At 60.7% G+C, this 57,148-nt stretch carries 54 protein-coding genes (1 of these 54 cut by a window edge); 28 read left to right on the top strand and 26 right to left on the bottom strand.

Features of this window, described 5'->3' with window-relative positions:
- The 3 genes from amn to C8K63_RS08790 form a co-directional block, all read right to left on the bottom strand.
- On the bottom strand, positions 1 to 845 hold the 5' portion of the coding sequence (gene amn, locus C8K63_RS08800; protein WP_177413224.1) for an AMP nucleosidase. 655 nt of this gene lie to the left of the window's left edge; only the first 845 of its 1,500 coding nucleotides appear in the window; it begins with the start codon at positions 843 to 845; the stop codon falls past the left edge of the window.
- A 117-nt stretch (positions 846 to 962) separates the two neighbouring features.
- A complete protein-coding gene (locus tag C8K63_RS08795; protein WP_108216361.1) occupies positions 963 to 2,612 on the bottom strand; it encodes an acyl-CoA dehydrogenase family protein in 1,650 nt (549 codons plus the stop codon).
- Between the two features lie 74 nt (positions 2,613 to 2,686).
- A complete protein-coding gene (locus C8K63_RS08790; RefSeq protein WP_108216360.1) occupies positions 2,687 to 5,071 on the bottom strand; it encodes a hybrid sensor histidine kinase/response regulator in 2,385 nt (794 codons plus the stop codon).
- Positions 5,072 to 5,360: 289 nt separating this feature from the next.
- Between C8K63_RS08790 and C8K63_RS08785 the strand changes: the two genes are divergently transcribed.
- The 4 genes from C8K63_RS08785 to C8K63_RS08770 all read left to right on the top strand — a co-directional run bounded on the left by C8K63_RS08785 (position 5,361) and on the right by C8K63_RS08770 (position 8,907).
- Positions 5,361 to 6,158: a hydroxymethylpyrimidine/phosphomethylpyrimidine kinase gene (locus C8K63_RS08785; protein ID WP_108216489.1), complete on the top strand. Its 798-nt coding sequence runs from the start codon at positions 5,361 to 5,363 to the stop codon at positions 6,156 to 6,158.
- A 31-nt stretch (positions 6,159 to 6,189) separates the two neighbouring features.
- Positions 6,190 to 6,822: a thiamine phosphate synthase gene (gene thiE, locus C8K63_RS08780; protein WP_108216359.1), complete on the top strand. Its 633-nt coding sequence runs from the start codon at positions 6,190 to 6,192 to the stop codon at positions 6,820 to 6,822.
- 22 nt (positions 6,823 to 6,844) lie between these two features.
- A complete protein-coding gene (gene hemL, locus C8K63_RS08775) occupies positions 6,845 to 8,128 on the top strand; it encodes a glutamate-1-semialdehyde 2,1-aminomutase (RefSeq protein WP_108216358.1) in 1,284 nt (427 codons plus the stop codon).
- Between the two features lie 224 nt (positions 8,129 to 8,352).
- Positions 8,353 to 8,907 (top strand): tetratricopeptide repeat protein, encoded by a 555-nt coding sequence (locus C8K63_RS08770; protein ID WP_108216357.1) that lies wholly within the window; start codon positions 8,353 to 8,355, stop codon positions 8,905 to 8,907.
- A gap of 183 nt (positions 8,908 to 9,090) precedes the next feature.
- Here the strand turns inward: C8K63_RS08770 and C8K63_RS08765 are convergent, their stop codons facing one another.
- Positions 9,091 to 9,420, bottom strand: a complete 330-nt coding sequence (locus C8K63_RS08765) for a DUF1820 family protein (protein WP_008052403.1) — start codon at positions 9,418 to 9,420, stop codon at positions 9,091 to 9,093.
- Between the two features lie 136 nt (positions 9,421 to 9,556).
- Here C8K63_RS08765 and miaB point away from each other — a divergent pair, with 136 nt between their 5' ends.
- The 5 genes from miaB to lnt all read left to right on the top strand — a co-directional run bounded on the left by miaB (position 9,557) and on the right by lnt (position 14,961).
- A complete protein-coding gene (miaB, locus tag C8K63_RS08760) occupies positions 9,557 to 10,882 on the top strand; it encodes a tRNA (N6-isopentenyl adenosine(37)-C2)-methylthiotransferase MiaB (protein ID WP_108216356.1) in 1,326 nt (441 codons plus the stop codon).
- A 207-nt stretch (positions 10,883 to 11,089) separates the two neighbouring features.
- The gene (locus tag C8K63_RS08750; protein WP_108216354.1) at positions 11,090 to 12,097 is read left to right on the top strand and encodes a PhoH family protein; all 1,008 of its coding nucleotides are present in this window, start codon (positions 11,090 to 11,092) and stop codon (positions 12,095 to 12,097) included.
- A complete protein-coding gene (gene ybeY, locus C8K63_RS08745; RefSeq protein ID WP_108216353.1) occupies positions 12,090 to 12,584 on the top strand; it encodes an rRNA maturation RNase YbeY in 495 nt (164 codons plus the stop codon). The genes C8K63_RS08750 and ybeY overlap by 8 nt, the downstream gene beginning before the upstream one ends.
- A 5-nt stretch (positions 12,585 to 12,589) precedes the next feature.
- Positions 12,590 to 13,429, top strand: coding sequence for an HlyC/CorC family transporter (locus tag C8K63_RS08740; RefSeq protein ID WP_108216352.1), 840 nt, complete (start codon positions 12,590 to 12,592; stop codon positions 13,427 to 13,429).
- A gap of 8 nt (positions 13,430 to 13,437) precedes the next feature.
- Entirely contained in the window at positions 13,438 to 14,961 is a 1,524-nt protein-coding gene (gene lnt, locus C8K63_RS08735; protein ID WP_108216351.1) for an apolipoprotein N-acyltransferase, read from the top strand.
- Positions 14,962 to 15,042: 81 nt separating this feature from the next.
- On the opposite strand, the gene C8K63_RS08730 is transcribed toward lnt, so the two are convergent.
- Entirely contained in the window at positions 15,043 to 15,804 is a 762-nt protein-coding gene (locus C8K63_RS08730) for a YdcF family protein (RefSeq protein WP_108216350.1), read from the bottom strand.
- Positions 15,805 to 15,908: 104 nt separating this feature from the next.
- Positions 15,909 to 16,229 (bottom strand): hypothetical protein, encoded by a 321-nt coding sequence (locus C8K63_RS08725; protein WP_108216349.1) that lies wholly within the window; start codon positions 16,227 to 16,229, stop codon positions 15,909 to 15,911.
- A gap of 281 nt (positions 16,230 to 16,510) precedes the next feature.
- Here C8K63_RS08725 and leuS point away from each other — a divergent pair, with 281 nt between their 5' ends.
- The 5 genes from leuS (at position 16,511) to C8K63_RS08700 (ending at position 22,646) form a co-directional block, all read left to right on the top strand.
- Positions 16,511 to 19,117, top strand: coding sequence for a leucine--tRNA ligase (gene leuS, locus C8K63_RS08720; protein ID WP_108216348.1), 2,607 nt, complete (start codon positions 16,511 to 16,513; stop codon positions 19,115 to 19,117).
- Positions 19,118 to 19,204: 87 nt separating this feature from the next.
- On the top strand, positions 19,205 to 19,810 hold the full coding sequence (gene lptE, locus C8K63_RS08715) for an LPS assembly lipoprotein LptE (RefSeq protein ID WP_108216347.1): 606 nt from the start codon (positions 19,205 to 19,207) through the stop codon (positions 19,808 to 19,810).
- Between the two features lie 39 nt (positions 19,811 to 19,849).
- Positions 19,850 to 20,887, top strand: a complete 1,038-nt coding sequence (holA, locus tag C8K63_RS08710; protein WP_108216346.1) for a DNA polymerase III subunit delta — start codon at positions 19,850 to 19,852, stop codon at positions 20,885 to 20,887.
- Positions 20,888 to 21,096: 209 nt separating this feature from the next.
- A complete protein-coding gene (gene arfA, locus C8K63_RS08705) occupies positions 21,097 to 21,261 on the top strand; it encodes an alternative ribosome rescue factor ArfA (protein ID WP_007990624.1) in 165 nt (54 codons plus the stop codon).
- Positions 21,262 to 21,323: 62 nt separating this feature from the next.
- Positions 21,324 to 22,646 carry a lytic murein transglycosylase gene (locus tag C8K63_RS08700; protein ID WP_108216345.1) on the top strand — a complete coding sequence of 441 codons (1,323 nt, stop codon included), beginning with the start codon at positions 21,324 to 21,326 and terminating at the stop codon, positions 22,644 to 22,646.
- A 95-nt stretch (positions 22,647 to 22,741) separates the two neighbouring features.
- On the opposite strand, the gene C8K63_RS08695 is transcribed toward C8K63_RS08700, so the two are convergent.
- From C8K63_RS08695 to C8K63_RS08635, 13 genes are all read right to left on the bottom strand, one after another.
- Positions 22,742 to 23,689: an LD-carboxypeptidase gene (locus tag C8K63_RS08695; protein ID WP_108216344.1), complete on the bottom strand. Its 948-nt coding sequence runs from the start codon at positions 23,687 to 23,689 to the stop codon at positions 22,742 to 22,744.
- A 172-nt stretch (positions 23,690 to 23,861) separates the two neighbouring features.
- Complete coding sequence (gene lipA / locus C8K63_RS08690; protein WP_162276382.1) at positions 23,862 to 24,860, bottom strand: lipoyl synthase; 999 nt, start codon at positions 24,858 to 24,860, stop codon at positions 23,862 to 23,864.
- Positions 24,861 to 24,885: 25 nt separating this feature from the next.
- The gene (gene lipB, locus C8K63_RS08685) at positions 24,886 to 25,533 is read right to left on the bottom strand and encodes a lipoyl(octanoyl) transferase LipB (protein ID WP_108216343.1); all 648 of its coding nucleotides are present in this window, start codon (positions 25,531 to 25,533) and stop codon (positions 24,886 to 24,888) included.
- Complete coding sequence (locus C8K63_RS08680; RefSeq protein ID WP_095941984.1) at positions 25,533 to 25,808, bottom strand: DUF493 domain-containing protein; 276 nt, start codon at positions 25,806 to 25,808, stop codon at positions 25,533 to 25,535. Before C8K63_RS08680 ends, lipB begins: the two co-directional genes overlap by 1 nt.
- A gap of 87 nt (positions 25,809 to 25,895) precedes the next feature.
- On the bottom strand, positions 25,896 to 27,053 hold the full coding sequence (locus tag C8K63_RS08675; protein WP_108216342.1) for a D-alanyl-D-alanine carboxypeptidase family protein: 1,158 nt from the start codon (positions 27,051 to 27,053) through the stop codon (positions 25,896 to 25,898).
- 181 nt (positions 27,054 to 27,234) lie between these two features.
- A complete protein-coding gene (locus C8K63_RS08670) occupies positions 27,235 to 28,245 on the bottom strand; it encodes a septal ring lytic transglycosylase RlpA family protein (RefSeq protein ID WP_108216341.1) in 1,011 nt (336 codons plus the stop codon).
- Positions 28,245 to 29,255: a lytic murein transglycosylase B gene (gene mltB, locus C8K63_RS08665; RefSeq protein WP_108216340.1), complete on the bottom strand. Its 1,011-nt coding sequence runs from the start codon at positions 29,253 to 29,255 to the stop codon at positions 28,245 to 28,247. The genes C8K63_RS08670 and mltB overlap by 1 nt, the downstream gene beginning before the upstream one ends.
- A 17-nt stretch (positions 29,256 to 29,272) precedes the next feature.
- Positions 29,273 to 30,376: a rod shape-determining protein RodA gene (rodA, locus tag C8K63_RS08660; RefSeq protein ID WP_108216488.1), complete on the bottom strand. Its 1,104-nt coding sequence runs from the start codon at positions 30,374 to 30,376 to the stop codon at positions 29,273 to 29,275.
- 31 nt (positions 30,377 to 30,407) lie between these two features.
- Complete coding sequence (mrdA, locus tag C8K63_RS08655; RefSeq protein WP_108216339.1) at positions 30,408 to 32,303, bottom strand: penicillin-binding protein 2; 1,896 nt, start codon at positions 32,301 to 32,303, stop codon at positions 30,408 to 30,410.
- A gap of 10 nt (positions 32,304 to 32,313) precedes the next feature.
- Entirely contained in the window at positions 32,314 to 32,781 is a 468-nt protein-coding gene (gene rlmH / locus C8K63_RS08650) for a 23S rRNA (pseudouridine(1915)-N(3))-methyltransferase RlmH (protein ID WP_003185785.1), read from the bottom strand.
- A 9-nt stretch (positions 32,782 to 32,790) separates the two neighbouring features.
- Positions 32,791 to 33,285 (bottom strand): ribosome silencing factor, encoded by a 495-nt coding sequence (gene rsfS, locus C8K63_RS08645; protein WP_108216338.1) that lies wholly within the window; start codon positions 33,283 to 33,285, stop codon positions 32,791 to 32,793.
- 73 nt (positions 33,286 to 33,358) lie between these two features.
- Positions 33,359 to 34,048: a nicotinate-nucleotide adenylyltransferase gene (gene nadD, locus C8K63_RS08640; protein ID WP_108216337.1), complete on the bottom strand. Its 690-nt coding sequence runs from the start codon at positions 34,046 to 34,048 to the stop codon at positions 33,359 to 33,361.
- Between the two features lies 1 nt (position 34,049).
- Positions 34,050 to 35,321, bottom strand: a complete 1,272-nt coding sequence (locus C8K63_RS08635) for a glutamate-5-semialdehyde dehydrogenase (protein ID WP_108216336.1) — start codon at positions 35,319 to 35,321, stop codon at positions 34,050 to 34,052.
- 189 nt (positions 35,322 to 35,510) lie between these two features.
- Between C8K63_RS08635 and C8K63_RS08630 the strand changes: the two genes are divergently transcribed.
- Together C8K63_RS08630 and C8K63_RS08625 are read left to right on the top strand one after the other, a co-directional pair.
- A complete protein-coding gene (locus C8K63_RS08630; protein ID WP_108216335.1) occupies positions 35,511 to 36,209 on the top strand; it encodes a DNA-3-methyladenine glycosylase in 699 nt (232 codons plus the stop codon).
- Positions 36,210 to 36,393: 184 nt separating this feature from the next.
- The gene (locus C8K63_RS08625; protein ID WP_108216334.1) at positions 36,394 to 37,710 is read left to right on the top strand and encodes a bifunctional DedA family/phosphatase PAP2 family protein; all 1,317 of its coding nucleotides are present in this window, start codon (positions 36,394 to 36,396) and stop codon (positions 37,708 to 37,710) included.
- Between the two features lie 12 nt (positions 37,711 to 37,722).
- Here the strand turns inward: C8K63_RS08625 and C8K63_RS08620 are convergent, their stop codons facing one another.
- From C8K63_RS08620 to C8K63_RS08610, 3 genes are read right to left on the bottom strand one after another with little or no spacing between them, the layout of a single operon-like run.
- Positions 37,723 to 38,313: an LON peptidase substrate-binding domain-containing protein gene (locus C8K63_RS08620; RefSeq protein ID WP_108216333.1), complete on the bottom strand. Its 591-nt coding sequence runs from the start codon at positions 38,311 to 38,313 to the stop codon at positions 37,723 to 37,725.
- 10 nt (positions 38,314 to 38,323) lie between these two features.
- Positions 38,324 to 39,040 (bottom strand): LrgB family protein, encoded by a 717-nt coding sequence (locus tag C8K63_RS08615; RefSeq protein ID WP_108216332.1) that lies wholly within the window; start codon positions 39,038 to 39,040, stop codon positions 38,324 to 38,326.
- Positions 39,037 to 39,399 carry a CidA/LrgA family protein gene (locus tag C8K63_RS08610; protein WP_108216331.1) on the bottom strand — a complete coding sequence of 121 codons (363 nt, stop codon included), beginning with the start codon at positions 39,397 to 39,399 and terminating at the stop codon, positions 39,037 to 39,039. Before C8K63_RS08610 ends, C8K63_RS08615 begins: the two co-directional genes overlap by 4 nt.
- 193 nt (positions 39,400 to 39,592) lie before the next feature.
- Between C8K63_RS08610 and C8K63_RS08605 the strand changes: the two genes are divergently transcribed.
- The 3 genes from C8K63_RS08605 to C8K63_RS08595 all read left to right on the top strand — a co-directional run bounded on the left by C8K63_RS08605 (position 39,593) and on the right by C8K63_RS08595 (position 42,550).
- Entirely contained in the window at positions 39,593 to 40,048 is a 456-nt protein-coding gene (locus C8K63_RS08605) for a MaoC family dehydratase (protein ID WP_108216330.1), read from the top strand.
- A gap of 114 nt (positions 40,049 to 40,162) precedes the next feature.
- On the top strand, positions 40,163 to 41,881 hold the full coding sequence (locus tag C8K63_RS08600; RefSeq protein WP_108216329.1) for a C13 family peptidase: 1,719 nt from the start codon (positions 40,163 to 40,165) through the stop codon (positions 41,879 to 41,881).
- A gap of 27 nt (positions 41,882 to 41,908) precedes the next feature.
- Entirely contained in the window at positions 41,909 to 42,550 is a 642-nt protein-coding gene (locus C8K63_RS08595; RefSeq protein WP_108216328.1) for an oxidoreductase, read from the top strand.
- 116 nt (positions 42,551 to 42,666) lie between these two features.
- On the opposite strand, the gene C8K63_RS08590 is transcribed toward C8K63_RS08595, so the two are convergent.
- The 4 genes from C8K63_RS08590 to C8K63_RS08575 all read right to left on the bottom strand — a co-directional run bounded on the left by C8K63_RS08590 (position 42,667) and on the right by C8K63_RS08575 (position 47,001).
- Entirely contained in the window at positions 42,667 to 42,951 is a 285-nt protein-coding gene (locus C8K63_RS08590) for a YceK/YidQ family lipoprotein (RefSeq protein ID WP_108216327.1), read from the bottom strand.
- Entirely contained in the window at positions 42,944 to 43,576 is a 633-nt protein-coding gene (gene ubiX / locus C8K63_RS08585; RefSeq protein WP_108216326.1) for a flavin prenyltransferase UbiX, read from the bottom strand. The genes C8K63_RS08590 and ubiX overlap by 8 nt, the downstream gene beginning before the upstream one ends.
- The gene (mpl, locus tag C8K63_RS08580) at positions 43,573 to 44,922 is read right to left on the bottom strand and encodes a UDP-N-acetylmuramate:L-alanyl-gamma-D-glutamyl-meso-diaminopimelate ligase (protein ID WP_108216325.1); all 1,350 of its coding nucleotides are present in this window, start codon (positions 44,920 to 44,922) and stop codon (positions 43,573 to 43,575) included. Before mpl ends, ubiX begins: the two co-directional genes overlap by 4 nt.
- Before the next feature lie 165 nt (positions 44,923 to 45,087).
- Complete coding sequence (locus C8K63_RS08575) at positions 45,088 to 47,001, bottom strand: sigma-54-dependent Fis family transcriptional regulator (protein WP_108216324.1); 1,914 nt, start codon at positions 46,999 to 47,001, stop codon at positions 45,088 to 45,090.
- A 402-nt stretch (positions 47,002 to 47,403) separates the two neighbouring features.
- On the opposite strand from C8K63_RS08575, the gene C8K63_RS08570 reads away from it, so the two are divergent.
- The 9 genes from C8K63_RS08570 to C8K63_RS08530 all read left to right on the top strand — a co-directional run bounded on the left by C8K63_RS08570 (position 47,404) and on the right by C8K63_RS08530 (position 56,878).
- Positions 47,404 to 48,924 (top strand): aldehyde dehydrogenase family protein, encoded by a 1,521-nt coding sequence (locus C8K63_RS08570; protein ID WP_108216323.1) that lies wholly within the window; start codon positions 47,404 to 47,406, stop codon positions 48,922 to 48,924.
- A 262-nt stretch (positions 48,925 to 49,186) separates the two neighbouring features.
- Complete coding sequence (eat, locus tag C8K63_RS08565; RefSeq protein ID WP_108216322.1) at positions 49,187 to 50,560, top strand: ethanolamine permease; 1,374 nt, start codon at positions 49,187 to 49,189, stop codon at positions 50,558 to 50,560.
- A gap of 197 nt (positions 50,561 to 50,757) precedes the next feature.
- A complete protein-coding gene (locus tag C8K63_RS08560) occupies positions 50,758 to 52,152 on the top strand; it encodes an ethanolamine ammonia-lyase subunit EutB (protein WP_108216321.1) in 1,395 nt (464 codons plus the stop codon).
- 8 nt (positions 52,153 to 52,160) lie between these two features.
- Positions 52,161 to 52,985, top strand: a complete 825-nt coding sequence (gene eutC, locus C8K63_RS08555; protein WP_108216320.1) for an ethanolamine ammonia-lyase subunit EutC — start codon at positions 52,161 to 52,163, stop codon at positions 52,983 to 52,985.
- 114 nt (positions 52,986 to 53,099) lie between these two features.
- Complete coding sequence (locus C8K63_RS08550; protein WP_108216319.1) at positions 53,100 to 53,561, top strand: N-acetyltransferase; 462 nt, start codon at positions 53,100 to 53,102, stop codon at positions 53,559 to 53,561.
- Positions 53,562 to 53,787: 226 nt separating this feature from the next.
- On the top strand, positions 53,788 to 54,444 hold the full coding sequence (locus C8K63_RS08545; RefSeq protein ID WP_108216318.1) for a DedA family protein: 657 nt from the start codon (positions 53,788 to 53,790) through the stop codon (positions 54,442 to 54,444).
- 4 nt (positions 54,445 to 54,448) lie between these two features.
- A complete protein-coding gene (locus C8K63_RS08540) occupies positions 54,449 to 55,261 on the top strand; it encodes a zinc-dependent peptidase (RefSeq protein ID WP_108216317.1) in 813 nt (270 codons plus the stop codon).
- A gap of 113 nt (positions 55,262 to 55,374) precedes the next feature.
- Positions 55,375 to 55,902 carry an inorganic diphosphatase gene (gene ppa, locus C8K63_RS08535; protein ID WP_007990564.1) on the top strand — a complete coding sequence of 176 codons (528 nt, stop codon included), beginning with the start codon at positions 55,375 to 55,377 and terminating at the stop codon, positions 55,900 to 55,902.
- Positions 55,903 to 56,131: 229 nt separating this feature from the next.
- Positions 56,132 to 56,878, top strand: a complete 747-nt coding sequence (locus C8K63_RS08530) for a S24 family peptidase (RefSeq protein ID WP_108216316.1) — start codon at positions 56,132 to 56,134, stop codon at positions 56,876 to 56,878.
- Positions 56,879 to 57,148: the final 270 nt, after the last annotated feature.

Here is a 57,148-nt window from a genome sequence, read left to right as displayed (position 1 = left end):
GCGATCAGGTGATAGGCCGGCATCTGGTAGCGGTGCCAGACCACGCCGGCGGCAATCGCCGAGGCTTCGCCGTGATCCATGCCCTTCTCGATGATCACATTTCCCGGCAGCACCATGCGCACGAAGCGCGGATCTTTGCGCAGTTGCTCCAGACCATGGACGATGAACTGGTCGACGTAGCGGTGATAGTTGGTCAGCAGAATCCACGGCTGCACATGCCGCCAGTCGCTGCCGGTGTAATGCACCAGTCGGCGCAGGGAGAAATCCACCCGCGCGGCATCGAACAGGGCCAGGGGCAGCGGATCGGTGTTTTCCCAATCGTACAAACCGTCGGCAATGCCATCGGTCGCGGCCGACAGGTCGGTACTCGGGAACACCCGCGCCAGCACGGCAGCGGTGACGCCGGAACCCCCCAGTTCATCGCCCTGCTCGACCACATACGGATACGGGATGTTCTGCTCGCTGACACCGACTTCCACGGTCACGGTGAAGTCGTGCATCAGCGGAACCAGCTGTTCCAGCAGGTACTTACGGAATGCCGACGGATGGGTGACCGTGACGCTGTAGGTGCCCGGCAACTGGACTTTGGCGTAGGCACGGGTGGTCTGCGGGACTTCGCCCTGGCAAAGGTAGGTCAGGCGCAGCTCGGGATAACGGAACTGCGCTCGCTGCTCGGCATCAGGCTCGACGCGATCCTTGAGGTAACGCTTGAGCGCCTGGCTCAGCGCGGTGGTTGCACGATTGTGCAAGAGTGCAAGCCGATCCACGGCTTGCTCGGCGGTTTGAACGACAATAAAAGCTTCGGTCACGATCAGCATCCTGTGTTCTGACTTGCAGACCTTCATCTTGCCTGCATCGTCGCTTCACGGGAACAGCCAAAAAAGATCGCAGCCTGCGGCAGCTCCTACAAGGGCTCGTCGTGCACCCGTAGGAGCTGCCGCAGGCTGCGATTTTTTAACCAATCAGTACCCTTGCGGGGTCGAGCGGGCGACAATGGTTTCTACGTCCAGGCCTCGTGGCAATGCGCCATACACTCGGCCGCCACCCACCAGACGACTGGCGATGAAGGCATCACTGACCACCGCATTCCCGGCCTCCAGCAACAACTTGGCCTGCAACCCCAAGGCGATGTCTTCAGTCAGTTGGCGGGCGCGGTATTGGATGTCGCTGGTGTCCTTGAAGGCCGCCTGCAATTGATGGATGTGCGCAGCCAGGCGCTTGTCGCCATGGCCATCGCCCAACTCACTGAACAGCGCGTCGAGCACACCCGGTTCTTTCGACAGGGCACGCAGCACGTCGAGACATTGCACGTTGCCGGAGCCTTCCCACGTCGAATTCACTGGTGCCTCGCGGTAAAGCCGCGGCAGGATGCTCTCTTCGACATAACCCGCGCCGCCCATGCATTCGGCGGCTTCGTTGATCATGGCCGGCGCCCGCTTGCAGATCCAGTACTTGCCCACCGCCGTCACCAGTCGGGCGAATTTGGCTTCCTGCGAATCGTCCAGATGATCCAGTGCCCGCCCCATGCGCAGGCTCAAGGCCAGGGCGGCTTCACTTTCCAGCGCCAGATCCGCCAGCACGTTCTGCATCAACGGCTGTTTGCTGAGCAGTTTGCCGCCAACCGAGCGGTGAGCGCAGTGATGGCTGGCCTGAGTCAGCGCCTGACGCATCAGTGAACTGGAACCGACCATGCAATCGAAGCGGGTCATGGCGACCATTTCGATGATCGTTGGAACACCCCGGCCCTCTTCACCGACCATCCACGCCAGCGCACCACGGAACTCCACTTCACTGGAGGCGTTGGAGCAGTTGCCGAGCTTGTTCTTCAGGCGCTGGATGTAGAACTGATTGCGTGTGTCGTCCGGGCGGTGACGCGGCAACAGGAAACAGGTCAGGCCCTTGTCGGTCTGCGCCAGTGTCAGGAACGCGTCGCACATCGGCGCCGAGCAAAACCACTTGTGCCCCACCAGCTCATAGGCCTGGCCCGGACCGCTGGCACCGACCGGATACGCCTTGGTGGTATTGGCCCGCACATCGGTGCCGCCCTGCTTCTCGGTCATGGCCATGCCGATGGTGACCCCGGCCTTGTGGGCCATGCCGACGTTGCGCGGATCGTATTCGGTGGCGAGGATTTTCGGCAGCCATTTTTCAGCCAGGTCCGGTTGCAGACGCATGGCCGGAACGCTGGCGAAGGTCATGGTCAGCGGGCAGCCGCTGCCGGCCTCGGCCTGGCTGTGCAAGTAAGTCATGGAAGCGCGGGCCACGTGGGCGCCGGACTGCGGATGAGCCCAGGGCAATGAGGTCAAGCCATGCTCAACTGCCGTACGCATCAGTTCGTGATAGGCCGGGTGAAACTCCACCAGATCGATACGATTACCATACCGGTCATGGCTGTTGAACACCGGCTTGTTCTGATTGGCCAGGAACCCGGCTTCCATCAACGGGCCACCGGCCAGTGCGCCGTAGGCGTCGATCCGCGACTCGGCCCAACCGGCCCCGAAGCGCCGCGACCATTCCTGCAACGGCAAGTCGATGCGGTACAGGTTGACGCCGTCCAGTGACGGAGGCTGGTTGGTGACTTCGTGGGTTTCGGCGAACTGATGCAGGTTCATGACAGGGCTCCTTTGGTCGGCCAAGGGACTTCAGTTAAGCACCGCCCCTCGGCCGTTCAAAGTGTCATATCCGCCTAACTGTCGGCGCTTTCGCCCTGTTGCGAGCAGAGCACACGGCGGTAGAGGGCGGCCTGCAAGTCTTCGAATTTCACCGGCTTGTTCAAGTGATCAATCAACGCGCCGGTCGGGCAGCGTTCACGCTCGCCGCCCAGAGCGATCATGAACAACGGCAGCTCGGCATAACCCGGTAACGCGCGGATCTGGCAGCACACCGACTCACCGCCCTGCAGCGGCAACTGACAGTCGACCAGCACCGCGTCAAACACTTCGCGTTGCAAGAGATCGAGTGCGACATTGGCGCTATCAGCCGTACGCACGCGGAACCCCAGCTTGAGCAACATGCCGCGCATCACCAACTGGCTGATGCTGTTGTTATCCACCAACAGCACGGCACAATCCTGAGGCAAGCGCAGGCGCGGAAAATCCCGGGTCATCAACGGCATCACCGGACGTTCGGCCACCGGCAGCCCAACTTCGACATCCAGCTGAAACCGGCTGCCGCGTCCCGGCTCGGTGCGATGCGTCAGGCGTCCACCCAGCAATTCGACCAACTGTCGGCAAATCGCCAGGCCAACACCCAGGCCACCGTACTCACGAGTCATCGAGCCATCGAGCTGGAAGAACCGTTGATACATCGTGGCCTCCCCCAAATCAGTGAAGCCAATGCCCGTATCGATCACCGCGAAGGTCAACGCCAGCCGGTCGGGCTCAATGGCCTTGCCGGTCACCCGCAGGGCCAGGCCGCCGACCCTGGTGAACTTGATGGCATTATCCAGCAGACATTCCAGGCACTGCGCGATCTTGACGTTGTCGCCGTGCAAGCGATCCGGCACACCTGGGGCGATATCGACCTTGAAGTCCAGCGACTTACTCGATGCGTTGCCCTCGAACTGCATGCGCAGTGCCTCGACCATGCCGCGCAAGCTGAAGATGTCGGCCGAGGCCTTGAGTTTACCGGCCTGCAGTTCGGTGAGGGTGAGGATGCCGTTGACCATGCGCATCATGTCCCGCGCCGATCCCGCAGCCGTCTGCTGATACTGCTCGAGCTCCGGGTCCATTTCGACCGTCTGCATCAGCTCCAGCGAACCGATCACACCGTTCATAGGCGTGCGCAGTTCGTGGGTCAGGGTGGCAAGGAACTCGTCCTTGAGCTTGTTGCTGCGAGCCAGTTGCTGGTTGAGCGCTTCAAGCTTCTGGCTGGCGTCGAACAGGGTTTGTGCCTGCTGCTCGCGCATGTCGTTGATGCGGTCGGCCAGTGCCAGGGACAGCAACGCCACTTCGATGGCCGAGCCGATCTGGCTGGAATACATGGTCAGGAACACGTTCGGCAGGTAGCCCAGCACCATTAGCGTATTGACGATGCCGCCGAGCAAAAACGCCGACCAGGCAATAATGAAATACCGCGCCACCCGCAGGCCCCGCAGCCAGGCAAAGATCCCGGCGGCAAAAATCACCACGGTGAACGTCAGCGCCAGTGCCGTGGCCAGGCGCAGAGCCAGGGCGTAACTGCTCATCAACGACAGTCCGACCACCAGCGCACCGAAGGCAACCAGCGCCAGCAACAAGCGGTCGAGCCAGCGACTGTGGGTAGCCATTTGCAGGAAACTTCGGGCGAACTGACTGCCGAACAACCCCGCACAGCCGATGAAAAACGGAGTCGCGGCGTTGGCCCACCAAGGGTTGTCCGGCCAGAAATACTGCACAGCCGCACCGTTTACCGACAGCTGATACAAGCCGAACGAGGCGATATAGAAGATGTAGTAGAGGTAACTGGTGTCGCGCACGCTGAGGTAGATGAACAGGTTGTAGACCAGCATCCCCAGCAGCACGCCGTAGATCAGCCCCAATACGTAGAGGCGCGCAGGCTGATCTTCGAGGTAGGCGGTGCTCGACCACAAGGTTACCGGTGCCTGGATCGAGCCTTCGCTTTGCAATCGCAAGAATACGGTTTCGGCCTGGTCGGGCTTGAACGTCAGGTCGAACAAATAGTTGTTCTGACGAATCTCGCGGCCGGCGAACGGCAAGGCATCGCCGGTCTGCCTGACCAACTGATAGTTGCCGGCCGCATCGGGCAAATAGAGATCGAGATGATCGAGGGGCGGATAGGCCAATTCCAGCAGCCAGGTCCGTTGCGCCGCCGGATTGGCCGGACGGTAATGCAGGTCGATTTTCAGCCAGAATACCGAACGCGAGTACCCGGCGTTGAGCGTGTCTTTCTGGTGCGTTTTGAAGTTGCCAGCCGCCGCTTGCGCACGGATATCCGCGATGCTCGCCTGACCACCTGCATCCTCGTAGACCTGCAGGGTTCGGCCCAAGGGGAGGCTTTGAGTGAACTCATCGAACTCGACGGCGTTTGCCAGGAGGGGCAAACACAACAGCAACATCAGCAAATAGTGCATTGAAGCCCCAGCGTGGCCTGTCCGGTTCTGTCAGGAAGCCCCCCATTCCTTTTGAGCAGACGTAAAACCGGTATTACCTGTTATTGGTTTGGATCCACTCTAGCATAGCCGTTGATAGCCATTAAACACCATTGAAATTTTTCCTACAAAGGCTCTAGAACGGGCGTTACAGCGCCACGGATTGAGTTAGAGCTGTTGGCTTGGTCAGAAAGATCAAAAGATCGCAGCGCAATCGGCTCCGATGCGTGCGCACACCGAAAAAACATGTTTGGTGGTAAGCTCGCGCACCATGAATATCTACAGCTCTCGCCCCGTTGTCCTCTGTCTCTCCGGCCACGACCCAAGTGGTGGCGCCGGCTTGCAGGCAGATATCGAAGCCCTGCTCGCTCAGGGTTGCCATGCGGCTCCGGCCGTCACCGCCCTGACCGTGCAAGACACCGTCAATGTCACTGACTTCCGCGTCCTGGACCGTGAGTGGGTACTGGCCCAGGCCAATGCCGTGCTCAACGACTCCGAAGTCGCCGCGGTCAAACTGGGCATGCTCGGTTCCCTGGAAATGGTCGACACCGTGGTCGAACTGCTTTCGGCGCACCCGCACTTGCCGGTGGTCTGCGACCCGGTGCTGCGTGCCGGCGGCGGCGGACGCCTGGGCAAGGACGAAGTCGGCTACGCCATGCGCGAACGCCTGCTGCCCCTGTCGATCATTGCGACCCCTAACCTTCCCGAAGCCCGGATCCTCGCCGAACTGCCCGAAGGCACTGCGGACGAGTGCGCTGAAAAACTCCTGCCGTTCGTCAAACACCTGTTGATCACCGGTGGCCATGGCGACGAAACCGAAATCCACAATCGCCTGTACAGCCGCGACGGCCTGCGCGAAACCTTTACCTGCCAGCGCTTGCCGGGCAGTTATCACGGTTCCGGTTGCACCCTGGCCAGTGCGCTGGCCGGTCGTCTGGCCCAGGGCGAAAACCTCGCCAACGCCGTGCAGACCGCGCTTAACTACACATGGCGCACCCTGCGTGATGCCGAGCAGTTGGGTAAAGGCCAGTTTGTGCCGCGTCGTTTACCACTGGATTTCTGTTCGTAACTTCTATTTGCAATGCGCAGAGGCTTGTCCGATGAAACTACGTGGCCTGTACGCCATTACCGACAGTCAGTTACTGGCCGGTAAATTTCTTTCGTACGTGGAGGCGGCGCTTGAAGGCGGCGTCACTCTGCTGCAATACCGCGACAAAAGCAGCGACGAGGCCCGTCGTCTGCGTGAGGCCGAAGCCTTGCGCGGGCTGTGCGAACGCTATAAGACGCAGTTGATCATCAACGACGACGCCGAGTTGGCGGCCCGCCTGAACGTGGGCGTGCACCTGGGTCAGACCGATGGCCCACTGACTCCCGCCCGTGCTCTGCTCGGGCGTCAGGCGATCATCGGTTCAACCTGCCACGCGCAGCTCGAATTGGCCGAACAGGCTGCCAAAGAAGGTGCCAGCTATGTCGCCTTCGGCCGCTTCTTCAATTCGAACACCAAGCCCGGCGCGCCGACCTGCAGCCTCGAGCTGCTCGACCAGGCCCGCAAGCAGTTGCACCTGCCGATCTGCGCGATCGGCGGCATCACCCTGGATAACGCTGCCCCGCTGGTGGCCCACGGCGTCGATCTGCTGGCGGTGGTGCATGGCCTGTTTGGCGCCGAGAGCACGGCCGAGGTGACCCGCCGCGCCCGCGCCTTCAACGAATTGCTTTCTATTAAAGTCGCTTAAAATCTGATTTGAGAGCCCGATCATGTCTCGTTCCGAAACGCTGTTTGCCAATGCCCAAAAACACATTCCCGGTGGCGTGAACTCGCCGGTTCGCGCGTTCAAGAGCGTCGGCGGCACGCCGTTGTTCTTCAAGCACGCCGAAGGCGCCTACGTCACCGACGAAGACGACAAGCGCTATGTGGATTACGTCGGCTCCTGGGGCCCGATGATCCTCGGCCATAGCCACCCGGACGTGCTGGACGCCGTGCGCAAACAGCTTGAGCACGGTTTGTCCTACGGCGCCCCGACCGAGATGGAAACGCAGATGGCCGACCTGGTCTGCTCGCTCGTGCCGTCGATGGAAATGGTGCGCATGGTCAGCTCCGGCACCGAAGCGACCATGAGCGCCATTCGCCTGGCCCGTGGTTTCACCGGCCGCGACAGCATCATCAAATTCGAAGGCTGCTACCACGGTCACTCCGACAGCCTGCTGGTCAAGGCCGGCTCCGGCGCACTGACCCAGGGCGTACCGAGTTCGGCCGGTGTACCGGCGGCATTCGCCAAACACACCCTGACCCTGCCGTTCAACGACATCGACGCGGTAGCAACCATGCTCGCCGAAGTCGGCCAGGACGTGGCCTGCATCATCGTCGAGCCAGTGGCCGGCAACATGAACTGCGTGCCGCCGGCACCGGGTTTCCTCGAAGGCCTGCGGACCCTGTGCGACAAGCACGGCGTGGTGCTGATTTTCGACGAAGTGATGACCGGTTTCCGTGTCGCCCTCGGTGGCGCCCAGGCGTACTACGGCGTGACACCGGACCTGACCACCTTCGGCAAGATCATCGGTGGCGGCATGCCGGTCGGCTGCTTCGGCGGCAAGCGCGAAATCATGCAGCGCATCGCTCCGCTGGGCCCGGTCTACCAGGCCGGCACGCTGTCCGGCAACCCGCTGGCGATGGCTGCCGGCCTGACCACTCTGCGCCTGATCAGCCGCCCGGGCTTCCATGCCGAGCTGACCGACTACACCACTCGCCTGCTCGACGGCCTGCAACAGCGCGCCGATGCGGCCGGCATTCCGTTCGTGACCACCCAGGCCGGCGGCATGTTCGGCCTGTATTTCAGCGGCGCCGACGACATCGTCACCTTCGATGACGTGATGGCCAGCGACGCTGCTCTGTTCGGTCGCTTCTTCCATCTGATGCTGGAAGGGGGCGTCTACCTGGCACCGAGCGCCTTCGAAGCCGGTTTCACTTCGATCGCTCATGGCGAAGCCGAGCTGAAACTGACCCTGGATGCCGCCGAGCGCGCCTTCGCTGCCTTGAAATAACGCTGTGGCGCTGACGTTGGCCATTGCCGGCGTCAGCTTTCACCTACACGCCCGCCTGTATTCCTACAGTTTCAGCAAAAATCCCTCGCAAAACGGGTGATATATTTCCCGCGCAGCAGAAAAACGAGTAAAGACTTTGTAAGGTTGCCCCTGCTTATTTCATAATGCGCGCTTATTGGATCCCTCGATGGGTCCGCGCGCCCTTCAGAGGTAAGTCGATTCCCATGAACCGCACCGGCCGCACCCTTGCACTGGGCTGCCTGTTGCTTCTTCAGCCCCTGCTCGCGCACGCACAAGCAGGCGGCAACTCGTTGTTAATCCCAGCGATGGGTCGCTGCACCCTCAATACCCAGCCGCAAGACCTGGAACAGGCGCTCGCCGCCTGCCAGAAAGCGTCGGATGAAGGGGATGCACAAGCGCAATACGAGTTGGGTGAGTTCTACTACGAAGGTAAAAACGCGCAGCGCGACCTCAATCAAGCCCTGAGCTATTTCGAAAAAGCCTCGCTGCAAGGCCACGCCCAGGCACAATTCAAGCTCGGCACCATGTTCTTCCACGGCGAAGGCGTGCCGGCCAATAACGTTCAGGCGTACATCCTGCTGAAGATGGCGGCGGTCAACGGCGCCGAAGATGCCCTGGATACCGCCGACGAAGTCACCGAAAAGATGCCCCGCGAAGAACTCGAAGTCGCCACCCAGGTGCTCGGGCAAATTTTCCGCAAATATTTGATGGAATTGCAGAGCGCTGACGGGCGTACGCCTTTCGCGCCTCTTCCCTGAATACTGCAGACTTCGAGGTGGCTTGTTGTGGCGAGGGAGCTTGCTCCCGCTGGGGCGCGAAGCGGCCCTAAACCCTGCAATCGCACTCTGCCTGACACACCGCGCGTTTCGGTCTTGCGACTGCTTCGCAGCCGAGCGGGAGCAAGCTCCCTCGCCACAACAAGCCTCTCTAGCCGCTGCTACTTACTTCTCAGGCATTGGCATCGGAAACGGCATTACATTGCCGACCGCACCACGGGCTTCGCTGATTTTCGGTGTTCCCATACGCTCGACTTCGTCGATACGCACGATCGAATGCATCGGCACAAAGCTGCGCACCACGCCTTCGAACTGAGCCTTGAGCTTTTCTTCGCTCGGATCGACGACCACTTGCGTGCGCTCGCCAAAGACGAACTCTTCCACTTCCAGAAAGCCCCACAGATCACTTTGATAGATCTGCTTGGCGTACATTTCGAACACCTGGCCCTGGTTGAGGAAAATCACCTTGTAGATTGGAGCTTCACGTTTGGTCATGGCGGGCGAGCAACACATCGGGGGATAAAAATGAGGGCGCGAACTATAGCATAGCCATCGGACGCGCAGCGGTAGGAACCTGGGTACATGTTCCCTATAATGCGCGGTTCTTTGAATCAGATGATGACTCTATTCCATGGCCAAGAAGCTTTACATCGAAACCCACGGTTGCCAGATGAACGAGTACGACAGCTCGCGCATGGTCGATCTGCTGGGCGAACATCAGGCCCTGGAAGTCACCGCCCGCGCTGAAGACGCCGACGTGATCCTGCTCAACACCTGTTCGATCCGCGAACGTGCCCAGGATCGCGTCTACTCCCAGCTCGGCCGCTGGCGCGAACTGAAGCTGGCCAACCCGGACATGGTGATCGCGGTCGGCGGTTGCGTGGCCAGCCAGGAAGGCGCGGCCATCCGCGATCGCGCGCCGTACGTCGACGTGGTCTTCGGCCCACAGACCCTGCACCGCCTGCCGGAAATGATCGACGCCGCGCGCATCAGCAAGCTGCCGCAAGTCGACGTCTCGTTCCCGGAAATCGAAAAATTCGACCATCTGCCCGAACCGCGCATCGACGGCCCGAGCGCTTACGTGTCGGTGATGGAAGGTTGCAGCAAATACTGCACGTTCTGCGTGGTGCCCTACACCCGCGGTGAAGAGGTCAGCCGGCCGTTCGACGATGTGCTTGCCGAGATCATCCACCTGGCCGAAAACGGCGTGCGCGAAGTGACGTTGCTGGGGCAGAACGTCAACGGCTATCGCGGCCTCACCCATGACGGACGCCTGGCGGATCTGGCCGAACTGATCCGCGTGGTCGCCGCGGTCGACGGCATCGACCGCATCCGTTACACCACGTCGCATCCGCTGGAGTTCTCCGACAGCCTGATCCAGGCCCACGCCGACGTGCCGGAACTGGTCAAGCATCTGCACTTGCCGGTGCAGTCGGGCTCGGACCGCATCCTCGCCGCGATGAAGCGCAACCACACCGCACTGGAATACAAATCCAAACTGCGCAAACTGCGCGCCGCCGTGCCGGGGATCTGCATCAGCTCGGATTTCATCGTCGGCTTCCCGGGCGAGACCGAGAAAGACTTCGAGCAAACCATGAAGCTGATTGCCGACGTCGGCTTCGACTTTTCCTACTCGTTCATCTACAGCCAGCGCCCGGGCACACCGGCCGCCGACCTGGCCGATGACACTCCGGAAGAGTTGAAAAAAGAGCGCCTGAATGCCCTGCAACATCGCTTGAATCAGCAAGGCTTCGAGATCAGCCGACAAATGGTTGGTTCGATCCAGCGGATCCTGGTGACCGATTACTCGAAAAAAGACCCGGGCGAGCTGCAAGGCCGCACCGAGAATAACCGTATCGTCAACTTCCGCTGCGACAACCCGACCCTGATCGGCCAGTTCGCGGACGTGCACATCGATGCCGCGCAGCCGCATTCGCTGCGGGGTTCGCTGGTGTAGGAGCGAGCCCGCTCGCGATGGTCGTCAACGATGACGCGTGCATCCTGAATGAACGAGGGGCATTCAAGCCCTTCGCGAGCAAGCTCGCTCCTACAGAGTCCGCGCCAGAGGCAGGAATCAGGCTGCCTGATTTAAGAGCTTTCGCGCCCACGCCACTGGCGCTATCCTTGATTCATCCCAATTGCCCCAGGGCGGCTAAATACGACCTTGAACGCACCCATAGAACCACATCGTTTCATCCTCGAGCCTTTTGAAGCTCGTCGCTTCGCCAATCTGTGCGGGCAATTCGACGAGCACCTGCGCTTGATCGAACAGCGCCTGACCATCGAGATCCGCAATCGCGGAAACCAGTTCGAGCTGATCGGCGAACCCAAACACACCACCTCCGCGGAAAACCTCCTGCGCCGCCTGTACCGGGAAACCAAGGGTACCGAGCTGTCGCCGGACATGGTTCACCTGTTCCTGCAGGAATCGGCCGTCGAACAGCTGGACAACCACGCCCCCGCCGAACCGTCCGTGGCCCTGCGCACCAAGAAAGGCATGATTCGCCCCCGCGGCTTGAATCAGGTGCGCTACGTGAAGGAAATCCTCGGTAACGACATCAACTTCGGCATCGGTCCGGCCGGTACCGGCAAGACCTATCTGGCCGTGGCTTGCGCGGTCGATGCGCTGGAGCGCGAGCAGATCCGCCGCATCCTGCTGGTGCGTCCGGCGGTCGAAGCGGGTGAAAAACTCGGCTTCCTGCCCGGCGACCTCGCACAGAAAATCGACCCGTACCTGCGCCCGCTCTACGACGCGCTCTACGAAATGCTCGGCTTCGAATACGTCGCCAAGCTGATCGAACGCCAGGTGATCGAAGTCGCGCCGCTGGCCTACATGCGCGGCCGTACGTTGAACAACAGCTTCATCATTCTCGACGAAAGCCAGAACACCACGGTCGAGCAGATGAAGATGTTCCTGACCCGGATCGGCTTCGGCTCCACGGCCGTCATTACCGGGGACATCACCCAGGTCGACCTGCCACGCGGCACCAAATCCGGCCTGCACCATGTGATCGAAGTGCTCAAGGAAGTGCCGGGAATCAGCTTCACCCATTTCCAGCCCAAGGACGTCGTGCGCCATCCACTGGTGCAACGGATTGTCGAAGCCTACGAGCGCTTCGAAACCAAAGCGGCCGATGATGCCGCCGCCAAGGATAGCCGCCGCGATGCTTGAGCTTGACCTGCAAATCGCCACCCAAGCCCTCGCCCCCAGCGAAGCCGAATTCCGCCAGTGGTGCGAACTGGCTTTGCGCCAGCGCACCGCCGACTCGGAGATGACCATTCGACTGGTCGACGAAGCCGAAGGCCGCGAGCTGAACCACACCTGGCGGCAAAAGGATTACGCAACTAACGTCTTGTCATTCCCGGCCGATGTGCCGGATGAGTTCCTCGACATCCCGCTGCTGGGCGATCTGGTGATCTGCGTGGCCGTGGTCGAGCGCGAAGCCGCCGAACAGGGCAAGGAGCTCAAGGCCCATTGGGCACACCTGGTGATTCACGGCTGCTTGCATCTGCTCGGTTACGACCACATTGATGACGACGAAGCCGAAGAGATGGAAGCACTGGAACGAACGTTGCTTGCAGAACTGGGCTTTCCCGATCCGTACGCGGACGACGAAACCGACGCATCCCCTACCGAAACAACAAAGGATTCAGAGTAATCGCTATGAGCGAAGATCGATCGAGCAACGGGCAGAAGTCATGGCTGGGTAAGCTCACCCAGGCTTTTGCCCACGAGCCGAAAAACCGCCAGGAGCTGCTGGAGCTGCTGCGCGATGCACACCAGAACAAACTGCTGGACAGCGAAGCGCTGGCCATCGTCGAAGGCGCCATCCAGGTGGCTGACTTGCAGGTTCGGGACATCATGGTCCCGCGCTCGCAAATGGTCAGCATCAAGGCGACCCAGACACCCCGCGAGTTCCTGCCAGCCGTGGTCGACTCGGCCCACTCCCGCTACCCGGTGATCGGCGAAAGCCACGATGACGTGATGGGCGTGTTGCTGGCCAAGGACTTGTTGCCGTTGATCCTCAAGGAGAACGGCGACAATTTCAACATCAAGGACCTGCTGCGCCCGGCCACCTTCGTGCCGGAATCAAAGCGCCTTAACGTGCTGCTACGCGAATTCCGTGCCAACCACAATCACATGGCCATCGTCATCGACGAGTACGGCGGCGTGGCCGGTCTGGTGACCATCGAAGACGTGCTGGAGCAAATCGTCGGCGACATCGAAGACGAACACGACGTCGAAGAAGACAGCTACATCAAGCCGCTGCCCAGCGGTGATTTCCTGATCAAGGCCCTGACACCGATCGAGAACTTCAACGACTTTTTCGACAGCGAGTTCTCCGACGATGAATTCGACACCGTTGGCGGCCTGGTGATGAGCGCGTTCGGGCATTTGCCAAAACGTAACGAAATCACCGAAATCGGCCCGTACCGTTTCCGCATCCTGAACGCCGACAGCCGTCGGATTCACTTGCTTCGCCTGACGCCCATTGCTCGCTAAGGATTGAAATGCGCTGGACAACCCGCCCCGGCTGGCCCGGTAACCTGCTGGCCGTGGCGGCCGGTGCAATCACCACCCTGGCCCTGGCGCCGTTCGATATCTGGCCACTGGCACTGCTCGCCGTCGGCCTGTTCTATGCCGGTTTGCGCGAACTGAGCCCACGCCAGGCGTTGGGTCGCGGCTGGTGTTTCGGTTTCGGCCTGTTCGGTGCCGGCACCAGCTGGATCTACTACAGCATTCACCACTTCGGCGGCGCGTCGATGCTGCTGGCCGGCTTCCTGATGCTGATCTTCACCGCGGCGATTGCCTGGTTCTTTGCCCTGCCCGCCTGGATTTGGGCGCGCTGGCTGCGTCGCAATGAGGCACCGCTGGCCGACGCACTGGCCTTCGCTGCGCTGTGGGTTGGTCAGGAAGCTTTCCGTGGCTGGTTCCTGACAGGTTTCCCGTGGCTGTATTCCGGTTACAGCCAGCTCGATGGCCCGCTGGCCGGGCTTGCTCCCATCGGCGGGATGTGGCTGATTTCCTTTACCCTGGCCCTGACAGCTGCGCTGATCTACAACGGCTTGCGCCTGGTTCGCACGGGGCGTAAAGGCTTCATCGCTGCCGGTATATTGCTGCTGGTCGGCCCATGGCTGGTCGGTATGGCCCTCAAACATCATGCCTGGACCAGCCCGTCGGGGCCGCCACTGAGCGTCGCCGCCATTCAGGGCAACGTCGAACAAAGCATGAAGTGGGACCCGGCGCAGCTCAACGCGCAACTGGCTTTGTACCGCGACATGAGTTTCAGCTCCAGGCGAGCCGACCTTCTCATTTGGCCGGAAACGGCGATTCCGGTGCTCAAGGAGTCCGCCGAGGGCTACCTGAACATGATGGGCGGCTTCGCGGCCGAACGTAAATCGGCGTTCATTACCGGTGTCCCGGTGCGCATGGAAGTACGCCACGAGAAGCGTTTCTTCAATGGCATCACGGTTACCGGTGAAGGCGACGGCACTTACCTGAAGCAAAAACTGGTGCCGTTTGGTGAATATGTCCCCTTGCAGGACATGCTGCGCGGGCTGATCGCATTCTTCGACCTGCCAATGTCGGACTTCGCTCGCGGCCCGGCCGACCAGCCGCTGCTGCAAGCCAAGGGTTATCAGATCGCGCCGTTCATCTGCTACGAAGTGGTTTATCCGGAGTTCGCTGCCAGCCTTGCCGCCCGCAGCGACCTGCTGCTGACCATCAGCAACGACACCTGGTTCGGCACCTCCATCGGCCCCCTGCAACACCTGCAGATGGCGCAGATGCGTGCACTGGAGGCCGGCCGCTGGATGATCCGCGCCACCAACAACGGCGTATCCGGCCTGATCAACCCGTTTGGTCAGATTACCGATCAGATCCCGCAGTTCGAACGCGGCATCCTGTATGGCGAAGTGGTGCCGATGCATAACCTGACGCCGTACCTGGAATGGCGTTCGTGGCCATTGCTCATTGTCTGCGTGCTGTTGTTCGGCTGGGCGCTGATTGCGAGCCGGATGGCCAAGACCGTCTAGAAAAGATCGCAGCCTGCGGCAGCTCCTACAGGGATTGCATTCCAACTGTAGGAGCTGCCGCAGGCTGCGATCTTTTGATCTTTATCGGTAAAACAACGAATAACCGATCTGCCCCACCGCCTCGTTCATCAATTGCCCGTTCTGCCAGATCGCCTTGAACTCCGGCATCCAGCCACCCAGTGGCCGTGCGTTGTCGCCGCCCAGAAACCCTACCGGCGCCGGCACCACCTCAAACCCGGCCTTGCGAAAACTCCAGACCGCTCGTGGCATATGCGCGGCATGGGTCACGAGCACCACACGTTTGACGCCCTGTGGCAGCAGCACTTCGGCGCTGAACTGCGCATTTTCCCAGGTCGTGCGGCTGCGCCCTTCCTGCCAACGCACGTTCACGCCAAAATCATCGCCCAAGGAGTCAGCCATCATCTGCGCCTCGCTGGGTGGCGTGCCGTAATGCAAGCCGCCGCTGGTCAGCACCGGCAAGCCGGAAGCCTTGGCCAGCCGCGCGGCAAAGCGCTGGCGCTCCAGGCCGACGCCCGTGGGCTGGTCGGCGCCCCAGGCCACGTCACCGCGTTCGCGCCCCGAGCCGAGGACCACGATCGCATCCGCGCGCTGCCCCAGGACTGCCCATTCATCGCGGGCCAGCGGTGGCTCCCGCTCGAGCAGGCCGGCACTCCACTGCACCACCACCGGCAGGCTCATCAGCCAGAAGCCCCCCAGGCCCAGCGCAAAGCACGCACCGGCAAGCCTCGGCCTGGATCGGCGCAACCACCAGGCAAGCAAAAGCAGCAGCAATAGAATGCCGGGTGGCAAAAGAAGTTGTTTTACGAAATAACGAAAAGGCATTGAGCATCTCCCGGAGATGCCCGAAGCCTAAGTGGGTTGGAGCAATGCGACAATCATTACGCAAGGACTATATTTCAAAAATGCATGGAGCAAGGCTCTGTGCCCTATTTGAACTGGAAAGACCGGACCTTTACCGCGTCTCTGCCGGGAACCTTGTCCTTGAGCCAGATAATCTTGGCCGAACGTGGTACGTCGAGTTGCTTTACCGCCTCTGACAAGCATCCGTGCGTCTCACGCTCACTGCGATCCAGATACGCCTTGACCAGTGCAAACTCTGCGGGGCTCAGACCACGCAGTTCCAGTTCCAGAGGGTGTTCGTCGCGCAACCGGCCAGCGGTTCTTGCCGCGTCCAGGGCCAAGGCCAAACGATCGATCAGCCTTTCGTACAGCTCCGGTTTTGTAGCTTTTTGCTGAGACTCAACCATCCCTCACCTCATTGGAAGATAAGACCTACTCCCCAGTTAGAGCTTAGCTTCCATGAACAAACCGGCTGAACGCCGCGACCAACGGCCCTCGCAGCGGTTTTTGCTGGACGTGCGGCAGCAATCAGGGTTTCCCTCGGTAGAGCGCGGTCATGTATGCTACGGCGCTTCCTGTAACTCCACTTCCAGCTCGGCTGGGCCTCGAAAACGCCAATGTGGCGTGTTCACCGTCCAGCGTTGCATTGAAGAGGATTAGGCCACCCCTATTCAGTTCAAAAGTAGCCATGCACGAACAATATCAGCCCCGTGAAATCGAAGCCGCCGCCCAGTCGTTCTGGGACGAGCAAAAGTCCTTTGAAGTCAGTGAACAGCCAGGCAAGGAGACTTACTACTGCCTGTCGATGTTCCCTTACCCCAGCGGCAAGCTACACATGGGGCACGTGCGCAACTACACCATCGGCGACGTGATCTCCCGCTACCAGCGCATGCAAGGCAAGAACGTTCTGCAACCCATGGGTTGGGACGCCTTCGGCATGCCGGCGGAAAACGCCGCGATGAAGAACAACGTAGCGCCCGCCAAGTGGACCTACGAAAACATCGCCTACATGAAGACCCAGCTGCGCAGCCTGGGCCTGGCGGTGGACTGGTCGCGCGAAGTGACCACCTGCAAGCCCGATTACTACCGCTGGGAACAATGGCTGTTCACCCGCCTGTTCGAAAAAGGTGTGATTTACAAAAAAAGCGGCACCGTGAACTGGGACCCGATCGACCAGACCGTCCTGGCCAACGAGCAAGTGATCGACGGTCGCGGCTGGCGTTCCGGCGCGCTGATCGAAAAGCGCGAAATCCCGATGTACTACTTCAAGATCACCGCCTACGCGGATGAGCTGCTGGAGAGCCTCGACGACCTGCCGGGCTGGCCTGAACAGGTCAAGACCATGCAGCGCAACTGGATCGGCAAATCCCGCGGCATGGAAGTGCAGTTCCCATACAACGTCGATTCCATCGGCGAAGCGGGCGTGCTGAAAGTCTTCACCACCCGTCCGGACACTCTCATGGGAGCGACCTACGTCGCCGTGGCCGCCGAACACCACCTCGCCACCCTCGCTGCACAGAACAATCCTGAGCTGCAAGCGTTCATCGCTGAATGCAAGGGCGGCAGCGTGGCGGAAGCCGACGTCGCCACCCAGGAGAAAAAAGGCCTGCCGACCGGCCTGTTCGTCGAGCACCCGCTGACCGGCGAAAAACTGCCGGTATGGGTCGCCAACTATGTGCTGATGCACTACGGTGATGGCGCGGTGATGGCGGTTCCGGCCCACGATGAGCGCGATTTCGAGTTCGCCCACAAGTACAACCTGCCGGTTAAATCGGTCGTGCGCACCAGTTCTGGCGATAGCAACCCGCAGCCATGGCAAGACGCCTACGGCGAGTACGGCACGCTGATCAATTCCGGCGAGTTCGACGGCCTCGACTTCGCGGGTGCCTTCGACGCCATCGAAGTCGCTCTGATCAAGAAAGAACTGGGCGCCTCGCGCACCCAGTTCCGCCTGCGCGACTGGGGCATCAGCCGTCAGCGCTACTGGGGCTGCCCGATCCCGATCATCCACTGCAACACCTGCGGTGATGTGCCGGTACCGGAAGATCAATTGCCGGTCGTACTGCCGGAAGACGTGGTGCCGGACGGCGCCGGCTCGCCACTGGCGCGCATGCCTGAGTTCTACGAGTGCAGCTGCCCTAAATGCGGCCAGCCTGCCAAGCGTGAAACCGACACCATGGACACCTTCGTCGAGTCGTCGTGGTACTACGCCCGCTACGCCTCGCCGCACTTTGAAGGTGGCCTCGTGGAAAAATCCGCAGCCGACCACTGGCTGCCGGTGGATCAGTACATCGGCGGTATCGAACACGCGATCCTGCACCTGCTCTACGCGCGCTTCTTCCACAAATTGATGCGTGACGAAGGCCTGGTGAGCTCCAACGAGCCGTTCAAGAACCTGCTGACCCAGGGCATGGTAATCGCCGAGACTTACTATCGTCGCGAAGCCAATGGCGCTTACACCTGGTTCAACCCGGCGGACGTCGAGCTTGAGCGTGACAGCAAGGCCAAGGTTATCAGCGCCAAGTTGAAAGCTGACGGCTTGCCGGTGGAAATCGGCGGCACCGAGAAGATGGCCAAGTCGAAGAACAACGGTGTCGACCCACAGTCGATGATCGACCAGTTCGGTGCAGACACTTGCCGCCTGTTCATGATGTTCGCCTCGCCGCCTGACATGAGCGCGGAATGGTCTGACTCCGGCGTGGAAGGTTCGCACCGTTTCCTCAAGCGTGTCTGGCGTCTGGCTCAAGCCCACGTCACCCAGGGCCTGCCGGGCAAACTGGACGTCGCCAGCCTGAATGACGAGCAGAAAGCCGTTCGTCGTTCGATCCACCTGGCCATCAAGCAGGCCAGCCAGGACGTCGGCCAGAACCACAAATTCAACACCGCCATCGCCCAGGTGATGACGCTGATGAACGTGCTGGAAAAAGCCGCGCAAGGCACCGGGCAGGATCGCGCACTGATTCACGAAGGTCTGGAAACCGTGACTCTGCTGCTGGCTCCGATCACGCCGCACATCAGCCACGAACTGTGGAATCAACTGGGTCACGCTGATCCTGTGATCGACGCCGGTTGGCCGGTGCAGGACGACAGCGCACTGGTGCAGGACAGCCTGACGCTCGTCATCCAGGTCAACGGCAAGCTGCGTGGCCAGATCGAAATGCCCGCCAGTGCCAGCCGCGAAGAAGTCGAAGCAGCCGCCCGCGCCAACGAGAACGTCCTGCGCTTCGTCGACGGCCTGACCATCCGTAAAGTGATCGTAGTGCCCGGGAAACTGGTCAATATCGTCGCCAGCTAATTGGATCGGGCGCCAGGTGAGCCTGGCGCCGAGTAAAACCTTTCGGGCCGCTTGATCGGCCCACATGGTTTCAAGGGGAGCAACAAGATGATCAAACGCAATCTGCTGGTGATGGGCCTCGCGGTTCTGTTGAGCGCCTGCGGTTTCCAGCTGCGCGGCACCGGCACCGACGAACTGGCGATCAAGGAACTCGACCTGAGCGCCCGTAACGCCTATGGTCCAACCGTGACCCAGTTGCGTCAGACACTGGAAGGCAGCGGCGTCAAGGTCTTTAACGGCGCACCTTACAAACTGGTGCTGACCAATGAGCAGGAAAGCCAACGTATCCTCAGCTACGCTGGTGCCGGTCGTGCTGGCGAGTACCAGGTGACCACCGTATTGAACTACGACATCCTTGGTCGCGGTGACCTGCCACTGATGAGCGACAAGCTTGAAGTGCAGAAAATCTACATGCACGACGGCAACAACCTGGTGGGTTCCGACCAGGAAGCCGCAACGGCCCGGACAGAGGCCCGCCGCGAGCTGGTTCAGCGCATGATGCTGCGCCTGCAACAACTGAGCCCTGGCCAACTGGATCAGTTGCAGCAGACTGCCGAAGCCAAGGCCAAGGCTGATGCCGCAGCACTGGAAGCGGCAAAGAAGGCTGAAGCGGATACCCCGCGTCAGTCGCCTGTCGAACTGCCGCAGCAGTAAGACTTACGGGGTGCTCAGGCGCCCCGTTCGCCCTCTCTTATGAAGCTCGCCCCCGCCCAACTCGCCAAACACCTGCAAGGCGCCCTTGCGCCGGTCTACATCATCAGCGGCGATGACCCGTTGCTGTGCCAGGAGGCGGCCGACGCTGTTCGCACTACCGCCCGTCAGCAGGGATTCGATGAGCGCCAGGTGTTTGCCGCCGACGCCAGTTTCGACTGGGGGACGTTGCTGCAAGCCGGTGCCAGCATGTCACTGTTCGCCGAAAAGCGCCTGCTGGAACTGCGCTTGCCTTCCGGCAAACCCGGCGACAAAGGTGCCGCCGCACTGATCGAGTACTGCTCGCGCCCGGCTGACGACACCGTACTGCTGATCAGCCTGCCGAAACTCGATGGCAGCGCGCAGAAAACCAAGTGGGGCAAAGCGCTGGTCGAAGGACAACAGACCCAGTTCGTGCAGATCTGGCCAGTCGATGTCGCCCAGCTGCCAAGCTGGATCCGCCAACGTTTGTCCCAGGCCGGGCTTTCCGCCAGCCAGGACGCCGTTGAGCTGATCGCGGCGCGGGTCGAGGGCAATTTGCTGGCCGCCGCCCAGGAAATCGAAAAGCTCAAACTGATGGCCGAGGGGGGTCAGATCACCGTTGAAACTGTACAGGCAGCGGTGGCCGACAGTGCGCGCTTCGACGTTTTTGGCCTGACCGATGCGGTGCTCAATGGTGAAGCGGCCCATGCGTTGCGCATGCTCGAAGGCTTACGCGGTGAAGGCGTCGAGCCGCCGGTGATTCTCTGGGCCCTGGCCCGGGAGTTGCGCCTGCTGGCCAACATTTCGCTGCAATACAGCCAGGGGACGCCGCTGGACAAGGCCTTCAGCCAGGCCAAGCCTCCGGTCTGGGACAAACGCAAGCCGTTGGTGAGCAAAGCCCTGCAGCGCTACTCGGCACAACGCTGGGCGCAACTGCTGCTCGAAGCGCAACGCATTGATGCGCAGATCAAAGGCCAGGCGGCCGGTTCGCCGTGGATGAGTTTGAGCCGGTTGACGTTGCTGATGGCTGGGCAGCGCCTGACCCTGCCCGCTGAGTAACCCCGCACCTTGTAGGAGCGAGCTTGCTCGCGAAGGTCGTTAACGATAACGCAGACGTTCTGATTTAACGCGGCGCCCTCAAGTGCTTCGCGAGCAAGCTCGCTCCTACAAAGAGCGGCGCTTTTTCAGACAGACATCGGGACTGGACAGCCTTTCAACTTCGGCCGATGATTCGCCTCGCAAAATCCATTCACTTGCGAGAAGTCACCATGAGCAAAAAGCCATCGAAGCATGGCCCCAACAAGGCCAAATCCATCATCGCCCAGCCATTGTTCCGCAGCCGCCAGGAACGCCCCGCCAAGGGCAAAGGCAGCTACCGCCGCGAAGCCTTCCAGTCTGACAGCTGGGAGGCTTCTTACTTTCTGGCGGCCTGAAAGGCAAGCATCCGCTCAACATGTTAAGGTCTGCACCTGATCCGTATTCCCTGGACCCGTGCATGCCCTTTTGTCTTTCCCGTCGTTGGCACTTGCGCCAATTGATTGCTGCCTCCAGCCTCGTTTTGCTAGTCGCCTGCGCGGAAAAACCTACCGCCGCCGACGCCCAGCCGCTTCAGACCCTCCCTGTCGCCACCGCCCCGGCGGTTGTTCCGCCTGTGGTTGCGAACGGTGAAAACCTCGACATCCCGCCCACCCAGACCTTCGCCGAATGGCAGGCGGGTTTCCGCAAGGATGCCTTGGCCGCCGGTATCCGCGCCGATCTGTTCGATCGCGCTTTTGCCGATGTCAGCTTCGACCCCAGTGTGATTCGTGCCGATCGCAGCCAACCGGAATTCGCAAAACCGGTGTGGGAATACCTCGACGGCGCCTTGTCGCCGCTGCGGGTACGCAAAGGCCAGTCGCTGGTCAACCAATACGCCGACATCCTGCAAAGCATCGAGCAGCGTTACGGCGTTGATCGTCAGGCGCTGGTGGCCGTGTGGGGCATGGAAAGCAACTTTGGCCAGTTCCAGGGCAGCAAGTCGGTGATCAACTCGCTGGCGACCCTGGCCTACGAAGGCCGTCGCCCCGCTTTCGCCCACGCACAATTGATTGCCGCCCTGCAAATCCTGCAACAAGGCGATATCGAACCCGAGAAGATGCTCGGATCCTGGGCCGGCGCCATGGGCCAGACCCAGTTCATCCCGACCACCTACAACACCCATGCCGTGGACTTCGATGGCGACGGACGCCGCGATATCTGGGGCAGTTCGGCCGATGCCCTGGCCTCGACCGCACATTACCTGCAAAGCTCAGGCTGGCAGAAAGGCCAGCCATGGGGCTTCGAAGTGCAGTTGCCAGGCGGGTTCGACTACTTGCTGGCCGACGGCACGACTCGCAAGAGCGTCGCCGAATGGCGGCAACTGGGAATTACCCTGCCCAATGGTGGGCAGGTCCCGGCCGGCTCCGAGCAATTGTCCGCGGCCTTGCTGCTGCCGGCCGGTTACCGTGGACCGGCGTTCCTGGTGCTCGATAACTTCCGGGCGATCCTCAAGTACAACAACTCGTCGTCCTACGCCTTGGGGGTGAGCCTGTTGTCCGAACGCTTCAATGGCGCGGGACTGATCAGCGGCACGTGGCCAAAGGATGACCTGCCACTGAGCCGTACCGAGCGGATCGAGCTGCAAAACCTGCTGAGCACACAAAACTACGATGCCGGCACCGCCGACGGGATCATTGGCGCCAACACGCGCAAGGCGATCCGCAGCGCCCAACAGTCGTTTGGCTGGCCGGCGGATGGGTACCCGACGCACAAATTGCTGGAAGGTTTGCGTAACCGCTAAAAGCAAAAGATCGCAGCCTGCGGCAGCTCCTACGGGTGTACACAAAACCCCGTAGGAGCTGCCGCAGGCTGCGATCTTTTCAAGATATTCGCGACTTATCTGATTACCACATCCTGTTCCAAAACCAATTCCTTGTTCCCCGCATCCAGCCGCACCAACGCCCCCATCGGCAACGTCAGATTCGGGTTGCAATGCCCACTGCGCCAGCCGGACAGCACCGGAATCAGCAATGGCTCGAACGTCTGCTTGAGCAAGCGCTCCAGCGCGACCACCTCAACTCCCGCGATGTCCCCCACCAGCACCCCACGCAGCTTGTGCAGGGTCCCCGCAAGACGCAGATGGGTCAGCAACCGGTCGATGCGATACAGCGGCTCGTTGATATCTTCGATGAACAGAATGACGCCCTCGGCATCGATCTGGTAGGGCGTACCCATCGTCGCGGCAATCATCGACAGGTTGCCACCGAGCAGGCGCCCATGAGCGACACCCGGTACGATCGTCGTCAACGGGCGGCCAATCGGATGCATGAGCACACTACCGGCCCTGCATTGCCCACTGAGCATATTGAAAAAAGAGGTTTCGGTAGGTGGCAGCCGCTCACCCAGCAGATCGGCGTTGAGCAGCGGGCCATGGAAGGTCACAAAACCCGCATAACGGCTGATCGCCAAATGCAGCGCGGTGATGTCGCTGTAGCCGATGAATGGCTTGGCGTGGTGGCGCAGCAACTGAAAGTCGACGCGATCAAGCAACCGAGGCGTGCCGTAACCGCCACGCAGGCAAATGATGGCATCGACCTCCGGGTCGGTGAACGCCGCGTGCAGGTCATTGAGTCGTATATCGTCGCTGCCGGCGAGGTAGCCATCCTTCTCGAACACCCCCGGAAATATCCGCAGCGAATAACCACGTGCGCGCATCCAGGCGATGGCCTTGCCGGTGTCAAGCGCTGCAGGGCCGGCAGGCGCGATCACGGCGATCAACCCTTGCATCGGCAACGCCGGTACAGGCGTGTGAGGCATGAGCGTGGGGTCAGGTCTTGCGGTCATCCATGGATCTCCCAGCGTAGAAGCGTCAAGCACACATTAGTCAGGAACGGCGACAAACAGAAGGGGATCAATCGTCCCATCGTCCGCAGGAAAGGGCCGAAATCACTGTCAGACGGGCAAAAAAAGCCCGCAAGGTCGATTAAACCTTGCGGGCACTTTTCACAGCGCTGAATCAGGACGACATCAGCTCGGCCTTGACCAGCTTGGCCTGCTCGTCAGCGTGATACGAAGAACGTACCAACGGACCGGACGCCACGTTCTTGAAGCCCATCTTGTAGCCTTCCTCGGCAAACCAGGCGAAGGTGTCCGGGTGCACGAAGCGCTGCACCGGCAAGTGGCTGCGGGACGGTTGCAGGTACTGGCCGAGGGTCAGCATGTCGATGTCGTGTTCGCGCATGCGCTTCATGACCTCGATGACTTCTTCGTCGGTCTCGCCCAGGCCCAGCATCAAACCGGATTTGGTCGGAATGTGCGGCATCATCTGCTTGAAACGTTGCAGCAGGGTCAGCGACCACTGGTAGTCCGAGCCCGGACGCGCAGCCTTGTACAGGCGCGGCACGGTTTCCAGGTTGTGGTTGAACACATCCGGTGGCTCGGCAGCGGTGATTTCCAGGGCGATGTCCATGCGGCCACGGTAGTCCGGGACCAGGGTCTCGAGCTGGACGTTCGGCGACAGTTTGCGGATTTCGCGGATGCAGTCGGCAAAGTGCTGGGCACCGCCGTCACGCAGGTCATCACGGTCCACCGAGGTGATCACAACGTACTTGAGTTTCAGGTCGGCGATGGCGATGGCCAGGCTTTCCGGTTCGTTGACGTCCAGTGGCTTCGGACGGCCGTGGCCGACGTCGCAGAACGGGCAACGACGGGTGCAGATGTCGCCCATGATCATGAAGGTCGCGGTGCCGCCGGAGAAACACTCGCCCAGGTTCGGGCAGGAAGCCTCTTCGCACACGCTGTGCAGCTTGTGTTTGCGCAGCAAGGCCTTGATGCGGTCGACTTCCGGTGAAACCGGGATGCGGACACGAATCCAGTCCGGTTTTTTCGGCAATTCCGTAGTCGGAATGATCTTCACCGGGATGCGTGCAACCTTTTCGGCGCCGCGCAGCTTGACGCCGGCCTCTACCTTGGGACGCGGGGCCGGGCGCTCGGTGACATCGAGCGTCGGGATCATGGTTTGCACTGCATCAGTAGTCATATCAGTCGATTCCGCCCGTCAGGGTCGTCTGCTCAGCATAGTCGAGGTGTTTGACGAGCTGCGCGCGCAGCCGGGCACTTACCTCGGCAAATTCAATCGATCCTGCGTGATCGCTCAGCTGGGTCATCGCCAGCCCGGCATAGCCGCAGGGATTAATCCGTCGAAACGGTTCCAGGTTCATGTCCACGTTCAGGGCCAGGCCATGAAAGGAGCAGCCATGGCGGATCCGCAGACCCAGCGAGGCGATTTTCGCCCCGTCGACGTAGACACCCGGTGCATCGGGTTTGGCCACGGCGGTGACGCCGTAACTGGCCAGCAGCTCGATCAGGCACTGCTCCATCCGGTTGACCAGATCGCGCACGCCAAACCCGAGCTTGCGCACGTCCAGCAGCAGATAAGCCACCAACTGGCCAGGCCCGTGGTATGTCACCTGACCACCACGATCGACCTGCACTACTGGAATATCACCGGGGAGCAGCAAATGTTCAGCCTTGCCCGCCTGGCCCTGGGTGAACACCGGTGGATGCTCTACCAGCCAGATCTCGTCGGCGGCATCGCTGCCGCGTTCGTTGGTGAAGCGTTGCATGGCATGCCAGACCGGCTCGTAAGCCATCTGGCCGAGCTCGCGAAAGCCCAGCGTGCCAGACATCACAACACCATGTGCACGAAACCGGTGGCCCGCAGTTCGCTGTTGATGTTGTACAGCTGGTCCTGGTCGGTCGCGACGATGTGCAACTGGATGGTGGTGTATTTGCCGTTGCTGCTCTGGCGCTCGTCAACACGCTCATCGTTGATCGTTGCATGCTTGCGAACGATGTCGATGATCCTGTCCTTGTTGCCCACGCCGGTGTCGCTGATCACCTTAACCGGATAATCATTGGCAGGGAATTCGATCTTTGGCGCCTTTACTTCGGTATCGGTCATGGCGTAACGGCCTCGTAAGCGTAAGCCGTGGCGACGGGCATGGCTGCGCGCCAGATCAGCGCGGAGCCATGCAGGTGCACACTAAATTCAGTTGAACAAGCCGTAGAAGAATAGACGGATGCTATCCCACATGCGGCGGAAGATACCACCTTCCTCGACAGCGTCCAGAGCGATCAGATCAGCGCTGTGCACGACCTTGTCGTCCAGTTTCACTTCGACTTTACCGATCACGTCGCCCTTGGCGATTGGCGCGACCAGTTGCGGGGTCATGGTCATGCTGGCAGCGAGCTTTTTCAGCTGGCCTTTGGGCAGGGTCATGGTCAGGTCTTCAGCCAGGCCAGCCTTGACCTGGTTGGTGGAACCCTTCCAGACCGGCGCCTGGGCCAGTTCGGCGCCCTTCTGATAGAAGGTCTGGGTTTCGAAGAAGCGGAAACCGTAGGTCAGCAGCTTCTGGGTTTCTGCGGCACGAGCCACCTCGCTGTTGGTGCCGAACACCACGGCGATCAGGCGCATGCCATCACGTACGGCCGAAGACACCATGCAGTAGCCGGCTTCGTCGGTGTGACCGGTTTTCAGGCCGTCGACGGTCTTGTCGCGCCACAGCAGCAGGTTACGGTTCGGTTGCTTGATGCCGTTCCAGAAGAACTCTTTCTGCGAGTAGATCGCGTAGTGAGCCGGGTCTTCGTGGATGATCGCGCGGGCCAGCACAGCCATGTCGTGAGCCGACGAATAGTGCTCAGGGTTCGGCAGGCCGGTCGGGTTCATGAAGTGGGTGTTGGTCATGCCCAGGTCGGCGACGGTCTTGTTCATCAGGTCGGCGAAAGCGTCTTCGCTGCCGGCGATGTGCTCGGAGAGCGCGACGCTGGCGTCGTTGCCCGACTGGATGATGATGCCGTGCAGCAGGTCGCTGACGGTGACCTGCGAGCCCACTTTGATGAACATCCGCGAACCGCCGGTGCGCCAGGCGTTCTCGCTGACGGTCACCGGATCGTTTTCGCCGATCTGGCCGCGACGGATTTCCAGGGTCGCGATGTACGCGGTCATCAGCTTGGTCAAGCTGGCCGGCGGCAGACGCTGGTCACCATTGTTCTCGACCAGCACGTTGCCACTGCTGGCATCCATGAGCACGTAGGCCTTGGCAGCCAGTTGCGGTGGCGACGGCATCATCTCGACCGCGAACGCGGCAGGTGAGAGGAGCAGCGGGACTAACAGGAACAGGCGTTTGGCAAAGGTGGTGATGTTCATCCGTCTCTCGAAATCGCTAATGGAAACTGCCCAAGGGCAAAACTAATCAGATGACTTTCTAACGAGTCATCGCGTGTTCAGCTGCTCACTCTGTAACCCTTGCCGGGCTTTTGTTCTTCGACGAGCCAACAGCCTGATTCACCCCCCAATCGCTGGTGAATCGTCAATCAAGTCCTACGTATTACTCGGTGACCACACTTGGCGAACCAAGGTTGGCCAGGCGCACGCTGTTCTGCACCTGGGCAATCTCACCCGGCGAACCGATCGGCCCCAGGCGAACCCGGTGCAGGGTTTGCTGATTGCGCACGATCGAACTGATGAACACCGGAGCGCTCACCATCCCGCTGAGCTTCGATCTCAGGAGTTCTGCAGCGTCCGGGTTGGCGAACGCGCCCACCTGCAGATACTGGCCAGAGGCTGGTGCAGAAGCGTTTTTTTTTGCGTCAGCAAGTTGTACGGGCACAACGGCTGCGGCGTGTTGCTGCGGCGGGGGCGTCCATTGCTCGACGGTGCCGGCCGAGGCCGTGATCACCGGGGCGCTATTCTGCGCGACTTGCGGCTCGTTGAGCATTAAAGGCGCCGGACGGCCCTTGGCGGCCCACCACTGTTGTGGATCGATGCCCTCGACCTTGACCCGCGCGGTACCGGTCTCGGCATAACCGAGTTTCTTGGCGGCCGCGTATGACAGGTCGATGATCCGGTCCGAGTAGAACGGCCCACGATCGTTGACGCGCAGGATCACGCTCTTGTTGTTGTCCAGGTTGGTCACCCGAACGTAACTCGGCAGCGGTAAGGTCTTGTGTGCGGCACTCATGCCGTACAGGTCATAGACTTCGCCGTTGGCGGTGTTCTGACCATGGAACTTGGTGCCATACCAGGACGCCGTACCCGACTGCACGTACGTCTTGGATTCTTGCAACGGAAAATAGGTTTTGCCCAGTACTGAGTACGGGCTGGCCTTGTACGGGCCGGTATGCAGGGTCGGCGTGGCGTCCGGGATGCGCGAAACATCGACATCCCACCATGGCGCGCCATCCTTGTGGGCACGGTTGATGTCCAGCCCCGGCGTCGAGCGCACGGCGGTGGTGGACTTCTGGGCTGGCGCGCGGCTGGTCGAACAACTGGCGACCAGCACAGCCAACGCGGCGAATGCCATCAACTTCAGGGGTTTATTGATAGGCAATGCCCGCATTACTTGACGCCCCGTGCTTGGACCAGCTGTTCAGACAGTTGATGTACAGCCATGGCGTACATCACGCTGCGGTTATAACGCGTGATCGCGTAAAAATTCTTCAGGCCCATCCAGTACTCGGAGCCATTGTCGCCTTCCAGGCGGAAAGCGGTAACCGGCATATCATCGCGCAGCGCATCATGACTTGACCACCCCAGGGCTCGCAACTCCCCGACGGTTTTCGTCGGTTCGATGCCTGCGGTCAAACCCTCGTCGACCTGATCGCCACGGACATCGGCACGGCTGACCACCGGTTCGCCGGCGCCCCAGCCATGACGCTTGAAGTAACTGGCGACACTACCAATGGCATCGTCGGGGTTGGTCCAGATGTTGATATGGCCATCACCGTCGAAATCCACCGCATAGGCGCGGAAACTGCTCGGCATGAATTGCGGCAACCCCATTGCGCCGGCGTAAGAGCCTTTGAGCGTCATCGGATCGACCTGCTCTTCGCGGGCCAGCAGCAGGAACTCACGCAATTCCTTGCGGAAAAACTCGGCACGGGGAGGATAGTCGAAACCCAGGGTCGACAAGGCATCGATCACCCGGAAATTTCCGGTATTACGGCCGAAAAAGGTTTCAACGCCGATGATCGAGACTATCACCTGGGCCGGAACGCCGTATTCCTGCTCGGCACGGGCCAACACCGCTTCGTGCTGACGCCAGAAATCCACACCCCGGGCTATGCGCGCATCGGTGATGAACATCGGGCGATATTCGCTCCACTGCTTGACCCGTTCGGCGGGTTTCGAGATGGCGTCCAGAATCGACTGCTTGCGCTCGGCGTCGCGGAACACACCCATCAATTGTTCACCGGCGAAACCATAGTCGCGGGTCATTTCACCGACGAATTCGGCCACCTGGGGTGAGCCTTCGTAGTCGCCGGCCAACGCTTCCTGCACGGTGCCAAGGATGCTTACCAGGCCGACCCATGGCGCATACCGGGTCGCCCAGCCACGCATTACTTGCATTGAAAGTTTCACCTTATTCAAACCTGTGCGATCCACTTGCGATGGGTATGGATCGACATCAAAACCCCAAACGCTGACAGCAGCGTCACCAGCGAAGTTCCTCCGTAGCTAATGAACGGCAACGGCACCCCCACCACCGGCAACAGGCCACTGACCATACCGATATTGACGAAAACATAAACAAAAAACGTCATGGTCAGGCTGCCCGCGAGCAACTTGCCGAACAATGTCTGCGCCTGGGCGGTAATCACCAGTCCGCGGCCGATCAACAGCAGGTAGATCAGCAACAGCGCGCAGATCCCCACCAGGCCGAATTCTTCACCCATTACTGCAATGATGAAGTCGGTGTGGCTTTCCGGCAGGAAGTCCAGGTGCGACTGGGTGCCCAGCAACCAGCCCTTGCCGAACACACCGCCGGAACCGATGGCGGCCTTGGACTGGATGATGTTCCAGCCCGTACCGAGCGGATCGCTCTCCGGATCGAGGAACGTCAGGATCCGCTGCTTCTGGTAGTCGTGCATGATGAAGAACCACATGGCAACCGCCACGGGCACGGCGGCGGCCAGTACGCCGAGGATCCAGCGCCAGCGCAAGCCCCCCATGAACAATACGAAAGCGCCGCCGGCCAGGATCAGCAGCGAAGTGCCGAGGTCCGGTTGACGCACGATCAGAATGAACGGCACGCCGATCAGCATCAGGCTGACGCCCACATGCTTGAGCTGGGGCGGCAAGGTGCGTTTGGACAAGTACCAGGCGATCGTCGCCGGCATCAGGATTTTCATGAATTCCGAGGGCTGGAAGCGGATCACCCCGGGAATGTTGATCCAGCGGGTGGCGCCCATGGCGTTGTGGCCCATGATGTCCACCACCAGCAACAGCATTACCCCGACCACGTAGCCCAGCGGCACCCAGCGCGCCATGAAGCGCGGCTCGAACTGGGCGATGACGATCATCGACACCAGGCCAATGCCGAACGAAGTAGCTTGCTTGCCCAGCAGATCCCAGCTTTTGCCACTGGCCGAATACAGCACGAACAGGCTGCCGGCGGCGAGAGTCAGCAACAGGATCAATAATGGACCGTCGATGTGCAGGCGTTGCAGCAGCGTCGCACGGCGACGCATCACATCCTCGCTGGAGAGCATGCGATCGAAGTTATTCATCACGGGCGGTAGCCTCTGCACTGATAGGGCTGGCGTATTCGGGCTTCAACCGACCGTCCTGGTCCAGGAGCCAGGCATCCATGACTTGACGCACCACTGGCGCGGCGACGCCGGAGCCGGACTCGCCGTTCTCGACCATCACCGACACCACGATTTTCGGGTCGTCGGCCGGCGCGAAGCCGACGAACAAGGCGTGGTCACGGTGACGCTCCTGGACCTTGGAGCGGTCGTACTTTTCACCCTGCTTGATCGCGACCACCTGGGCCGTACCCGACTTGCCGGCGATTCGGTATTGCGCGCCGATCGAGGCTTTGCGCGCCGTACCCCGGGCACCATGCATAACCTGCTGCATGCCATGGTTGACCTTGGTCCAGTCCGACGGGTCGCGCAGGATGATGTCCGGCATCGGGTTAGGGTCCACCGGCTTCTCGCCTTCGATGGTCCTGGCCAGGTGCGGACGATTCCAGATGCCTTTGTTGGCCACCAGTGCAGTGGCCTGGGCCAGTTGCAACGGGGTCGATTGCATGTAGCCCTGACCGATCCCCAGAATCAGCGTTTCACCCGGGAACCACGCCTGCCGGCGCGTCGCACGCTTCCATTCGCGGGTCGGCATCAACCCCGGCGATTCTTCGAACATGTCCAGAGAGACCTTCTGACCGATACCGAACTTGCTCAAGTACGACGACAGCCTATCGATGCCCAGCTTGTGGGCCAGGTCATAGAAGTAGGTGTCGTTGGAGCGCATGATCGCGGTATCGAGATCGACGAAACCGTCGCCAGTCCGGTTCCAGTTGCGGTACTTGTGATCGTAGTTGGGCAGCATGTAGTAACCGGGGTCGAACACTCGGGTCGAAGCGGTCACCACGCCGGAATCCAGGCCGGCAATCGCCACCGCCGGCTTGATGGTCGAGCCCGGCGGGTACAGGCCACGCAGCACGCGGTTGAACAACGGCCGGTCGATGGAGTCGCGCAGCTCGGAATAGGCCCTGGAGCTGATGCCGGTGACGAACAGGTTCGGGTCGAAACTCGGCTGGCTGACCATCGCCAGCACTTCACCGGTTTTCGGGTCCAGCGCTACCACCGCACCACGACGACCACCGAGCGCAGCTTCGGCGGCTTCCTGCAATTTGATGTCCAGGCTCAGGACGATGTCCTTGCCGGGAATCGGATCGGTACGCTTGAGCACGCGCAGTACGCGGCCCCGGGCGTTGGTCTCGACTTCCTCGTAACCCACCTGGCCGTGTAATTCAGGCTCGTAGAAACGCTCGATGCCGGTTTTGCCAATTTGATGGGTGCCGCTGTAACTCACCGGATCCAGGATCTTCAGCTCTTTCTCGTTGATCCGCCCCATGTAACCCACCGAGTGCGCAAAATGCGCACCCTGCGGATAGTGACGGACCAGTTGCGCGACCACTTCTACGCCTGGCAGGCGGAACTGGTTCACGGCAATTCGCGCGATCTGCTCTTCGGTCAACTCGAACAGGATAGGCACCGGCTCGAACGGCCGACGCCCCTGGCGCATGCGTTTCTCGAAAATCACCCGATCTTCCGGGGTCAGCTCCAGCACCTGGACGATCACATCGAGCACTTGCTGCCAATCGCCAGAGCGCTCGCGGGTCATGCTCAGGCTGAAGCTGGGCCGGTTGTCGGCGATGACGACACCGTTGCGGTCGAAAATCAGTCCACGGGGCGGCGGAATCGGCTGCACATGGACGCGGTTGTTTTCCGACAGGGTCGAGTGGTACTCGTACTGGATCACCTGGAGGAAATACAGGCGCGCGATCAGCACGCCAATCAGCGCCACCACTGCAGTGGCCCCAAACACGACGCGGCCACGCACCAGACGGGCGTCTTTTTCGTGGTCCTTGATGCGGATCGGCTGGGACATGAGGGCAGAGCTACTTGTGGTAAGGGTGACCGGACAGCACGGTCCAGGCACGGTACAACTGTTCGCCGATCAGGATCCGCACCAGCGGGTGCGGCAAGGTCAGCGGTGACAACGACCAGCGCTGGTCAGCCCGCGCACAGACTTCCGGCGCCAGCCCTTCGGGGCCGCCGACCATGAAGTTGACCGTACGCGAGTCCAGCCGCCAGCGATCGAGCTCAACCGCCAGTTGCTCGGTGCTCCAGGGCTTGCCGTGGACTTCGAGAGTGACAATCCGCTCGTTCGGCCCGACCTTGGCCAGCATGGCTTCGCCTTCCTGACGGATGAAACGGGCCACGTCGGCGTTCTTGCCGCGGGTATTGAGCGGTATTTCCACCAGTTCCAGCGCCAGTTCGGACGGAAGACGCTTGGCATATTCATGCCAGCCTTCTTCCACCCATTTGGGCATGCGTGAACCGACGGCGATCAGTCGCAGTCGCACAGCAGTCCCTTATTCCTGGTCTTTGTTGAGCTTGTTGAAGTGCTCGTGACCAACTTCAGGGCTGTGGTGTTTGCCATCGGCTGCACGGCTCTGCTCGGCACCTTTCCACAGGCGCTCCAGGTCGTAGAACTGGCGTGCATTGGAAGTCATCATGTGGACGATCACGTCGTCCATGTCCAGCAGAACCCAGTCGCTGTCGCCCTTGCCTTCTTCACCCAGCGGCTTGATGCCCAAGGCTTTGACGGCCTCGCGGACCTTGTCCAGCATCGCGCCGATCTGGCGGTTGGACGTACCGGTGGCGATGATCATGTAGTCAGTGATGCTCTGCTTGTCGCGAACATCGATGACCAGCACGTCCTGGGCCTTGACGTCTTCCAGGGCGGCTACGGCGATCTTGACCAGTTCGTCGCCTTTAGGCGGCTCGGCAGCGAGTACCTTTTCCGGCAGCGGGGCACTCTTGAACGTGCCTTTGCGCTTAACTTTGCTTACGTCGTTGTTCGTCATATAAAACTCGTTTTGCTCGTATGTTCGGGCGCTTCAATACACGTTGTTGCTACGTGCCTTGAGGCACTCCTATTCAGTTCGACGCACGGTAGAGTCCGTGCGCATCGATGTAGGCCAGGACCGCGTCGGGCACCAGGAAACGTACCGACTTACCGCTGGCCAGCAGTTGACGGATCTGGGTGGCGGATACCGCGAGCGGTGTCTGCCAGACGAATGCAATCTGTCCGCTCGGCCCCTTGAGGGCCAGCGGGTCGCTCACCGAGCGCGCTGCCAGCAGGTTGCGCAAGGCATCCGGCGGTTCGCTGTCGGCATCCGGGCGTTGCAACACCAGGATATGGCAATGCTGGAGCAACTCTTCCCAGCGGTGCCAAGTGGGCAGGCCGCAAAAAGCGTCCCAGCCCAAAAGCAGAAAAACCTGGTCATCTGCGGCCAGTTCGGCGCGCATCAGCTCCAGGGTATCAATGGTGTAGGACGGTTTGTCCCGCTGCAATTCGCGGGCGTCCACCACCAACGGCGCCACACCGGCCACCGCGCACTCGACCATCGCCAGTCGGTCTTTGGCTGACACCTGCGGCGTATCCCGATGGGGCGGCCTGGCACTGGGTGTCAGTCGCAGTTCATCGAGCGCCAGTGTTTCGGCGACTTCCAGCGCACCGCGCAAATGGCCGATGTGCACCGGGTCGAACGTTCCGCCCAGCACGCCAATGCGGCGAGGGGCTGGCTCGCTGGCGGTGACCGGGGCTGACGGGTTTAGGTCGCCCAAGTCAGGCCGGCTCCTGTCCGCGCAACTGCCCGTCGCCAACCACGATGTACTTCTCGCAGGTCAGTCCTTCAAGGCCCACCGGGCCGCGGGCGTGCAGCTTATCAGTAGAAATGCCGATCTCGGCACCCAATCCGTATTCGAAGCCATCGGCGAAGCACGTCGGGGTATTGATCATCACCGACGAGGAGTCGACTTCGGCCACGAAACGCCGGGTGTCGCCCTGGTGTTCGCTGACAATCGAATCGGTGTGATGGGAACCGTAGTGGTTGATGTGCTCGATGGCCTGGTCCATTGCGTCGACTACACGGATCGACAGAATCGGCGCCAGGTACTCGGTGCTCCAGTCTTCTTCAGTAGCGACCACGGCATCGATGATTGCCCGGGTACGTTCACAACCGCGCAGTTCGACGCCTTTTTCGCGGAACTGGGCCGCCATCGCCGGCAGGAAAGCCCTGGCGACGGTTTGATCCACCAGCAGCGTTTCCATGGCACCGCAGATGCCGTAACGGTAAGTCTTGGCGTTGAACGCAATGCGCTGGGCCTTGGCCAGGTCGGCGTGTTCACTCACGTAAACGTGGCAAATGCCATCCAGGTGCTTGATCACCGGTACGCGGGCGTCACGGCTGACACGTTCGATCAGGCCACGGCCGCCGCGCGGCACGATGACATCGACGTATTCAGGCATGGTGATCAGCGCGCCGACGGCCGCGCGATCGGTGGTTTCGACCACTTGCACCACGGCGGCCGGCAGACCGGCCTCGGCCAGGCCACGCTGGATGCAGGCGGCGATGGCACGATTGGAATGAATCGCCTCGGAACCGCCACGCAGGATGGTCGCGTTACCGGACTTCAGGCACAGACTCGCGGCATCGATGGTCACGTTCGGCCGCGATTCGTAGATGATTCCAATCACGCCCAATGGCACGCGCATCTTGCCAACCTGAATACCGGACGGGCGGAAGCTCATGTCACGGATCGCGCCAACCGGGTCCGGCAGGGCTGCCACTTGCCGCAGGCCGACGATCATGCCGTCGATACGCTCCGGGGTCAGAGCCAGGCGCTCAAGCAGGGCCGGCTCAAGACCATTGGCGCGACCGGCGGCCAAATCCAGCTCATTGGCCGCCGTCAGCTCGGCGCGGGCAGCGTCCAGCGCATTGGCGGCGGCCTGCAGGGCGCGGTTTTTCTGCGCGGTGCTGGCGCGGCCGATCACGCGGGAAGCTTCGCGGGCTGCGCAACCCAGGCGGGTCATGTAGTCAAGAACGGACTCAGTCATGGTCTGGCGTGGTCTTTGATAAGGTCTTGGTAAAGAGTAAAGCGGCAGATTATAGCTGTCGCGTCCCGGGACTAACAGCGGTGACGGGCGGATGGTCGAAATGGAGGGCAATTTGCTGATGTTCAGCCGGGATTAAGCTGCAAATTGTTATCATCACGACTCAATCAGCCCTGACAAACGTCGTTCATCATGTCCAACCTGACTGTTCGAGCATCCGCTGCGAGCCTGCCCAAGGGCCTTCCGGACGCGTTTTTCGACCGCGACGCGCAAATTCTGGCTCGGGATTTACTGGGTAAAGTCATACGCCATCGGGTCGGCGACCTGTGGCTCAGCGCCCGGATCATCGAGACCGAAGCCTATTACTGCGCGGAAAAAGGCAGCCACGCATCCCTCGGCTACACAGAAAAGCGTAAGGCTTTGTTTCTGGATGGCGGCCACATCTATATGTATTACGCCCGGGGCGGCGATTCCCTTAATTTCAGCGCCCAAGGGCCCGGTAACGCCGTGCTGATCAAGTCCGCCTACCCGTGGGTCGATGAATTGAGCGGGCCGGCCAGCCTGGCACAGATGCTATTGAACAATCCCGACGCCCAGGGCCACCCTCGCCCGTCACAAAAACTCTGCGCCGGGCAAACCCTGCTCTGCAAGGCACTGGGCCTGAAAGTGCCGGTGTGGGACGCCAAACGCTTTGACCATGAAGTGTTGCTGGTAGAGCACGTCGGCCAGACGCCCGCCCACATCATCCAGACTACACGCCTGGGCATCCCCCACGGGCGCGATGAGCACCTGATGTACCGTTTCGTCGACGCTGCCTACGCGGCTTATTGCACGCGAAACCCGCTAAGACGGGGCCAGGTCGAGGATCGCGATTATTTTGTGCTGACCTGACTGACAACCTGTAGGAGCGGCGATGCGGCGGTCCGACTTGCCCGCGAAGGCGCCGTGTCAGGCGACACTAATATCGACTGGAAGGGCCCCTTGGCGGGCAAGCCCGCTCCTACAGGGGTCGATGGCGTATTCAAAGTTGCACGTACCCCCTGGAAGCAATTGAATATTTGATGGAGTGGTTTATATGGGCCAATGGCTCGATAGCGTGACCGGTTGGTTGACGGTCAACCCGCAATGGCTGGCGGCGGCGATATTTCTGGTGGCTTTTGTGGAATGCCTGGCGATCGCCGGGCTGATCGTGCCCGGAACGGTTTTACTGTTCACCGTTGCGGTGCTGGCCGGCAGCGGTGCATTGCCGCTGAGTGAAACCTTGCTGCTGGGTTTCTTCGCCGGTGTTCTGGGCGACGTGACTTCGTATTTCCTTGGACGACACTTCCATCAAAATATCCGGCGCCTGCCCGGTTTGCGCCATCACCCGGAATGGATTGCCGGAGCCGAGACCTATTTCCAGCGCTATGGCATCGCCAGCCTGCTGGTCGGGCGTTTTATCGGGCCATTGCGGCCGATGCTGCCCATGGTCGCCGGCATGTGCGACATGCCCTTCCCACGCTTCATCGCCGTCAGCCTGCTGGCCGGCGCGGGGTGGTCGGTGGCTTATTTGCTGCCTGGCTGGGCCACCGGTGCGGCGATTCGCTTGCCATTGCCTGAAGGTTTCTGGGCTCAGGCCGGAATCGTTGCCGGCAGCATTGCGGTCTTGGTGGGGTTGAGCGCCACCAGTAGCTTGCGCCAGCATCGCAGGGCTACAGGGTTAATCGCCGGCATGAGTTTTCTCATTCTGGCAGGGCTGTTCATCGGCTATCCGTACCTGAACGCCCTCGATCAAGGGCTGATGACCCTGGTGCAGGAACATCGCAGCCCGATGCTCGATGAGGTTGCAGTGGTCTTCACGCTGATCGGCGAATTCCGCAACATGCTGCTGCTCAGCGCACTGCTGACCGGGTTGCTGCTGCTGATGCGTCAATGGCGCCCGGCGACCTTCGCCGCAACCACCCTGCTCTGCACGGCATTGTCGAACACCGCGACCAAACAGTTCTTTGCCCGCGTGCGCCCCGATGTGCTGAGCGATCCGCTGACCAGTTACAGCATGCCCAGTGGCCATGCGTCGGGATCTTTTGCGCTGTTCCTGACCCTCGCCGTTCTGGCCGGCCGTGGACAACCGCCACGGATGCGCCTGACCTGGCTATTAGTGGGCTGCCTGCCAGCGATGGCAATTGCGCTGTCACGGGTGTACCTCGGCGCACATTGGCCGACGGATGTACTGGCCGGTGCGATGCTGGCAGCGTGTGTTTGTGCAGCGAGCCTGTGGCTGATCCAGCGCAAGGAACCGCTCAACGCCTTGCCACCCAAGGTCTGGTGGCTGGTATTGCCGGCGTTGCTGACATTGTTCGGCTTCTTCGTGTTGCAGCATTTGCCACATACGATGCTGCGGTATGCGTATTAGCAACAGCGCCCGTCAGGCAAACAACTCGCCCTGCAACTCATCCAGCAACGCCTGAATCGCATCCAGTCGTTGCTGCGGATCATCGAGTTGCAGCAGGTCGATCTTGTCCAGTTCAGCGAAGGGCAACAGGTACGCCAACTGATTGGCCAGTGACTGTTGCCCGGTCGCTTCAGTGCCCATGTTCAAGGCTTCAACCATCGGATGTTCCGCCAGGGCCTTGAGCAATGCCACCAGGTCGGCGTCCTCGTCCTGCAGTGGCTGCTCCGGTTCGTCTTCCAGCCACTCGACCTCGGCGACGGTCAACTGATCGCGCTGGATTTCCGATCGTAATACATGGAAACGCCGTCCGCCTCGGACCCGAATCCCCAACAGGCCGTTGTCCTGTTGATTGAAATCGGTGATCAGCGCTTCGCAACCCACCAGCGCGTAGCCGGCCGGGGCGATCCCGACCTCTTCACCCTCGAGGATGCACACCACGCCAAAACCACTGCCCTGTTTCATGCAGCGGCCGATCATGTCCAGGTAGCGCGCTTCGAAAATCTGCAGGTCGAGGATGCAGCCTGGAAACAGCACTGTGTTCAACGGAAAAAGCGGCAGACTCATAGACATTTCCTTACACCACCATCGACACCGCCAGCGGCAGGAAAACCGCCGTGGCCACACCCATCAGACTCATCGCCAGCGCCGCGAAGGCGCCACACTCTTCACTTTCCTGCATCGCCACCGCCGTGCCGACAGCGTGGGCCGTCATGCCCAGCGCCATACCCCTGGCTTCCGGGCTGTGCACGCCGAACCGGGTCAACAGGACCGGGCCGAAAATCGCCCCGATCACACCCGTAATCAAGACGAACACCGCTGCCAGCGCCGCGACACCACCGATCTGCTCAGCCACCAGCATGGCAATCGGCGAGGTTACCGACTTCGGCGCCATGGTCATCAGGATCATGTGTTCGGCACCGAACCACCAGCCCAGCAGCACGCCCATGCCCGTAGCTACGACACCACCTATCACCAGCGTAGTAAATATCGGCCAGAACAACTGCCGAATCCGTCGCAGGTTGAGGTAAAGCGGCACCGCCAGCGCGACAGTGGCCGGGCCGAGCAGGATGCTCAGGATCTCGGTGCTCTTGCGGTACTCGGCGTAGGTCAGACCGCAGCCCACCAGCACGCCGATCACCAGTAACATGGAGACCAGCACCGGCTGCAAAAAGATCCAACGGGTTTTTTCGAATGCCGCCAGGACGAGTTGATAGGCGCCAAGGGTAATGCCTATGCCGAACAATGGATGGTGAATCACCGACGTCCAGGCGCCGTGCCAGTCGAAGATCATTGGCTGTCCTCGGAGTGAGCGTGACGCCTGACCATGCGCTGCATCAGCACCCCGGCGAAGGCCATCGAAAGCAGCAGCGACAACACCAGCGCACCGACAATGGCCCAGAAGTCCGCCGCGATGTCAGCGGCATAGACCATCACGCCCACGGCCGGAGGCACCAGCAACAGCGGCAGGTAGCGCAACAGGCTGCTGGCCGCCAGGTTCAGTGGCTCGCCGACCTGTCCGCGACAGATGAGGTACACCAGTAACAGCAGCAACCCCACAATCGGCCCCGGCAGCACGGGCAAAAACAAATGATTGATCGCCGTGCCGAGCAATTGGAACAGCACCAGCCACGTCAGCCCTCGTAGCAACATTGTTGATCCCCCGCAAAATCCGTCACCCGCATTGGCCGGGCATTATAAGCATGCCCGCGCTATAGATCGGCATTCGCCAAAAGCATGGTCGGTTGACCGGAGCGTTTGGCCATGTTGATCTAAAGTGGTAAGCCGGGAAGTTAAATCCTCGCAAGCCAAATCTATAAAACCGATGAACCCAAGGAGAGTCTCAATGCCCTATGTTCCAGTTGCAGAGCTCAAAGATTATGTCGGCAAGGAACTTGGACGTTCCGAATGGCTCACTATCGATCAGGAGCGCATCAACCTGTTCGCCGAGGCCACAGGGGATTTTCAGTTCATCCACGTCGACCCGGTCAAGGCCGCGCAAACGCCATTTGGCAGCACCATCGCTCACGGCTTTCTGTCGCTGTCGCTAATCCCGAAACTGATGGAAGACATCCTCGTCATGCCCGAAGGCTTGAAGATGGTGGTCAACTACGGTCTCGACAGCGTGCGCTTCATTCAGCCGGTCAAGGTCAATTCGAAAGTGCGACTCAAGGTCGACCTGACCGAAGTCATCGAGAAAAAACCCGGCCAATGGCTGCTCAAGGCCACCACCACCCTGGAAATCGAAGGTTCGGACAAGCCGGCGTACATCGCCGAACCCCTGTCCCTGTGCTTCGTATAAACCTTCCCGGATGCGAAGCAGCTCATGCTGTTTCGCGCCTTCTCGCAATACCTCACCCTATATAAGGACACATAGCTGCGGCATACTCCCTCGCCTAATTGCCCGGAATCCGCTATGCGCCCACTTGCACTCCTTGCCTTGACCCTGATGCTCACCGCTTGCGGCGACGGCGAATCGCTTTTGGCCCCCGACGCCCGCCTGCCGGACGGCGGACGCTATCGCGGTGACCTGGTCAATGGCTTGCTGCAAGGCAAGGGACGCATCGACTACCCGAACGGCAGCTGGTACGCCGGCGAATTCGACAAAGGGCAGTGGCATGGCCAGGGCGAATGGCACGGCAGCAACGGCGAGGTCTATCGCGGGCAGTTCAATCAGGGACTGTTCGATGGCCAGGGGGCGCTGACCACCAACGCCAGCAGTTACAGCGGCGGCTTCAAGGCCGGCCGACGCGACGGCGAAGGCACCCTCAAAGAAAACGGCATGAGCTATCGCGGAGAGTTCAAGGCCGATCAATACGCCGGCCTGGGTCGCCTCGAACTTGAAGACGGCAGCGCCTATCAGGGCCAGTTCGCCCACGGCAAACCCAATGGCGAAGGCCAGCGCAGTGACGGCAACGGCAATCAGTTCACCGGGCACTTCGTCGACGGCCAACTGGAAGGCAACGGCACGTTCAACAGTGCCGATGGCGGCATCTATGTCGGCAGCTTCAAGAACAATCAACTGCACGGCAAAGGCCGCTACGAAAACGCCGACGGCGATGTCTGGCTGGGCCAGTTCAAGGAAGGCTCGCTGAACGGCAAGGGCGAGTTGATCGGCACTGACGGCAGCCACTACATCGGCCAGTTCAATGACTGGCGCTTTTCCGGCCAGGGCCGACTCAACCTGTCTGACGGCAGTTTTTACACCGGTCAGTTCGACAACGACAGTTATCAGGGGCGCGGCACATTGGTGCTGACCGACGGCACCGTGCTCAGCGGCACCTGGATCAACGGCCAGCGCGTGCGCGACGCCGAGGGCAAACTCTTGCCCGACACCCTGGAGCTCGGCCTGCTGGCCCAGGGGCGCTTGCTCGACGCAGCGCTGGCCAACATTGCGCCCTCGACCCCGGCGGTAGAACTGTATTCGTTGACCCTGGGCGGTGATGGCAAGCAAAGCGTGTTTCTGCGCGAATCCGACTACGTCGCCAATATGCTCACCAGCCGTTTCGGCGCTTTCGGCCAGATCCGCCTGGTGAACCATCGCGATCACCTCGCCGACCGCCCGATGGCGACTCGGGAAAACCTGCGCCGTGCCGCCCTGACGCTGGCCGAACGCAGCGGCCCGGAAGACTTGATTTTCATCTACCTGACCAGCCATGGCACCAGCGAACACGAGCTGGTGCTTGACCAGCCACGCATGGAGTTGGCCGACCTGCCAGCCGACGAAATGGCTGCTGTTCTCGCCCCGTTGAAAAACCGCGACAAGATCATCGTGATTTCGGCCTGCTACTCCGGCGGATTCCTCCCCGCCCTCAAGGATGAACGGACCCTGATCATGACAGCCTCGCGGGCCGACCGGGTGTCCTTCGGTTGCTCGGAGGAAGCCAACTTCACTTACTTCGGCGATGCACTGTTCGCCCAGGCCCTGAACCAGACCGATGATCTGGAGCAAGCCTTCAAACTGGCCAAGGCCACTGTCGCCGAACGTGAACTGGCGGACGGTTTCGAAGCCTCCGAACCACAGATCTGGGCACCGAAAACCGTCCTCTCGCATTGGCAACTACTGCGCAAACAGCAGGCTCGAAAAGCCCTGCAAAGTGCGTCTATCGAAAGCAAGGATGCAAACAGCAACTAAGCTGAACAGTATCAAGGGAGAAACACTATGTACTTGACGCCCCAGCACGTGCTGCTTGCCGGAGCCACCGGTTTGACGGGTGAACACCTGCTTGATCGCCTGCTTAACGAGCCAACGATTGCCCGGGTATTGGCCCCATCACGCCGGCCCCTGGCCAAGCACCCTCACCTTGAAAACCCGGTCGGCGACCCGGTGGAGCTTCTGCCGCAGTTGAACGGTCGTGTCGACATCGCCTACTGCTGCCTGGGCACCACCATCAAACAGGCGGGCTCGGAAGAGGCGTTCCGCGCGGTGGACCTGGACATGGTCGTGGCCTTTGCCAAACGCGCACGGGAGATGGGCGCAAGGCATTTGATCGTGATCAGTGCACTGGGAGCCGATCGCAGATCCTCGATTTTCTACAACCGGGTCAAAGGCGAGATGGAGTACGCACTGCGCGCGCAGGACTGGCCGCAGCTGACTATTTGCCGTCCTTCGCTGTTGCTGGGCGAACGCACCGAACCGCGACTGGGCGAGAAAGTCGCCGGCCCGTTGTCACGGCTGATCCCAGGCAAATACCATGGTATCGAGGCCTGCCAACTGGCCCGGGCAATGTGGCGCCTGGCGCTGGAAGAGCAGGACGGGGTCAGGATTGTCGAGTCGGATGAGCTGAGGAAGTTGGGCAAGTAGCCTGTGGTGCCTGAGTGGGTCTCATCGCGAGCAGGCTCACTCCTACAATTGATCTGCGTCGTTCACAAATCCAATGTGGGAGCGAGCCTGCTCGCGATAGAGCGCGAAGCGCTCTCTTACAACCCACCTGTCGCCTGAAAGCTGACCCCGATCACCGTCAGCAACGACAGCGGCAACAGCAGCGTGTCGAGCAACGCACTGGCCGGCAGATCGACGCCCGGATAGCTCGGTGCTTCAGCTCCGAAACGGTCCTTGGCGCAGCAACCGCCATTCATCGCGTACAAATCCAGACGAGTCCCCGAGTACACCACAGGTGCCCCCGGCTTTGCCGCATCGAGGGTGCGCGCCGTGGCGCACCCGACCAATTGCAGCGCCAGTACCATCACCAGCAGCTTATTCATCGCTGGTCAAATGATGCTCGCCCCAGCGCGGCAACATGTCCTGAGGAATATTCAGCAGGTTGAGAATCCGTGCCACGACGAAATCGATCAGATCGTCGATGGTTTGCGGCTGATGATAAAAGCCCGGTGATGCCGGCAGGATTGTCACGCCCATGTTCGACAACTTGAGCATGTTCTCAAGGTGAATACTCGAATACGGCGCCTCGCGAGGCACCAGAATCAGCTGGCGACGCTCTTTGAGCGTCACATCGGCGGCACGCTCGATCAGGTTGTTGCAGGCACCCGTGGCGATGGCCGACAAAGTACCCGTCGAACACGGCACCACCACCATCGCCGCTGGCGCGCCGGAGCCCGAAGCCACTGGCGACATCCAGTCTTCCTTGCCGTACACCCGAATCTGCCCGGCGGCAGCGCCCGTGTATTCGGTGAGGAATGCCTGCATCATCTGCGGCTTGTTCGGCAGCGTGACGTCAGTTTCGGTGGCCATCACCAACTGCGCGGCCTTGGAAATCATGAAGTGCACTTCACGATCCTCCCGCACCAGGCAGTCGAGCAGGCGCAAACCGTACTGGGCGCCGGAAGCGCCAGTCATCGCCAGCGTGATGCGGTCCGGGCCGTTGTTCACTTGAGTGCCTCGGCCAGCTTGCCGTGCAGGCCGCCAAAGCCGCCATTACTCATGATCACCACGTGGGTGCCCGGTTGCGCCTGGCTCTTCACGCGCTCGATGATGCCTTCCAGCGAATCGCTGACAATCGACGGCACCGTACACAGCGCCGCAGTACCGGCCAGGTCCCAGCCGAGGTTGGCCGGTGCATACCAGATCACCTGATCGGCATCGACCACGCTTTCCGGCAATCCGTCACGGTGCGCGCCAAGTTTCATGGAGTTGGAACGCGGCTCGATGATCGCAATCAGCGGTGCATCGCCGATGCGCTTGCGCAGACCGTCGAGTGTGGTGGCAATGGCGGTCGGGTGGTGAGCGAAGTCGTCATAGATGGTGATGCCACGGACTTGCGCGACTATCTCCATCCGGCGCTTCACGCTTTTGAAGGCGCTCAACGCGGCGATGCCCATGGACGGCACCACGCCGACGTGGCGTGCGGCAGCCAGGGTCGCCAAGGCGTTGGCGACGTTGTGCTGGCCAGTCATGTCCCACTCGACCACACCCTGGGCGACGCCATCGAACATCACTTCGAACTTCGAGCCATCTTCACTGAGCAGCTTGACCTGCCACTGACCGCCGGCACCGGTGGTTTGCACCGGCGTCCAGCAACCCATCTCGATAACGCGAAGCAAGGCTGGCTCAGTGGTCGGATGAATCACCAGGCCTTCGCTCGGGATGGTCCGCACCAAGTGATGGAACTGTCGCTCGATGGCCGGCAGATCCGGGAAGATGTCCGCGTGATCGAATTCGAGGTTGTTCAGGATTGCCGTGCGCGGACGGTAGTGCACGAACTTCGAGCGCTTGTCGAAGAACGCACTGTCATACTCGTCGGCTTCGATGACGAAGAATGGCGTATCGCCCAGGCGCGCCGACACCGAGAAATTTTGCGGCACACCGCCGATCAGGAAGCCCGGGGCCATGCCCGCGTGCTCCAGCACCCAGGCCAGCATGCTGCTGGTGGTGGTCTTGCCGTGCGTACCGGCAACGGCCAGTACCCAACGACCTTGCAGCACGTGATCGGCCAGCCATTGTGGGCCGGAGACGTAAGGCAGGCCTTTGTTCAGCACGTACTCCACAGCCGGATTGCCCCGGGACATGGCGTTGCCGATCACCACCAGATCGGGGGCGGGATCGAGTTGCGCCGGGTCGTAGCCTTGGGTCAATTCGATGCCCTGTGCTTGCAGCTGAGTGCTCATCGGCGGATAGACGTTGGCATCGGAGCCCGTCACGTGATGGCCCAGCTCTTTGGCCAGTACCGCCATTGACCCCATGAAAGTGCCGCAGATACCAAGAATATGAATGTGCATAGTCGACCTCGTAAAACTTGGTCGCAGGTTAGCTTAGGGAGGGGAAAATCGCACCTGATGTTTCAATGGCGCTCAGCGCAAAACCTGTAGGAGCCGGCTTGCCGGCGAAGACAATCTCCAGACCGCCTTCGCCGGCAAGCCGGCTCCTACAGGTCGACGTAGCAATTACCGAGCGATGCCATGTTTACGCAGCTTGCGATAAAGGGTATTTCGACTGACCCCCAACTGCTCCGCCGTATGCGTCATATGCCAGCGCGTCTGCTCCAGCGCCGCGAGCAACGCCAGCCGCTCGGCATCCTCCAGCGGATGCTCCGACGCCTCCTCAATCGTCGACACCACCGGCCGCGCCTGGCGAATCATCGCCGGCAAATCTTCCAGACCGATCCGCCCGTCCTCACACAGTGCTGCCAACGTACGCAGCACATTTCGCAACTGCCTTACGTTGCCCGGCCAGGCGAACCCCAACAAGGCCTCCCGCGCCGGCCCGTCGATCAACACGGTTTCTCCGCCCGCCTCCTCGGCCAGCAGAAAATCGAGCAGCCGGGACTTGTCGCTACGATCACGCAAGGCCGGCAGCGCGACTTCCAGCCCGTTGAGCCGGTAATACAAATCCTCACGGAAGCTGCCGTCCTGCACACGATCGAGCAAGTTACGGTGAGTGGCACTGATGATCCGCACATTCACCGATTCCGGTTCGCCGCCGATCGGCACCACTTGCCGGTCTTCGAGCACCCTCAGCAAGCGCGTCTGCATGGCCAGTGGCATGTCACCGATTTCATCGAGGAACAAGGTGCCGCCGTCGGCCTGTTGCAACTTGCCGCGCATGCCTTCCTTGCGCGCACCGGTGAAGCTGCCGCCGCGATAACCGAACAGCTCGCTTTCGATCAGGCTTTCGGGAATGGCCGCGCAGTTGAGGGCGACAAAGGCTTTGTCCGCCCGCTGGCTGGCGTGGTGCACGGCTTTGGCGAAAGCCTCCTTGCCGGAGCCGGTTTCGCCATTGATCAGCAGCGGCACGTCGCGCTCGTACACGCGCAGGGCCTTGCGGAAATCCGCCTGCAACGCCGCGTCGTCCAGGCAAATGCCCGACAGGCGCGGCGCCTGTGCAACCTTGGCAGCTGGCACCAATGGAGTCGGCAGCGGTCGCCGTGCCTCACCGCGCAATACCGCGAACAGCTTGCGACCATCACGGGTGCGCAACGGCCAACTGGCAGCAGCATTGGTGCTCGCGCGACCGAGCAACTCATCGAGCGAGCAATCGAAAAAAGCCTCCACCGGTTTACCCAGCAAGCCGCCGCGAATGTGTCCCAGCAGGTTCAGCGCACTCTGGTTCACCGCGCAAATGCGCCCTTCTCCGTCGAACGCCAGCAACCCTTCGCTGAACAAACCGACGGACTCGGCCTGCAAGTGAAAACGCAGCAACCATTGATTATCGAAGCAGCGCAGGAAGTAGCAGCTCTCGATCATCTTCGCCGACAGATTGACCAGCGCCATGGTGTGGAACTGACTTTGCCGTGAGGCATCACGCCGCGCCGACGACACGTCGAGCACCGCCAGCAGCTCGCCATGGGGATCGAAGACCGGGCTCGCCGAACAGGTCAGGCCGGTGTGGCGGCCGCGAAAGTGCTCGTCCTGATGGATGGTCAGCGACTGACGCTCCACCAGGCAGGTGCCGATGCCGTTGGTGCCTTCGCAGGCCTCGCTCCAGTCGGCGCCGAGCCAGAGCCCGGCACGCTCGAAAATCTGCCGTTCGGCAGGCGCGGTGACGCAATTGAGGATTACGCCGCGGGCGTCGGTCAGCAGCACTGCATGACCGGCACCGGAGAGCTGCTGGTGCAGGCTGGTCATTTCATTGCCGGCAATGCGCAGCACTTGCTGCAAGCGTTCGCGGCTTTCCAGGACTCGGCCATGCTCCAGCACCGTCGGCGCGATGCTCAGGGCCGGATCGAGGTGATAGTCCTCAAGGCAGCGCAGCCAGGAACGGGCGATGGACGGGTCGCTGCCAGGGCCGTGCAGGTGGGCCTTGCCCTGGGTCACGGTCAATACTTGCTGGGCATGGCGACTCAGATGGTTGTCGTGCATTTCTTATTATTCTCCCCGAAAGGTCCTACTCAACCCTGCAGGAGCTGCCGATGGCTGCGATCTTTTGCTTTGAAAGATCAAGATCAAAAGATCGCCCGAGCGCGGACCGAGCCTTCGGCAGCTCCTACAGGGTGTATCAGTAGCGCTCGCCGGAGCATCCTCCAGCCCGGCCCGCATTGCAATGCCTGCAAGACCGGGTGGTCACAGGTTGTGCCAGAATCGGTACAAAGTGTCACGCAGGCTGTACCGCAAGCGTCACAGGCATGCTCCATCCGTCCGACAAAAAATGCGCAAGGCCTTGATTTGCCTGAGTTGCAGCGCACTGGCCCGCCCCTTGCTCTACGCTTAAAGCAAGCGCACATGCGCGACTCCCTATAAGCACAAAAGCAAGGAGAAACCACTATGCGTTACGCTCACCCCGGTACTGAAGGCGCTATCGTTTCGTTCAAAGCCAAATACGGTAACTACATCGGCGGCGAGTTCGTCGCGCCTGTCAAAGGTCAGTACTTCACCAATACCTCGCCAGTGAATGGCCAACCGATTGCCGAATTCCCCCGTTCCACGGCCGAAGACATCGACAAGGCCCTGGACGCTGCCCACGCCGCTGCCGACGCTTGGGGTGCCACCTCTGCGCAAGCCCGTTCGCTGGTGCTGCTGAAAATCGCCGACCGCATCGAGCAGAATCTGGAAACCCTGGCGATCACCGAATCCTGGGACAACGGCAAAGCCGTGCGCGAAACCCTCAACGCCGACATCCCGCTGGCCGCCGACCACTTCCGCTACTTCGCCGGCTGCCTGCGCGCCCAGGAAGGCAGCGCTGCCGAAATCGACGGCAACACCGTGGCCTATCACATCCATGAACCGCTGGGCGTGGTCGGGCAGATCATCCCGTGGAACTTCCCGATCCTGATGGCCGCCTGGAAACTCGCCCCGGCCCTCGCCGCCGGCAACTGCGTGGTCCTTAAACCGGCCGAGCAAACCCCGCTGGGCATCACCGTGCTGATGGAGTTGATCGGCGACCTGCTGCCGCCCGGCGTACTCAACGTGGTGCAAGGCTTCGGCAAAGAAGCCGGCGAAGCGCTGGCCACCAGCAAGCGCATTGCCAAGATCGCCTTCACCGGCTCGACCCCGGTTGGCTCGCACATCATGAAATGCGCGGCGGAAAACATTATTCCGTCCACCGTGGAGCTGGGCGGCAAATCGCCGAACATCTTCTTCGAAGACATCATGCAGGCCGAACCGTCCTTCATCGAGAAAGCCGCCGAAGGCCTGGTGCTGGCGTTCTTCAACCAGGGCGAAGTCTGCACCTGCCCTTCCCGGGCGCTGGTGCAAGAGTCGATCTACGACGAGTTCATGAAAGTGGTCATGAACAAGGTCCTGCAAATCAAACGTGGCGACCCGCTGGACACCGACACCATGGTCGGCGCCCAGGCGTCCGAGCAGCAATTCGATAAAATCCTTTCGTACCTGGAAATCGCCAAGGGCGAAGGCGCCGAGCTGCTGACCGGCGGCAAGGTGGAAAAACTCGAGGGCAACCTGGCGAGCGGGTACTACATCCAGCCGACCCTGCTCAAGGGCACCAACAAAATGCGTGTGTTCCAGGAAGAAATCTTCGGCCCGGTGGTGAGCATCACCACCTTCAAGGACGAAGCCGAAGCCCTGGCCATCGCCAACGACACCGAGTTCGGCCTCGGTGCCGGCCTCTGGACCCGCGACATCAACCGCGCCTACCGCATGGGCCGCGCCATCAAGGCCGGTCGTGTGTGGACCAACTGCTACCACCTGTACCCGGCGCACGCCGCGTTCGGTGGTTACAAGAAGTCCGGCGTTGGCCGTGAAACCCACAAGATGATGCTCGACCACTATCAGCAGACCAAAAACCTGCTGGTGAGCTACGACATCAATCCGCTGGGCTTCTTCTAAAAACCGGGAGGTAGGAGCTGCCGCAGGCTGCGATCTTTTGATCTTTGCTTGTCGGTAGCTCCCATCACCCGATTGAAACGAGATCGCAGGCTTCGCCAGCTCCTACGGGAGCTGGCTTGCCAGCGAAGGCACACCCACTGACTCAATACACAAGGCCTGGCCGCCCTGGCACGGGCCTTGCCTACCCATCATTCAGGATTTGCACCCAACCCGTCTTAACCGAAAGTCCAAAAGATCGAACAATAAAAACTAGAGAGGACTTATGACTACTTCTTCCACACAGCTCAAACCCACACTCGGCACCCTGCATCTATGGGGCATTGCCGTCGGCCTGGTGATTTCCGGCGAGTACTTCGGCTGGAGTTACGGCTGGGGCACCGCAGGCACACTGGGTTTTCTCGTCACCGCACTGATGGTGGCGACGATGTACACCTGCTTCATTTTCAGCTTCACCGAACTGACGACTGCGATTCCCCACGCTGGCGGGCCATTTGCCTACAGCCGCCGGGCTTTTGGTGAGAAAGGCGGATTGATCGCCGGCATCGCCACCCTGATCGAATTCGTCTTTGCACCACCGGCCATCGCCATGGCCATCGGCGCCTACCTCAACGTGCAATACCCGGAACTGGACCCGAAGATCGCCGCCGTTGGCGCCTATTTCGTGTTCATGGGCCTGAACATCCTTGGCGTCAGCATCGCAGCCACCTTCGAGTTGGTGGTCACGGTGCTGGCGGTCGCTGAACTGCTGGTGTTCATGGGCGTGGTCGCACCGGGCTTCAGCTTCAGCAACTTTGTGCTCAATGGCTGGTCGGGCGCGAATGAATTCACGATGGGCTCGATTCCCGGCATTTTCGCCGCCATTCCCTTCGCGATCTGGTTCTTTCTCGCGATCGAAGGTGCAGCCATGGCCGCCGAAGAAGCCAAGGACCCGAAACGCACCATCCCCAAAGCCTACGTCAGCGGCATTTTGACCCTAGTGTTCCTGGCCATTGGCGTGATGGTGATGGCCGGAGGTGTCGGCGACTGGCGTCAACTGTCGAACATCAACGATCCGTTGCCTCAGGCGATGAAAGCCGTGGTCGGCAACAATTCGACCTGGATGCACATGCTGGTATGGATCGGCCTGTTCGGCTTGGTGGCGAGCTTTCACGGGATCATTCTTGGCTATTCACGGCAGTTCTTCGCCTTGGCTCGCGCCGGTTACCTGCCCAAAGGGCTGGCCAAGCTCTCGCGTTTCCAGACGCCCCATCGGGCGATTCTGGCCGGCGGCGTGATCGGCATCGCGGCGATCTACAGCGATGGCCTGGTCAATCTGCAAGGCATGACCCTGACAGCGGCGATGATCACCATGTCGGTATTCGGCGCCATCGTGATGTACATCATCAGTATGCTGAGCCTGTTCAAGCTGCGTAAGACCGAACCGAACCTGGAGCGTACCTTCCGCGCCCCGGGTTATCCGATCGTACCGGGGATCGCGCTGTTTCTGGCGGTGGTGTGCCTGGTGGCGATGGCCTGGTTCAACACCTTGATCGGCCTGGTTTTCCTCGGTTTCATGGCTGCCGGTTACCTGTACTTCCAGTTGACCGCCAAGCAACGCTCCGAGGCACCGGCAGACGCTATGCTCGAAGGCATATGAATGCACCGGCGCCGGGATTCTTTGCCGGTGCCTGCCTTATCAAAGTGCACACCGATTCCCTGTGGGAGCGAGCCTGCTCGCGATTGCATCACCGCAGAGTACATACCAGACCGAGTCGCCCGCATCGCGAGCAGGCTCGCTCCCACAAGGGTCGGTCGTGAACTGAAGACTTGTACATAACAGGAGGACACCGCCCCATGGCCGCATTCGCCCATACCGTCGGCGCCCAGACTTACCGCTTCGACAGCCTCAAGGAAGTGATGGCCAAGGCCAGCCCGGCACGCTCCGGAGATTTTCTGGCCGGCGTCGCAGCCCTTAATGACGGCGAGCGTGTCGCGGCACAGATGGCTTTGGCCGACACGCCGCTAAGCCACTTCCTGCAGGAAGCACTGATCCCCTACGAAGCCGATGAAGTCACCCGTCTGATCATCGACACCCACGACAAACAAGCCTTCGCCGTCGTCAGTCACCTGACCGTCGGCGGCTTTCGCGACTGGCTGCTCAGCGATGCCGCCGACGAGCAGGTCCTGCGCGCCCTGGCCCCCGGCCTGACTCCGGAAATGGTTGCCGCGGTATCGAAGATCATGCGTGTGCAGGATCTGGTGCTGGTGGCGCAAAAAATCCGCGTGGTTACACAGTTTCGCGGCACCCTGGGCCTGCGCGGTCGATTGTCCACACGCCTGCAACCGAACCACCCCACCGACGAACCGGCCGGCATCGCCGCAAGCATTCTCGACGGTCTGCTGCACGGTAATGGCGACGCAATGATCGGCATCAACCCCGCCACCGACAGCATCGCCTCGATTTGCGCCATGCTGGAGATGCTCGACGCGATCATCCAGCGCTACGAAATCCCGACCCAGGCTTGCGTGCTGACCCATGTCACCACGTCAATCGAAGCGGTCAATCGCGGCGTCCCGCTGGATCTGGTGTTCCAGTCGATCGCCGGCACCGAAGCGGCCAACGCCAGTTTCGGCATTAACCTGGGTATTTTGAGGGAAGGTTATGACGCCGGCTTGAGTCTGAATCGCGGTACGCTGGGCCAGAACCTGATGTACTTCGAAACCGGTCAGGGCAGCGCCCTGTCGGCCAACGCCCACCATGGCGTCGATCAACAAACCTGCGAAACCCGGGCCTACGCCGTCGCGCGGCATTTCAACCCGTTTCTGGTCAACACCGTCGTCGGTTTCATCGGCCCGGAATACCTGTACAACGGCAAACAGATCATCCGCGCCGGCCTGGAAGATCACTTCTGCGGCAAGCTTTTGGGCGTGCCCATGGGTTGCGACATCTGCTACACCAACCACGCCGAAGCCGACCAGGACGATATGGACACCCTGCTGACCCTGCTGGGCGTCGCCGGGATCAACTTCATCATGGGTATCCCCGGCTCCGACGACATCATGCTCAACTACCAGACCACCTCGTTCCACGATGCGCTCTACGCCCGGCAGACCCTGGGGTTGAAGCCCGCGCCTGAGTTCGAGCAGTGGCTGGCGAAAATGGGCATCTTCACCCAGGCGGACGGCCGGGTTCTGTTTGGCAACAGCCTGCCGCCGGCCTTTCGCCAGGCCTTGGCGCAACTGGGATGAGAACTGACATGGATAAACTACCCTTCGATCCCCACAACCCATGGCTGGAACTGCGACGCCTGACACCGGCGCGAATTGCCTTGGGCCGCACCGGCACCAGCATTCCCACCCGTGCACAACTGGACTTCCAATACGCCCACGCTCAGGCGCGGGATGCGGTGCACTTGCCGTTCGAACACGCGGCACTCAGCTCACAACTGGCCGAACGCGGACACGAAAGCCTTTTGCTGCACAGTGCAGCGATCGACCGCAACAGTTATCTGCAACGCCCGGACTTGGGTCGAAAATTGAGTGACGCATCGGCAACGACCTTGCGTGAATACGCCTCGGCGCATCCTGGCGGGGTCGATTTGGTGATCGTGATCGCCGACGGCCTGTCGGCACTGGCCGTTCATCGCCATACCCTGCCCTTTCTGGCACGCCTCGAAGAACAGATTACGGCGGAAGGCTGGACGGTAGCCCCGGTGATTTTGGTGGAACAGGGGCGTGTGGCGGTCGCTGACGAAATCGGTGAATTGCTCGGAGCGAAAATGACCGTGATCCTCATCGGCGAACGCCCTGGCCTCAGCTCCCCGGACAGCCTGGGTTTATATTTCACCTACAATCCCAAGGTCGGTCTTACCGATGCCTACCGTAATTGCATCTCCAATGTACGGCTCGAGGGCCTGAGTTACGGCATGGCGGCACACCGTTTGCTGTACTTGATGCGCGAAGCCTGCCGCCGGCAGTTGTCAGGGGTCAATCTGAAGGATGAAGCACAGGTTCAGACACTGGAGTCGGACGCGCAAGCCGACATGAAAGGTAATTTCCTGCTCGGCCCGCCGAATGCCTGAACCGCTTGCGCATTGCACATTCGTACCAGTTTCAGGCAGGATCGTGGCACGGCCGCCAAGGGTTTCCCATCGCCGTCAGAGACGTAAGACAGCCACTTGAAGACGAGACCTACCATGCGGATTATTCAAGCGACCCTCGAACACCTGGACCTGCTGACCCCGTTGTTCGTCAAATATCGCGAGTTTTATGGTTCCCTGCCGTATCCGGACTCGTCCCGAGCGTTCCTCGAAAAGCGCCTGCGTCGCAAGGAGTCGGTAATCTACCTCGCGCTGTCCGATGACGACAGCAACAGACTGATGGGTTTCTGCCAGCTATACCCGAGTTTCTCCTCGCTTTCGCTCAAACGCGTGTGGATCCTCAATGATATTTATGTCGTCGAGGACGCCCGCCGCCAGTTGGTGGCCGACAACCTGATCCGCACCGCAAAAAAAATGGCCAAGGAAACCAATGCCGTGCGCATGCGTGTTTCCACCAGCAGCAACAACGAAGTCGCGCAGAAAACCTACGAGTCCATCGGATTCAAGGAAGACACCGAATTCAAGAACTATGTGCTGCCGATCAGCGACGAACTCTGAATCACCTGAACCTGTGGGAGCGAGCCGGCTCGCTCCCACAGGTGCGGTATCAAACCATCGGTCTTGTCGTGACATTCCCCGCTACAATCTCGACGCGATTTTCACCTCTCGCCTCGTATAATCCCAAACTCCCCCGGCTTGTAAGAAAAACTACCCTTATCCGTAGTCTTACGCGAAGTCATCCGCACAGGCCTGCTGAGTCGGGCCATCACCACAGGTGCTTTCCATGGATTTCAACCCGATCGATATTGTCCTGCATCTCGACGTCTACCTCGACATGCTTGTAACCAACTACGGGGCATGGATCTACGCCATCCTGTTTATGGTGATCTTCTGTGAAACCGGTCTGGTGGTCATGCCCTTCCTGCCGGGCGACTCCCTGCTGTTCATCGCTGGCGCCGTGGCGGCCGGTGGCGGCATGGACCCGGTACTGCTCGGCGGCCTGCTGATGCTGGCAGCGATTCTGGGCGACAGCACCAACTACATCATCGGACGAACGGCGGGTGAAAAACTGTTCAGCAATCCGGACTCGAAGATCTTCCGCCGCGACTACCTGCAACAAACCCACGACTTCTACGACAAGCATGGCGGCAAAACCGTGACCCTGGCGCGTTTCCTGCCAATCATCCGCACCTTTGCACCGTTCGTCGCCGGTGTGGGGAAAATGCCTTATCCGCGCTTCTTCGCCTTCAGTGTCTTCGGCACTGTCCTGTGGGTCGGCGGGCTGGTGACCCTCGGTTACTTCTTCGGCAACGTGCCGTTCATCAAGAAGAATCTGTCGCTGCTGGTAGTCGGCATCATCCTGTTGTCGTTGGTGCCGATGATCATTGGCATGGTGCGTAACCGCCTTGCAGGTTCGAGTTCCAAAGCCGAATCGCGATGACACGATGTGGTCCCTGAGCGCCTGGCGTCGCCGACGCACCCTGGCAAAGCACCCGATTGCCGATGACATGTGGCAACGGGTGCGCCATCACCTGAGTTTTCTCGATGGCATCAGTGCCGCCGAAGACCAATGGCTGCGCGAAGCCTGCGTGCTGTTCCTCGAAGACAAGCATCTAACTGCCCTGCCCGGCGTCGAACTGCATCAGGAGCAACGCTTGCTGCTCGCTGCCCAGGCACAATTGCCGCTGCTGCACCTCGGCGACCTGAACTGGTATCAGGGCTTCCACGAAATCATTCTCTACCCCGACGACTTCCTCAGCCCCCAGCGCCATCGCGATGTCGGCGGCGTCGAGCACGAATGGGTGGGTGAGCACAGCGGTGAAGCGTGGCAGCAAGGCCCGATCATCCTTGCCTGGCCGGGCGTAATGGCCAGCGGAGGCTGGGAAGGCTACAACCTGGTCATCCACGAACTGGCGCACAAACTGGACATGCTCAACGGCGTCGCCAACGGCCTGCCGCCGTTGCACCCAGACATGCGGGTCAGCGACTGGGCCAGCGTCATGCAAAAGGCCTACGACGACCTCGACCGGCAACTGGATCGCAATCCCCATGCCGAAACGGCCATCGACCCGTATGCCGCCGAAAACCCTGCCGAGTTCTTCGCCGTCACCAGCGAATACTTCTTCAGCGCCCCGGATTTGCTGCACAAGGCTTATCCACAGGTGTACCAGCAACTGAAGTTGTTCTATCGCCAGGACCCGCTGGCGAGATTGAAGCAACTAAAGGCGCATGACCCTGTCTATCAGGCACACCAGTGAGCGCCATACGACTTCTGGTGCGTGGCGTCGATCCAGGAATATGCCTATAATCGCCGCCACTTTTTGGTCAATCCGGCCAAGTATTTCTGGTCAACTAACGGGGGCAACGCCCAATGAGCTACAGCAAGATTCCGGCTGGCAAAGACCTGCCGAACGACATCTACGTCGCGATCGAGATTCCGGCCAACCACGCGCCGATCAAATACGAAATCGACAAAGACAGCGATTGCCTGTTCGTTGACCGTTTCATGGCCACCCCAATGTTCTACCCGGCCAACTACGGTTACATCCCGAACACCCTGGCTGACGACGGTGATCCCCTCGACGTGCTGGTTGTAACCCCTTACCCGGTTGCTCCAGGTTCGGTGATCCGCGCTCGTCCGGTCGGCATCCTGAACATGACCGACGACGGCGGCGGCGATGCCAAAGTCATCGCAGTCCCACACGACAAGCTGTCCCAGCTGTACGTCGACGTGAAGGAATACACCGACCTGCCAGCACTGCTGATCCAGCAGATCGAGCACTTCTTCGCGAACTACAAAGATCTCGAAAAAGGCAAATGGGTGAAGATCGAAGGCTGGGCCGGCGCAGACGCCGCCCGCGAAGCGATCACCAAGTCGGTTGCTGCCTACAAAGGCTAAGCCCGGCTGCAGGCTTTCAGCTGCAAGCGGCAAGAAAAACCCCGGGAGATCCGGGGTTTTTTGTGGGCCCTTGATAAGCACGCCAAACACAACGTTTAACCCTGCTCGATCCTGGTTTTTACTTGTTTAAAATTCCCCAAGATCGTCTTACATCCCGTCGTAAATTTCCCGCGAAATTTGAACGAGGCGTTTATTCAAACCCTTACCAGCCGCCAGTAGACTCGCGTTCATGAAAAAGAACACTAGCGGCCCACGCTTTAAAGCACTCCTCGAAGCAGCGAGCATCACGACCACAGGATTTGCCGATTTCCTGGATACGGCTCCGCAAAATGTACATAACTGGTACACCCGCGGTGTGCCCGCCCATTGCATGGAAGAAGTCGCCAGAAAACTCTCCGTCAGCAGCGACTGGCTGAAAACCGGCGAAGGCTCGAAAGACGCCCCACACCTGCGCCTGCTCGAAGACTCCGGCAACACCTTCGATGCCCAGACCATCCGCGGTGTCTACACGGTTATCGAGCCTGTCGACGTCGAACTGCCATTCCTCAAAGAAGCTGTCACCGCCCCGGGCTCCAACAAAACCCACGTCATAGAAGACCCCGAGCAATCCATCCGCCTGCCCCGCAGCCACCTCGACTCCCTGGAAATCAACCACGCCGATGCCATCTGCGCCCTTATGAGCGGCAATAGCATGGGGGAAAAAATCGAAGACGGTTCGACCCTGGCGATTGACCGTGGCCTGACCCAAATTGTCGATGGCGAGATCTACGCCATCGAACATGACGGCATGCTGCGCATCAAGTACCTGCACCGACTACCGGGCAACTCCCTGCGACTGCGCAGCCACAACCGCGCCGAATACCCGGATGAAATCTTCAGATCCGCCCAAATCGAAGAGCAGAACATCAGGGTGCTGGGCTGGGTGTTCTGGTGGTCGACCCTGAACAAACGACGGCCGACGGTACCGTTTCTTTAAGCGCTCCAGAACGCCCATCGGCCGCCCACCCGGGCGGCCAAACGGCTCTGCCCGGCACTTCCCGCTGGGAATTCCCCTCAAACCTGCGTATGCTGCGCCCCACATTTACGCATCGACCCGCCCTGCGGCCCAGATGCACTGACCTGACAGATGACTTTCTCACCAGGTCCCACAGCCGGACGCAAGATCCGGGTGTACGTTTTGAAGGCTGGCGCGGTTTACCAAAAATGATCCAAGCCAGTCCCCGAGAAGCCGGCCACAAGCCGGCTT

The sequence above is a fragment of the Pseudomonas sp. GV085 genome, from assembly GCF_003050925.1.
Classification (GTDB): Bacteria; Pseudomonadota; Gammaproteobacteria; order Pseudomonadales; family Pseudomonadaceae; genus Aquipseudomonas.
The sequence above is the reverse complement of the archived record's forward strand: the minus strand, read 5'-3'. Positions and strand labels throughout refer to the sequence as shown.

Coding starts and splice junctions, on each gene's coding strand:
- C8K63_RS08675 (WP_108216342.1), bottom strand. CDS start 27,053: ATGAACATCACCACCTTTGCCAAACGCCTGTTCCTGTTAGTCCCGCTG.
- C8K63_RS08545 (WP_108216318.1), top strand. CDS start 53,788: ATGGATTTCAACCCGATCGATATTGTCCTGCATCTCGACGTCTACCTC.
- ppa (WP_007990564.1), top strand. CDS start 55,375: ATGAGCTACAGCAAGATTCCGGCTGGCAAAGACCTGCCGAACGACATC.
- C8K63_RS08610 (WP_108216331.1), bottom strand. CDS start 39,399: ATGTTGCTACGAGGGCTGACGTGGCTGGTGCTGTTCCAATTGCTCGGC.
- lptE (WP_108216347.1), top strand. CDS start 19,205: ATGATCAAACGCAATCTGCTGGTGATGGGCCTCGCGGTTCTGTTGAGC.
- C8K63_RS08570 (WP_108216323.1), top strand. CDS start 47,404: ATGCGTTACGCTCACCCCGGTACTGAAGGCGCTATCGTTTCGTTCAAA.
- C8K63_RS08695 (WP_108216344.1), bottom strand. CDS start 23,689: ATGACCGCAAGACCTGACCCCACGCTCATGCCTCACACGCCTGTACCG.
- mpl (WP_108216325.1), bottom strand. CDS start 44,922: ATGCACATTCATATTCTTGGTATCTGCGGCACTTTCATGGGGTCAATG.
- C8K63_RS08790 (WP_108216360.1), bottom strand. CDS start 5,071: ATGCACTATTTGCTGATGTTGCTGTTGTGTTTGCCCCTCCTGGCAAAC.
- C8K63_RS08680 (WP_095941984.1), bottom strand. CDS start 25,808: ATGACCGATACCGAAGTAAAGGCGCCAAAGATCGAATTCCCTGCCAAT.
- holA (WP_108216346.1), top strand. CDS start 19,850: ATGAAGCTCGCCCCCGCCCAACTCGCCAAACACCTGCAAGGCGCCCTT.
- C8K63_RS08600 (WP_108216329.1), top strand. CDS start 40,163: ATGCGCCCACTTGCACTCCTTGCCTTGACCCTGATGCTCACCGCTTGC.
- C8K63_RS08730 (WP_108216350.1), bottom strand. CDS start 15,804: ATGCCTTTTCGTTATTTCGTAAAACAACTTCTTTTGCCACCCGGCATT.
- C8K63_RS08725 (WP_108216349.1), bottom strand. CDS start 16,229: ATGGTTGAGTCTCAGCAAAAAGCTACAAAACCGGAGCTGTACGAAAGG.
- C8K63_RS08615 (WP_108216332.1), bottom strand. CDS start 39,040: ATGATCTTCGACTGGCACGGCGCCTGGACGTCGGTGATTCACCATCCA.
- lipA (WP_162276382.1), bottom strand. CDS start 24,860: ATGATCCCGACGCTCGATGTCACCGAGCGCCCGGCCCCGCGTCCCAAG.
- C8K63_RS08625 (WP_108216334.1), top strand. CDS start 36,394: ATGGGCCAATGGCTCGATAGCGTGACCGGTTGGTTGACGGTCAACCCG.
- C8K63_RS08700 (WP_108216345.1), top strand. CDS start 21,324: ATGCCCTTTTGTCTTTCCCGTCGTTGGCACTTGCGCCAATTGATTGCT.
- C8K63_RS08795 (WP_108216361.1), bottom strand. CDS start 2,612: ATGAACCTGCATCAGTTCGCCGAAACCCACGAAGTCACCAACCAGCCT.
- C8K63_RS08530 (WP_108216316.1), top strand. CDS start 56,132: ATGAAAAAGAACACTAGCGGCCCACGCTTTAAAGCACTCCTCGAAGCA.
- rsfS (WP_108216338.1), bottom strand. CDS start 33,285: ATGACGAACAACGACGTAAGCAAAGTTAAGCGCAAAGGCACGTTCAAG.
- mltB (WP_108216340.1), bottom strand. CDS start 29,255: ATGCAAGTAATGCGTGGCTGGGCGACCCGGTATGCGCCATGGGTCGGC.
- eutC (WP_108216320.1), top strand. CDS start 52,161: ATGGATAAACTACCCTTCGATCCCCACAACCCATGGCTGGAACTGCGA.
- C8K63_RS08785 (WP_108216489.1), top strand. CDS start 5,361: ATGAATATCTACAGCTCTCGCCCCGTTGTCCTCTGTCTCTCCGGCCAC.
- C8K63_RS08765 (WP_008052403.1), bottom strand. CDS start 9,420: ATGACCAAACGTGAAGCTCCAATCTACAAGGTGATTTTCCTCAACCAG.
- C8K63_RS08630 (WP_108216335.1), top strand. CDS start 35,511: ATGTCCAACCTGACTGTTCGAGCATCCGCTGCGAGCCTGCCCAAGGGC.
- C8K63_RS08560 (WP_108216321.1), top strand. CDS start 50,758: ATGGCCGCATTCGCCCATACCGTCGGCGCCCAGACTTACCGCTTCGAC.
- C8K63_RS08605 (WP_108216330.1), top strand. CDS start 39,593: ATGCCCTATGTTCCAGTTGCAGAGCTCAAAGATTATGTCGGCAAGGAA.
- C8K63_RS08550 (WP_108216319.1), top strand. CDS start 53,100: ATGCGGATTATTCAAGCGACCCTCGAACACCTGGACCTGCTGACCCCG.
- C8K63_RS08620 (WP_108216333.1), bottom strand. CDS start 38,313: ATGAGTCTGCCGCTTTTTCCGTTGAACACAGTGCTGTTTCCAGGCTGC.
- C8K63_RS08740 (WP_108216352.1), top strand. CDS start 12,590: ATGAGCGAAGATCGATCGAGCAACGGGCAGAAGTCATGGCTGGGTAAG.
- ybeY (WP_108216353.1), top strand. CDS start 12,090: ATGCTTGAGCTTGACCTGCAAATCGCCACCCAAGCCCTCGCCCCCAGC.
- C8K63_RS08540 (WP_108216317.1), top strand. CDS start 54,449: ATGTGGTCCCTGAGCGCCTGGCGTCGCCGACGCACCCTGGCAAAGCAC.
- C8K63_RS08635 (WP_108216336.1), bottom strand. CDS start 35,321: ATGACTGAGTCCGTTCTTGACTACATGACCCGCCTGGGTTGCGCAGCC.
- C8K63_RS08575 (WP_108216324.1), bottom strand. CDS start 47,001: ATGCACGACAACCATCTGAGTCGCCATGCCCAGCAAGTATTGACCGTG.
- C8K63_RS08595 (WP_108216328.1), top strand. CDS start 41,909: ATGTACTTGACGCCCCAGCACGTGCTGCTTGCCGGAGCCACCGGTTTG.
- rodA (WP_108216488.1), bottom strand. CDS start 30,376: ATGCGTCGCCGTGCGACGCTGCTGCAACGCCTGCACATCGACGGTCCA.
- C8K63_RS08670 (WP_108216341.1), bottom strand. CDS start 28,245: ATGCGGGCATTGCCTATCAATAAACCCCTGAAGTTGATGGCATTCGCC.
- hemL (WP_108216358.1), top strand. CDS start 6,845: ATGTCTCGTTCCGAAACGCTGTTTGCCAATGCCCAAAAACACATTCCC.
- mrdA (WP_108216339.1), bottom strand. CDS start 32,303: ATGTCCCAGCCGATCCGCATCAAGGACCACGAAAAAGACGCCCGTCTG.
- thiE (WP_108216359.1), top strand. CDS start 6,190: ATGAAACTACGTGGCCTGTACGCCATTACCGACAGTCAGTTACTGGCC.
- eat (WP_108216322.1), top strand. CDS start 49,187: ATGACTACTTCTTCCACACAGCTCAAACCCACACTCGGCACCCTGCAT.
- miaB (WP_108216356.1), top strand. CDS start 9,557: ATGGCCAAGAAGCTTTACATCGAAACCCACGGTTGCCAGATGAACGAG.
- C8K63_RS08770 (WP_108216357.1), top strand. CDS start 8,353: ATGAACCGCACCGGCCGCACCCTTGCACTGGGCTGCCTGTTGCTTCTT.
- arfA (WP_007990624.1), top strand. CDS start 21,097: ATGAGCAAAAAGCCATCGAAGCATGGCCCCAACAAGGCCAAATCCATC.
- lipB (WP_108216343.1), bottom strand. CDS start 25,533: ATGTCTGGCACGCTGGGCTTTCGCGAGCTCGGCCAGATGGCTTACGAG.
- C8K63_RS08590 (WP_108216327.1), bottom strand. CDS start 42,951: ATGAATAAGCTGCTGGTGATGGTACTGGCGCTGCAATTGGTCGGGTGC.
- lnt (WP_108216351.1), top strand. CDS start 13,438: ATGCGCTGGACAACCCGCCCCGGCTGGCCCGGTAACCTGCTGGCCGTG.
- leuS (WP_108216348.1), top strand. CDS start 16,511: ATGCACGAACAATATCAGCCCCGTGAAATCGAAGCCGCCGCCCAGTCG.